The sequence below is a fragment of the Nocardia sp. NPDC059691 genome, assembly GCF_042733915.1.
In the GTDB taxonomy this organism is placed as follows: Bacteria; Actinomycetota; Actinomycetes; order Mycobacteriales; family Mycobacteriaceae; genus Nocardia; species Nocardia sichangensis.
In genome coordinates this window covers 179217-236887 of record NZ_JBHWFB010000001.1, presented here as the reverse complement: position 1 = coordinate 236887, position 57671 = coordinate 179217, and the positions used below count along the sequence as shown (strand labels likewise).

The 57671-nt window shown below is 68.6% G+C and carries 51 protein-coding genes and 1 tRNA gene (1 of these 52 only partly in view); 30 read left to right on the top strand and 22 right to left on the bottom strand.

Going from position 1 to position 57671, the window contains the following annotated elements:
• Both ACFV2O_RS01160 and ACFV2O_RS01155 read left to right on the top strand, forming a co-directional pair.
• Window positions 1-509, top strand: the 3' portion of a protein-coding gene (locus ACFV2O_RS01160; protein ID WP_356962945.1) for a crotonase/enoyl-CoA hydratase family protein. 256 nt of this gene lie to the left of the window's left edge; 509 of the gene's 765 nt are visible here — the last part of the coding sequence; its start codon lies off the left edge, out of view; it ends in the stop codon at window positions 507-509.
• Between the two features lie 50 nt (window positions 510-559).
• A complete protein-coding gene (locus tag ACFV2O_RS01155; RefSeq protein WP_379249284.1) occupies window positions 560-1156 on the top strand; it encodes a TetR/AcrR family transcriptional regulator in 597 nt (198 codons plus the stop codon).
• A 12-nt stretch (window positions 1157-1168) separates the two neighbouring features.
• On the opposite strand, the gene ACFV2O_RS01150 is transcribed toward ACFV2O_RS01155, so the two are convergent.
• Window positions 1169-1960: an alpha/beta hydrolase gene (locus ACFV2O_RS01150; RefSeq protein WP_355071391.1), complete on the bottom strand. Its 792-nt coding sequence runs from the start codon at window positions 1958-1960 to the stop codon at window positions 1169-1171.
• Between the two features lie 203 nt (window positions 1961-2163).
• On the opposite strand from ACFV2O_RS01150, the gene ACFV2O_RS01145 reads away from it, so the two are divergent.
• The 6 genes from ACFV2O_RS01145 (at window position 2164) to ACFV2O_RS01120 (ending at window position 5325) form a co-directional block, all read left to right on the top strand.
• On the top strand, window positions 2164-2547 hold the full coding sequence (locus ACFV2O_RS01145; RefSeq protein ID WP_355071393.1) for a DoxX family protein: 384 nt from the start codon (window positions 2164-2166) through the stop codon (window positions 2545-2547).
• A 47-nt stretch (window positions 2548-2594) separates the two neighbouring features.
• Window positions 2595-3479, top strand: coding sequence for an RNA polymerase sigma-70 factor (locus ACFV2O_RS01140; protein WP_379249282.1), 885 nt, complete (start codon window positions 2595-2597; stop codon window positions 3477-3479).
• A 153-nt stretch (window positions 3480-3632) separates the two neighbouring features.
• Window positions 3633-3857: a hypothetical protein gene (locus ACFV2O_RS01135; RefSeq protein ID WP_063016531.1), complete on the top strand. Its 225-nt coding sequence runs from the start codon at window positions 3633-3635 to the stop codon at window positions 3855-3857.
• On the top strand, window positions 3844-4140 hold the full coding sequence (locus ACFV2O_RS01130) for a hypothetical protein (protein WP_379249280.1): 297 nt from the start codon (window positions 3844-3846) through the stop codon (window positions 4138-4140). Before ACFV2O_RS01135 ends, ACFV2O_RS01130 begins: the two co-directional genes overlap by 14 nt.
• Window positions 4141-4251: 111 nt before the next feature.
• The gene (locus ACFV2O_RS01125) at window positions 4252-4581 is read left to right on the top strand and encodes a hypothetical protein (RefSeq protein WP_245562771.1); all 330 of its coding nucleotides are present in this window, start codon (window positions 4252-4254) and stop codon (window positions 4579-4581) included.
• 108 nt (window positions 4582-4689) lie between these two features.
• A complete protein-coding gene (locus tag ACFV2O_RS01120) occupies window positions 4690-5325 on the top strand; it encodes a hypothetical protein (protein ID WP_355071398.1) in 636 nt (211 codons plus the stop codon).
• 22 nt (window positions 5326-5347) lie between these two features.
• Here the strand turns inward: ACFV2O_RS01120 and ACFV2O_RS01115 are convergent, their stop codons facing one another.
• Window positions 5348-5650: a DUF1905 domain-containing protein gene (locus tag ACFV2O_RS01115; protein WP_355071400.1), complete on the bottom strand. Its 303-nt coding sequence runs from the start codon at window positions 5648-5650 to the stop codon at window positions 5348-5350.
• Window positions 5651-5873: 223 nt separating this feature from the next.
• Here ACFV2O_RS01115 and ACFV2O_RS01110 point away from each other — a divergent pair, with 223 nt between their 5' ends.
• Window positions 5874-7097: an acyl-CoA dehydrogenase family protein gene (locus ACFV2O_RS01110; RefSeq protein WP_379249278.1), complete on the top strand. Its 1224-nt coding sequence runs from the start codon at window positions 5874-5876 to the stop codon at window positions 7095-7097.
• Window positions 7094-8527, top strand: a complete 1434-nt coding sequence (locus tag ACFV2O_RS01105; protein ID WP_379249276.1) for an LLM class flavin-dependent oxidoreductase — start codon at window positions 7094-7096, stop codon at window positions 8525-8527. The genes ACFV2O_RS01110 and ACFV2O_RS01105 overlap by 4 nt, the downstream gene beginning before the upstream one ends.
• Before the next feature lie 87 nt (window positions 8528-8614).
• On the opposite strand, the gene ACFV2O_RS01100 is transcribed toward ACFV2O_RS01105, so the two are convergent.
• From ACFV2O_RS01100 to ACFV2O_RS01075, 6 genes are all read right to left on the bottom strand, one after another.
• On the bottom strand, window positions 8615-9628 hold the full coding sequence (locus ACFV2O_RS01100) for a pyridoxal-phosphate dependent enzyme (RefSeq protein ID WP_379249274.1): 1014 nt from the start codon (window positions 9626-9628) through the stop codon (window positions 8615-8617).
• A 172-nt stretch (window positions 9629-9800) separates the two neighbouring features.
• The gene (locus ACFV2O_RS01095) at window positions 9801-10439 is read right to left on the bottom strand and encodes a hemerythrin domain-containing protein (protein WP_379249272.1); all 639 of its coding nucleotides are present in this window, start codon (window positions 10437-10439) and stop codon (window positions 9801-9803) included.
• 52 nt (window positions 10440-10491) lie between these two features.
• Window positions 10492-10983: a DoxX family protein gene (locus tag ACFV2O_RS01090; RefSeq protein ID WP_379249270.1), complete on the bottom strand. Its 492-nt coding sequence runs from the start codon at window positions 10981-10983 to the stop codon at window positions 10492-10494.
• A gap of 13 nt (window positions 10984-10996) precedes the next feature.
• On the bottom strand, window positions 10997-11458 hold the full coding sequence (locus tag ACFV2O_RS01085; RefSeq protein WP_355071412.1) for a carboxymuconolactone decarboxylase family protein: 462 nt from the start codon (window positions 11456-11458) through the stop codon (window positions 10997-10999).
• A 36-nt stretch (window positions 11459-11494) separates the two neighbouring features.
• Window positions 11495-12280 carry an SDR family oxidoreductase gene (locus ACFV2O_RS01080; RefSeq protein ID WP_379249268.1) on the bottom strand — a complete coding sequence of 262 codons (786 nt, stop codon included), beginning with the start codon at window positions 12278-12280 and terminating at the stop codon, window positions 11495-11497.
• On the bottom strand, window positions 12277-12843 hold the full coding sequence (locus tag ACFV2O_RS01075; RefSeq protein ID WP_379249266.1) for a carboxymuconolactone decarboxylase family protein: 567 nt from the start codon (window positions 12841-12843) through the stop codon (window positions 12277-12279). Before ACFV2O_RS01075 ends, ACFV2O_RS01080 begins: the two co-directional genes overlap by 4 nt.
• A gap of 99 nt (window positions 12844-12942) precedes the next feature.
• Here ACFV2O_RS01075 and ACFV2O_RS01070 point away from each other — a divergent pair, with 99 nt between their 5' ends.
• On the top strand, window positions 12943-15813 hold the full coding sequence (locus tag ACFV2O_RS01070) for a BTAD domain-containing putative transcriptional regulator (RefSeq protein ID WP_379249264.1): 2871 nt from the start codon (window positions 12943-12945) through the stop codon (window positions 15811-15813).
• A 151-nt stretch (window positions 15814-15964) separates the two neighbouring features.
• Here the strand turns inward: ACFV2O_RS01070 and ACFV2O_RS01065 are convergent, their stop codons facing one another.
• A complete protein-coding gene (locus ACFV2O_RS01065; protein ID WP_379249262.1) occupies window positions 15965-16447 on the bottom strand; it encodes a GAF domain-containing protein in 483 nt (160 codons plus the stop codon).
• A 98-nt stretch (window positions 16448-16545) separates the two neighbouring features.
• Here ACFV2O_RS01065 and ACFV2O_RS01060 point away from each other — a divergent pair, with 98 nt between their 5' ends.
• From ACFV2O_RS01060 to ACFV2O_RS01015, 10 genes are all read left to right on the top strand, one after another.
• Window positions 16546-17937, top strand: coding sequence for a styrene monooxygenase/indole monooxygenase family protein (locus ACFV2O_RS01060; protein ID WP_379249260.1), 1392 nt, complete (start codon window positions 16546-16548; stop codon window positions 17935-17937).
• A gap of 127 nt (window positions 17938-18064) precedes the next feature.
• The gene (sfnG, locus tag ACFV2O_RS01055) at window positions 18065-19180 is read left to right on the top strand and encodes a dimethylsulfone monooxygenase SfnG (protein ID WP_355071422.1); all 1116 of its coding nucleotides are present in this window, start codon (window positions 18065-18067) and stop codon (window positions 19178-19180) included.
• Complete coding sequence (locus ACFV2O_RS01050) at window positions 19180-20397, top strand: SfnB family sulfur acquisition oxidoreductase (RefSeq protein WP_379249257.1); 1218 nt, start codon at window positions 19180-19182, stop codon at window positions 20395-20397. Before sfnG ends, ACFV2O_RS01050 begins: the two co-directional genes overlap by 1 nt.
• Before the next feature lie 11 nt (window positions 20398-20408).
• On the top strand, window positions 20409-20924 hold the full coding sequence (locus ACFV2O_RS01045) for an NAD(P)H-dependent oxidoreductase (protein ID WP_355071426.1): 516 nt from the start codon (window positions 20409-20411) through the stop codon (window positions 20922-20924).
• On the top strand, window positions 20917-21432 hold the full coding sequence (locus ACFV2O_RS01040; protein WP_379249255.1) for a flavin reductase family protein: 516 nt from the start codon (window positions 20917-20919) through the stop codon (window positions 21430-21432). Before ACFV2O_RS01045 ends, ACFV2O_RS01040 begins: the two co-directional genes overlap by 8 nt.
• 359 nt (window positions 21433-21791) lie before the next feature.
• Window positions 21792-22901, top strand: coding sequence for a methyltransferase (locus ACFV2O_RS01035; RefSeq protein WP_379249253.1), 1110 nt, complete (start codon window positions 21792-21794; stop codon window positions 22899-22901).
• 146 nt (window positions 22902-23047) lie between these two features.
• Window positions 23048-23989 (top strand): alpha/beta hydrolase, encoded by a 942-nt coding sequence (locus tag ACFV2O_RS01030; protein WP_379249251.1) that lies wholly within the window; start codon window positions 23048-23050, stop codon window positions 23987-23989.
• A 31-nt stretch (window positions 23990-24020) separates the two neighbouring features.
• On the top strand, window positions 24021-24482 hold the full coding sequence (locus tag ACFV2O_RS01025; RefSeq protein WP_379249249.1) for a GbsR/MarR family transcriptional regulator: 462 nt from the start codon (window positions 24021-24023) through the stop codon (window positions 24480-24482).
• A 10-nt stretch (window positions 24483-24492) separates the two neighbouring features.
• Complete coding sequence (locus ACFV2O_RS01020) at window positions 24493-25305, top strand: class I SAM-dependent methyltransferase (protein ID WP_379249247.1); 813 nt, start codon at window positions 24493-24495, stop codon at window positions 25303-25305.
• A 380-nt stretch (window positions 25306-25685) separates the two neighbouring features.
• Complete coding sequence (locus ACFV2O_RS01015; protein ID WP_379249245.1) at window positions 25686-25811, top strand: hypothetical protein; 126 nt, start codon at window positions 25686-25688, stop codon at window positions 25809-25811.
• Between the two features lie 174 nt (window positions 25812-25985).
• On the opposite strand, the gene ACFV2O_RS01010 is transcribed toward ACFV2O_RS01015, so the two are convergent.
• From ACFV2O_RS01010 to ACFV2O_RS01000, 3 genes are all read right to left on the bottom strand, one after another.
• Window positions 25986-26059 (bottom strand) — tRNA-Gly (locus ACFV2O_RS01010).
• A 116-nt stretch (window positions 26060-26175) separates the two neighbouring features.
• Complete coding sequence (locus ACFV2O_RS01005; RefSeq protein ID WP_379249243.1) at window positions 26176-26895, bottom strand: phosphatase PAP2 family protein; 720 nt, start codon at window positions 26893-26895, stop codon at window positions 26176-26178.
• Between the two features lie 113 nt (window positions 26896-27008).
• Entirely contained in the window at window positions 27009-27782 is a 774-nt protein-coding gene (locus ACFV2O_RS01000) for an SDR family NAD(P)-dependent oxidoreductase (protein ID WP_379249241.1), read from the bottom strand.
• Window positions 27783-27894: 112 nt separating this feature from the next.
• Between ACFV2O_RS01000 and dcd the strand changes: the two genes are divergently transcribed.
• The gene (dcd, locus tag ACFV2O_RS00995; protein ID WP_355071445.1) at window positions 27895-28494 is read left to right on the top strand and encodes a dCTP deaminase; all 600 of its coding nucleotides are present in this window, start codon (window positions 27895-27897) and stop codon (window positions 28492-28494) included.
• Between the two features lie 80 nt (window positions 28495-28574).
• Here dcd and ACFV2O_RS00990 read toward each other — a convergent pair whose 3' ends face one another.
• Window positions 28575-29024, bottom strand: a complete 450-nt coding sequence (locus ACFV2O_RS00990) for a hypothetical protein (RefSeq protein ID WP_063016495.1) — start codon at window positions 29022-29024, stop codon at window positions 28575-28577.
• Between the two features lie 560 nt (window positions 29025-29584).
• Here ACFV2O_RS00990 and ACFV2O_RS00985 point away from each other — a divergent pair.
• The 3 genes from ACFV2O_RS00985 (at window position 29585) to ACFV2O_RS00975 (ending at window position 33615) form a co-directional block, all read left to right on the top strand.
• Window positions 29585-30592: an XRE family transcriptional regulator gene (locus ACFV2O_RS00985; RefSeq protein ID WP_379249239.1), complete on the top strand. Its 1008-nt coding sequence runs from the start codon at window positions 29585-29587 to the stop codon at window positions 30590-30592.
• A gap of 100 nt (window positions 30593-30692) precedes the next feature.
• A complete protein-coding gene (locus ACFV2O_RS00980) occupies window positions 30693-31946 on the top strand; it encodes a pyridoxal phosphate-dependent aminotransferase (protein ID WP_356962893.1) in 1254 nt (417 codons plus the stop codon).
• 391 nt (window positions 31947-32337) lie between these two features.
• Window positions 32338-33615, top strand: coding sequence for a YibE/F family protein (locus ACFV2O_RS00975; RefSeq protein ID WP_379249237.1), 1278 nt, complete (start codon window positions 32338-32340; stop codon window positions 33613-33615).
• A gap of 50 nt (window positions 33616-33665) precedes the next feature.
• On the opposite strand, the gene ACFV2O_RS00970 is transcribed toward ACFV2O_RS00975, so the two are convergent.
• Window positions 33666-34928 carry an Hsp70 family protein gene (locus ACFV2O_RS00970; protein WP_379249235.1) on the bottom strand — a complete coding sequence of 421 codons (1263 nt, stop codon included), beginning with the start codon at window positions 34926-34928 and terminating at the stop codon, window positions 33666-33668.
• Window positions 34929-35124: 196 nt separating this feature from the next.
• Window positions 35125-36447 (bottom strand): UDP-glucose dehydrogenase family protein, encoded by a 1323-nt coding sequence (locus tag ACFV2O_RS00965; protein WP_379249233.1) that lies wholly within the window; start codon window positions 36445-36447, stop codon window positions 35125-35127.
• A 145-nt stretch (window positions 36448-36592) separates the two neighbouring features.
• On the opposite strand from ACFV2O_RS00965, the gene ACFV2O_RS00960 reads away from it, so the two are divergent.
• From ACFV2O_RS00960 to ACFV2O_RS00950, 3 genes are all read left to right on the top strand, one after another.
• Window positions 36593-37132, top strand: a complete 540-nt coding sequence (locus ACFV2O_RS00960; protein WP_379249231.1) for a YdcF family protein — start codon at window positions 36593-36595, stop codon at window positions 37130-37132.
• A 148-nt stretch (window positions 37133-37280) separates the two neighbouring features.
• On the top strand, window positions 37281-38510 hold the full coding sequence (locus ACFV2O_RS00955; protein WP_379249229.1) for an acyl-CoA dehydrogenase family protein: 1230 nt from the start codon (window positions 37281-37283) through the stop codon (window positions 38508-38510).
• Window positions 38510-39658, top strand: coding sequence for an acyl-CoA dehydrogenase family protein (locus tag ACFV2O_RS00950; RefSeq protein WP_379249227.1), 1149 nt, complete (start codon window positions 38510-38512; stop codon window positions 39656-39658). Before ACFV2O_RS00955 ends, ACFV2O_RS00950 begins: the two co-directional genes overlap by 1 nt.
• A gap of 163 nt (window positions 39659-39821) precedes the next feature.
• On the opposite strand, the gene ACFV2O_RS00945 is transcribed toward ACFV2O_RS00950, so the two are convergent.
• Window positions 39822-42944 carry a (Fe-S)-binding protein gene (locus ACFV2O_RS00945; RefSeq protein WP_379249225.1) on the bottom strand — a complete coding sequence of 1041 codons (3123 nt, stop codon included), beginning with the start codon at window positions 42942-42944 and terminating at the stop codon, window positions 39822-39824.
• A gap of 460 nt (window positions 42945-43404) precedes the next feature.
• Between ACFV2O_RS00945 and ACFV2O_RS00940 the strand changes: the two genes are divergently transcribed.
• A complete protein-coding gene (locus ACFV2O_RS00940; RefSeq protein ID WP_355071465.1) occupies window positions 43405-44121 on the top strand; it encodes a hypothetical protein in 717 nt (238 codons plus the stop codon).
• A gap of 71 nt (window positions 44122-44192) precedes the next feature.
• Here ACFV2O_RS00940 and ACFV2O_RS00935 read toward each other — a convergent pair whose 3' ends face one another.
• The 6 genes from ACFV2O_RS00935 to ACFV2O_RS00910 form a co-directional block, all read right to left on the bottom strand.
• A complete protein-coding gene (locus tag ACFV2O_RS00935) occupies window positions 44193-45080 on the bottom strand; it encodes an NRDE family protein (RefSeq protein ID WP_364424709.1) in 888 nt (295 codons plus the stop codon).
• 136 nt (window positions 45081-45216) lie between these two features.
• Entirely contained in the window at window positions 45217-46542 is a 1326-nt protein-coding gene (locus ACFV2O_RS00930; protein ID WP_379249222.1) for a trypsin-like serine protease, read from the bottom strand.
• A gap of 112 nt (window positions 46543-46654) precedes the next feature.
• Window positions 46655-48013, bottom strand: coding sequence for a S1 family peptidase (locus ACFV2O_RS00925; RefSeq protein WP_355071471.1), 1359 nt, complete (start codon window positions 48011-48013; stop codon window positions 46655-46657).
• A gap of 163 nt (window positions 48014-48176) precedes the next feature.
• Window positions 48177-49286, bottom strand: coding sequence for a hypothetical protein (locus tag ACFV2O_RS00920; RefSeq protein WP_379249220.1), 1110 nt, complete (start codon window positions 49284-49286; stop codon window positions 48177-48179).
• 47 nt (window positions 49287-49333) lie between these two features.
• On the bottom strand, window positions 49334-51907 hold the full coding sequence (locus ACFV2O_RS00915) for a LuxR C-terminal-related transcriptional regulator (protein ID WP_379249218.1): 2574 nt from the start codon (window positions 51905-51907) through the stop codon (window positions 49334-49336).
• Complete coding sequence (locus ACFV2O_RS00910) at window positions 51900-53687, bottom strand: Hsp70 family protein (protein WP_379249216.1); 1788 nt, start codon at window positions 53685-53687, stop codon at window positions 51900-51902. The genes ACFV2O_RS00915 and ACFV2O_RS00910 overlap by 8 nt, the downstream gene beginning before the upstream one ends.
• Before the next feature lie 298 nt (window positions 53688-53985).
• Between ACFV2O_RS00910 and ACFV2O_RS00905 the strand changes: the two genes are divergently transcribed.
• A partial coding sequence (locus ACFV2O_RS00905) for an IniB N-terminal domain-containing protein (protein ID WP_379249214.1) occupies window positions 53986-57671 on the top strand: 3686 nt, incomplete at its 3' end.

Here is a 57671-nt window from a genome sequence, read left to right as displayed (position 1 = left end):
CGGCGAAACCCCCGGCGAAACCGATGATCTCCGCCGTCGAGGGTTTCGCGCTGGCCGGTGGTTTCGAGCTGGCGCTCGCGGGCGACCTCATCGTCGCCGCGCGCGACGCGCAGTTCGGCATTCCCGAGGTCAAGCGCGGTCTGGTGGCGGCGGGCGGTGGCGTGCTGCGCCTGACCCAGCGGCTGCCGCGCAGCACCGCCGCCGAACTCGCGCTCACCGGAGGCCGGATCGGCGCCGAGCGGCTCTACCAGCTCGGCTTGGTCAACCGGGTCACCGAGCCGGGTGCGGCGCTGTCGGTGGCGCTCGAACTCGCGGCCGAGATCGTCGCCGCCGCGCCACTCGCGGTGGCCGCGAGCAAGCGCATCATCGACGAGTCGCCGGATTGGCCGGTCGCGGAGGGATTCGCGAAGCAGGGCGAAATCGCGCTGCCCGCGTTGATTTCCAAGGACGCCGCCGAAGGCGCGCTGGCGTTCGCGCAGAAGCGCGAGCCCCAGTGGCAGGGTCGCTGACGGGCGGGCCGGGACACGTCCGGCAGCCGCAGGCGCAGCGCAGGGAGCGCATGCGCACACGGCTGCTGGACGCGGCGGTGGAGAGCCTGGTCGAGGTCGGTTACGCGGGCACGACCACGCTCGAGGTGCAGAAGCGGGCGGGTGTGCCGCGGGGAACGTTGCAGCACTATTTCCCCACCAGGTCCGATCTGCTCGCCGGCGCCGTCGAGCATGTGGCGCGACGCCGTTTCGACCAGCTGACAAGCGAGTTCGAAGCGATCCCGGACGACGCGGACCGGCTGGAGACGGCCGTCGAACTGACCACGCGGATGCTCAGCGGCCCGTCGTTCTGGGCGGCGCTGGAGATGTGGGTGGGCGCGCGGACCGACCCGGAACTGCGGGCGGCCTTCCTGCCGCTCGAGGTCCGCTTGTTCGAACTGATGCACACCAGCATTCGCGACAGCTTCCGGCGCGAGTTCCCCGACGATCCCCGCGTGCCTACGATCACCGAGTTCACCATCGAGATCATGACCGGATCGGCCCTGCGGGTGCTGCTCACCGGGGACGTGTCCCGCAACCGGGTTCTTCAGCACCGGTGGGGTAATGCCGTGCGCGTCTTGCTCGGCACGGCGTCCGCTGACACGTTGCTCGACCCGCCTGCGGGCTGAACGGACGGGCGTCTAGCGCTGGCGGGTGATCGTCTCGAGCAGCACCTGGGCGCATCCGGCCGGGTCGTCGAAGAACGGCGTGTGCCCGCTGCCGTGCAGCGTGACGTGCTCGGCGTCCGGCAGCACGCTGCGCGCCTTGCGGCTCTGGGTCGCGTAGGTGAGCAGGATGTCGCGGCTGCCCCATGCGATGGTCACCGGAATGTCGGCGAGGGAGTCGATTTCGGGCAGCCGGACATCGGTGAACGAGGCGATCGCCTCGTCGAATCCGGCCGCGTCCGCAGCGCCGATGGCCGTGTCCAGCGCCACCTTCGCATCCAGCGCCCAGGGTTTGCCGAAGACCAGGGAGAGGAACACGGTCCGGCCCGCGGCGGTGCCGAGGACGGACGGCAGGGCGGGCCGCAGCTTGCGCGCCAACGCCCGTGACTTGCCCAGCGACTGCTGACACCACACGCGACCGGCGGTGTCCCAGAAGCCGATCGGGGAGTAGGCGGTCACCGAGCGAGCCAGCCCGCGAGCGCCCAATTCCAGCGTGATCAGCCCGCCCATCGAGTTCCCCGCGAGATGCGGTTGTTCGATCCCCTGCGCGGCGAGGAATTCGGCGAGCGCGTCGGTGAGGTTGGGCACCGTGTTGTGCGCGAGCGGGTGCGTCGAACCGCCGAAGCCGGGCAGGTCGACGGCGATCACTTCGTACGACGCGGCCAGTGTGTCGATGATCGGCTCCCACACCTGCCACCGGCTCCCGACCCCGTGTACCAGCACGAGCGGCTCGCCCGCGCCGACGCGGTGATGGTGCAACGTCGTCATGCGCCAACCCTAACAGCAGTCACCTGTCATCAGTTGGTATCGCGCAGCAGCCGCCGACTGGAGTGGCGGGGCGCGGCTATTTCCGACAGTGCGGGATCGACGCGGCCCGTCCCCGTCCGGGGAGTGATCTAGCTCACTGGCTGTCACAGTGCTCGCTCGCACGGTGTCTGGATGCCGACACGCTGGATACAAAGGAGTTCCCGATGAACATCGCACTGTGGATCGCGACGGCACTGTTGGCCGCGCTCGCCCTCTTCGGCGGCATCACCAAGGCGTTCGTTCCGCGAGAGAAACTCGCCGCGTCACCCGGCGGGGAATGGACCGCGACGGCCGGCGACGGCTTCGTAAAAGGTCTGGGCCTCCTGCAGATCCTGGCGGCGGCCGGTCTGATCCTGCCCGCCGTGCTCGACATCGCGCCGGTGCTGGTGCCGGTCACGGCGGTCTGCTGGGTCGGGCTCATGGTCGGCGCGATGATCACCCACGGCCGGCTCGGGCAGTCCAAGTTCGTCGTGCTGAACTCGGTATATCTCGCGGTCGCGGTGTTCATCGCGTGGGGCCGGTTCGCCCTCGAACCTTTCACGAGCTGACGGCCCGGATCGAACGCAGCCAACCACCGAGGAGGAGGGTCGAGAAGATGAGCGACCACGCGACCGAGGCTTTCGTCGCCCACCGCGACCTGTTGTTCACCGTCGCCTACGAGATGCTCGGCTCGTCCGCCGACGCCGAGGACGTGCTGCAGGAGACCTGGCTGCGCTGGGTGAAAGCCGACACCGAGCAGGTGGACGACGAACGCGCCTATCTGGTCCGGATCACTACCCGGCAGTCGCTCAACCGGCTGCGCACGATGAAGCGCCGCAGAGAGGCATACGTCGGCCCCTGGCTGCCCGAGCCGGTGCTCACCGCACCCGACGTCGCCGAGCATGTCGAACTCGCCGAGAACATCTCCATGGCGATGATGCTCGTCCTCGAGACGCTCTCGCCCACCGAACGCGCTGTTTTCGTGTTGCGCGAGGTCTTCGACCTCGGATACGAGGAGATCGCGGCCGCGGTCGGCAAGAACCCGCCGACCGTCCGCCAGATCGCGCACCGCGCCCGCCGCCGCGTCGAGGCCCGCCGCCCGCGTTCGGCGGTATCGCCCAGCCAGACCCGCGCGTCGGTGGAGGCGTTCGGGCGCGCTCTCGAATCGGGGAATCCCCAAGCCTTGCTCGACGTCCTCGCGCCGCATGTCGTCCTCATGAGCGACGGCGGCGGCATCAAGCGAGCCGCGCTGCAGCCCGTCATCGGCGCCGAGAAGGTCACCCGCTACATCACCGGCGGCACCGGCAAGGTCCAGGCCGAACTCAGCTGCGAAACCATTCTGATCAACGGAAACCCGGCACTGGCACTGCGCCTGGACGGCGTGCTCGACGGCATCATGGCCTTCCACGTCGAGGACGACCACATCACCGGCCTCTACTTCGTTCGCAACCCGGAAAAGCTGACCCGCGTCGAGTCCGAGACGCCGCTCGCGTTGCGCTGAATCCCGGCAGCGCTGGGGCGGCCGCCACGCGCTCACCGGCAGCGAGCAGTGCGGGTCGCTTTCGGTGGTGCGGTGGAAATCGTCCAGATCGCGCTGACGCGGTCGTCGCCGAGGGCTGGTGCCGGACCCGGCAATATCGGTAGGATAATTGGTATGGCAACGCGTAAGGTCACCCTTTCGCTGGACGAAGCCGCTTGGTCGTATGCCGAGCAGGCGGCCGCCCGCGCGGGAATGTCGCCGTCGGCTTGGATTTCGAAGGCCGCGCGACGGGAGGCCGTGCGCACCGGGGTCGGTCCGGTGTCGGATGTGACCGCCGAGGCCGCCGCGGACGCGGCAGAACTGGCGGCCGCCGAGGAGGCGATGCGTGCGTCGGGGTGAACTGTGGATCTACAACCCGCATGGTTCGCCGCGCCGCCGAACGGTCGTGCTCATCAGCAGTGACGGCATCAACGAATCGCCGCGCCCCTGGTTGATCGCGGCCGAGGTGGTCGAGGACGACCCGCAGGACATCCTCGCGGTTCCGGTGGAGGAACACGGCTGGGTGCATGCCGGGAACATCGGGCGCATCTTCCGCGGTTGGCTGGCCGAGCGGGTGGACGTGGTGGACACCGACACGCTGGAACGGCTCGACACCGCGTTGCGCGCGGCCATGGACCTCTGAGGCCTCCTGGGCAAAGACCGCGCACGACTACCGCTGAAGGCCGGACGGCATTATGGTGGCCACGCCACCGACAGTGGTCAGTCGAGGAAGAGGAGTCAGGTGCGGATCTGCATGATCGCCGCGGCGCTGATCGCGCTGCCGGTGCTCGCGGCATGCGGCAGCGACAAGGACACGGCGGCGCCCACGGTGACGCAGGCCGATCTCGCCAAGTCGTTGCAGGACAAGGGCCTCAAGAACAAGCAACTGGCCGAATGCGCGGCGAAAGTGTTCGTCGACCAGGGTATTTCGCAGGCCGGACTGCGGATCATGATCAGCGACGAGTACGACACCAAGTCTCCCAACCAGGAAACGCTGGGGATGAGCAAAGAGGACGCGGACAAGGCGCGCGCCGCCAGCGGTCGCATCGCGAGCGAGTGCATGTCGGCGGCTCAGACGCGCTGAGTTCCGGCCCGCCGGGGCGGTGGACGATTCGCGTAGCGAGGCGGTGAAGCAGACCGTACGCTGTCGCTACGTCGACTCGGGTGTCGACCAGAAGCCGAGGATTCGACCGTGTCACAGCCGCCTTTTCCGACATCGCCGAACCCGGTGGGATCACCTGCGGCGCAACCGATCACCCCGTCGGGTCGCTGGTTCGCGCTGGGTGGCGCGCTGATCGGCGTCGGCATCATCGGCGGGATCATCCTCGGCGCTTTCGGCTTCCTGCAGACCTCGGGCCGGATCGATGACTTCCAGCGGGTCAAGGTGCCCGGCTCCGGGATGGTGAACTTGGCGGAGTCGGGCGGCTACACGGTGTATTTGGAGTACTCCGGAGCATCGTCGCGGGGCCCCTCCGGCACGGTCAACCTGCGGGTGCTCGATCCGGACGGCAAGCATGCGGAGTTGCGGAAGTACGACTCGGCAGTCACCTATTCCTTCGGCAGCCACGAGGGACGTGCCGGGTTCTCGTTCGATGCCGCGAAGCCGGGCGCCTATCGCGTGACCACGGCCGGGAGTTCCGAGGTGACGGTCGCCATCGGACAAGGGCTCGGCTCCTCGTTCGTCGGCACGCTGCTCGGTGCGCTCGCCCTGGGTTTCGGCGGCGTCGTGCTCGGTGTGCTCGTGATCGTGGTGGTGGCGGTCAAGCGAAGTGCGAGCAGGCGCAAGGTCGCCGCGGGAGGGTTCGCGGGGCGCCCGGCCGAATACTGAGCGCCCGCCGGAGCTTCGCTGATCACAGCGCGACAGTGAGCTCGATTCGCGCGGCCGATCCGGCTTCGAGCCCCTCGGCGACCCGCACCGCTTTCTTCATCGGCAAGACGTAGGTCGCGCGCGACTTGTCCGGAAACAGCGAAGTGGACCACCGGGAGCCGCCGACGACCACATGCACCCGCACGGCGCCGAATCCGCCCGAACGATGGGCGTACCGCTCCTCGATCTCGTCGGCCACGTCTGCGGGCAGCGACACGAAATGCCAAGCGGCATTCCCCTGGTGTTCCCACACTTCCGCCGTGAACGAGTACCGCGAACCAGCCACGTCGCGACTGTAGCGGCGGGTACCGACAGCGGCACCGCGTCGCCCGCGACAGCGCATGTGACTCGGCACCTGCGTCGTCACCGCGCTGTCCAACGCACGCGGACAAGTCGACCTGGCCGGGACCTCGCGCACCTGAGCGGTCGATCTTTCCGCTTCGGCGAGCATTTCGATCGCGCTGCGCGCAACCCGTGAGCGACCGCGCGGGGTGCGCGATGGTGGGCTGATGACGACCACCGAGGCGAAATCCACTACCGATTCCGAACTGGATGCGATCTTCGGCCCGATCTTCGACCGGATCGCGCAGGGCGCCGTGACGCGAGAAATCGATCGCACGCTTCCTTACGACGAGGTCGGACTGCTGCGCGCGGCGAAATTCGGCGCGCTGCGCGTTCCGGTCGAGTTCGGCGGCTACGGCGTCACCGTCCGGCAGCTGTTCCGCTTGCTCATCGAACTCGCCGCCGCGGAATCGAATCTGCCGCAAGCGCTGCGGGTGCACTTCTCGTTCGTCGAGGATCAACTCCTTGCGGAGCAAGGGCCCGAGCGGGAGCGGTGGCTGCGCGCGGTGGCCGAAGGCACGCTGGTGGGCAACGCGATCACCGAACCAGGTGTCGGCGCGGTGGACCGCTACCGCACCACGCTGACCGAGGTCGGCGGGCGCTGGCTGCTCAATGGTGTCAAGTACTACAGCACGGGATCGCTGTACGCGGACTACATTCTGGCCGCCGCCGACCGGAACGGTGAGCGTGTCGGGGTGCTGGTGGACGCGAACGCCGAGGGAGTGCGTCAGCACGACGACTGGGACGGCTTCGGCCAGCGGCTGACGGCCAGTGGAACAACGGAATTCACCGATGTGGCGGTAAGCGAAGACCGGATCCTCGGCCCCGGCTACGGCGCGCCCGGACCGACCTACGCGACCTCCTACCTGCAACTGGTCCAGCTCGCGGTGCTGGCGGGCATCGCCAAGCGCGCCGAGCGCGATATCCGAGACTGGGTCGCGGCGCGTACCCGCGGCTACACACACTCCGCCGCCGACCTGCCGCGGCACGATCCGCTGGTGCAACAGGTGATCGGGCGGCTGTCGGCGGCCGCGTTCGCGGCCGAGGCCAGTGTGCTCGCCGTCGCCGACGTGCTCGACGGAGTGTTGGCGGGCGGCGCGAAGGACGAGAGCGCGGTGGTGGCCGCCGAACTCGCGGCGGCCCGGGCCCAGCTCGCCGTCATCGACCTGGTGTTGCCCGCCACGTCGCTGCTGTTCGAAGTGGGTGGCGCATCGGTCGTTTCCGAACAGCTGCGGCTGGATCGGCACTGGCGTAACGCCCGCACCATCTCGGTGCACAACCCGGCGATCCAGAAGGCGCGGGCGATCGGCGATCACCTGCTCAACGGCGCCGATCTGCCGTTCGCCTGGAGCGCGGGCGAGCGTACACCGGCCGGAGGAGCCGCGCAGTGACCCGCCGGATCCGGTTCAACGCATTCGACATGAACTGCGTCGCCCACCAGTCCCCGGGGCTGTGGCGGCATCCCGACGACCAATCGCACCGCTACAAGGAGCTGGGCTACTGGACGGAGCTGGCGAAGCTGCTCGAACGCGGCCGCTTCGACGGCATCTTCATCGCCGACGTCCTGGGCACATACGACGTATACGGCGGCAACGACATCGCCGCGCTGCGCCAAGGCGCGCAGATCCCGGTTGCCGACCCGCTGCTGCTGGTCTCCGCCATGGCGGCGGTGACCGAGCATCTCGGGTTCGGCATCACCACCGGCACCGGATTCGAGCACCCGTACCCGTTCGCGCGGCGGCTGTCCACGCTCGACCATCTCACCAACGGCAGGCTGGGCTGGAATGTGGTGACCGGCTACCTGCCCTCGGCCGCACGCAATTTCGGCGCGGCCGACCAGCTCGACCACGACGAGCGCTACAACCAGGCCGATGAATACCTCGAGGTGCTGTACAAGCTGTGGGAAGGCTCGTGGGAGGACGACGCGGTGGTCCGCGACGCGACCGCGGGCGTCTACGTGGACCCGGCCAAGGTGCACCACATCGGTCATCGCGGCACGCACTACACCGTGCCGGGCATCCACTTGTCGGAGCCGTCGCCGCAACGCACGCCGGTGATCTACCAGGCGGGCGCGTCTCCGCGCGGGGTGCGCTTCGCGGCCGAGAACGCCGAGGCCATCTTCATCGCGGGTCCGTCGAAACGAGTGCTCGCGCAGACGGTTTCCAGGATCAGGGACGCGCTGGCGGCGGCAGGCCGCGCCCGTGACGCCGCGCGCATCTACGCGCTCGCGACGATCATCACCGACGCGACCGACGAGGCGGCGCGGCGCAAGCACGAGGAGTACCTGTCCTACGCCAGTGTCGAGGGCGGCTTGGTGTTCATGTCCGGCTGGATGGGCATCGATCTGTCCCGCTACGACCTCGACGACCCGATCGGCCAAGTCGAAAGCAACGCGATCCAGTCGGCGGTGGCGGCGTTCCAGGAATTCGACGACGACGGGCGGGAATGGACCGTCCGCGACATCGGCAAGTGGGCCGGCATCGGCGGCATGGGCCCGGTCTTCGTCGGTTCCGGGGAGACGGTCGCCGACCTGCTCCAGGAATGGGCCGCCGAAACCGACCTGGACGGCTTCAACCTGGCCTACGCGATCACACCGAGAACGTTCGAAGACATCGTCCGGCACGTCGTCCCGGTACTGACCGCCAGAGGCGCGTACACACCGGAATACACGCCGGGCACGCTACGCAACGCGTTGTTCGGCGCGGGCGACCGATTGCCCGCGGATCATCGGGGCGCGAGCTACCGCCTGGGCGCTGCGGGATCGACGGCTCTGCCGGATACGGTCTCGCGTCCTGGGGCGACGGTCGAGGCGAGCTCTTGATCGTGACGCAGTTATGGCGATGTGGCAGCCTTCGCCCGTACTTGAAGGCGGGCGCTCGGACCAGGGCCGGGACCCGCGAGGGATCGCTCAGTCGACGAGGTCGCTGGGATCTGTATTGGCTCCGCACAGCACGACACCGATCCGTTCACCGTCGCGTGGCTGGTATGCCCGGGTAGCCAGTGCCGCCAAGCCGGTCGCGGAGCCGTGTTCGACGACGAGTCGATGCCGGTCCCACAGCTGCCGACGCGCCCGTACGATCGCATCGTCGTCGACGACCACCGAGCGCACGTCTGTGGATACGGCCCAGGCCAGCGCGGCGGCGGAAACCCTCGGCGCGCCGAGGGAATCGGCCGCGATGGAATCCACGCTCACGTCGAGCACCGTGCCTGCAGCCAATGCGGCATTGAGCGCCCGGCTGCCATCTGGTTCCGCGCCGACCACTCTGATGCCGAAATAGTCCGCGACCGCGGCGATTCCGGAAAACATGCCGCCAGCGCCGACCGCGAGGACGATCGTGTCCAACCCGGCTACCACGTCCATGAATTCGAGCAGAATGGTGCCCGCACCGGCCGAGGTCAGGTTGTCGTCGTAGCTGTAGGCGTCGATCGCACCTGTGCTCGTCATGAAATCGTGGGCGGATTCCCTTGCGTTGTCCTGCGCTTCGCCTGCCAACCGAACCTCAGCGCCCAACGCGCGCAGCCAGGCTACCTTGGCCCGGGGCGTCGAACCGGCGAGGAAAACGGTCGCCCGCACGCCAAAAATTTTTGCGGCCCAGGCAAATCCGATATCCGCATTAGCACCGGTGGCGGAGACGATACCGGCTGCCGGCATAGACCCGGTTTCGATCAGTCCTGCCATCAGGTTGGCCGCGCCGCGAGCCTTGAAAGAGCCGGTGTGCTGCAGGAATTCGAGTCCCAGGAAGACTTCGGCGCCGCCCGTCCCGGCCGACGGCCGGAGGGAACCGAGTGCCTGCTCGTCCTCCGATTGCCGACCCATCGGCGCGACGGTCAAGGGCCGGACGACACCGGCGATACGTTCGGCAGCCGCCTTGACCTCGTCATAAGTAGGACTGCGCATCCGACGGTTCTCCTCAACGATCACAGGTTTCCGTCGACGCCGCCAGGTCCGGCAGAACCCGGCATGATCGCCTATGCCCTCATCTCAATACCGTCCGGTACTTTAATCGAAGCTTGCCGGGTCGGCACCGTGAGCTCGAACCGCCGACGCGCACCGCCCTCGGTCTCGATACCCGTCCGAGGGCGGCTTGCGGCCTTCACAAAGTCGCCGTGCTCGCACTCCACCGATCGAGCGCGGCATACGCGGGCCGCCACTGATCGCGGTACGCGGCACGCACCGGCTCCGGCAGCGGCGCGAGCAGCACTTGGACCGTCTGCTCGTCGGCACCGTCCAGCAGCCACGGAATCAGTTGCGGAGCCGCAGGACCGATACGGCTGCCGTGCAACTGACCGAACGCTTGCCACTGCTCCGGTGTCACGACCGCCTGAATCAGCGGCAACGCCTCGCCCTCCTCGTGCTTCAGGTGCCCGGTCAACCCGGTCGCCAAGGCATCGAGCAGACCGCCGAGGCGATCCGGCCCACCCTCGGGATCGGCGAAGGTCGCGTCGATCTGCTCGAGCAGCGGATCGATGACGGCGTGCTCGGCCTCCATGGCGTCCAGTAGTGCCAACTCGTCGGGTCGCTCGGCGAGCGTCTGCCGCATCACCGGCCACAGCGCGTCGTCCTCAGCGGTGTGATGCACCAGTAGGGATTTGGTGAACATTTGCCAACCTGCAGCGGTGGCGAGGATCTTGCGCGGATCGTCGTCGATCCGATCGGTGATTTCGGCGATGTATTCGAGTTCGCGCCGCAGCGCGTTGTGCATGGCGTACATCGTCGTCATGTCGAGGGTCATGGGTTTCTCCTGGTGGAACGGTATGGATCGGTTGCGCCAACGGGGTCGGCGCTCACGGACGCGCCGCTTCCGGCGGCGGTGCGGAGAGCAGGGCGTGCAGGATGCCCCGCCCGATCCGCAAGGTCGACCGGATCGGGTCGGGGCTCGGGTCGCGGCGCGCCGTCGGCCGCAGCGCCCAGGAAGCGGCCGCGAACCCGGCGAGCACCGTTGCGGGCATGGCGAATTTGCGTGGATTGCCGTTCGCCAGGTGCGAGGCCGCGCCGCCGAGATAGACGGCGAGCGATCCGGCGTAGACCCACTCCTTGAGCCGCGGCATTCCCGGGGCCACCAGCACTGCGGCCATGGGCAGTTTGCAGATGCCTTGAATCGTCAAGAAATATCTGGGGTAGCCCAACTGATCGAAGGTTTCTACCGCGAACGGCTCCCGGGTCAGGTCCCACATGCCGCCTTTGAACATCTCGGCGGCAACCGGTAAGGTCGTCGCCCAATACGCGGCGGTCCGGATCCGGGAAACCGCATCTGATCGCGAGTCCTGTGAAGTCATCGTCATACTCCGCTCAGGCCCAGCTCGCGCCCGCGGGCTCCTTGATGCTGGTGTTGAGGCGATTGAAGAAGTTGGTCAGCGCAATCATGAGAATGACTGCGGAGAGCTGGTTTTCGTCGTAGTGATCGGCGATCTCGTCCCAGACGGCGTCCGGCACGGCATCCTCGGACTTGTCGGCGATCCGGGTGGCGACCTCTGCCAGCAGCAGCGCCGCGCGCTCATCCGCACCGAACTCCGCCGATTCTCGCCACGCGGCGACGGCGAACAGCTTCTCGTCGCCGACCCCCGCCTTACGACCGCCCGCCAGGTGTGAGTGCACACAGGCGCTGCATCCATTGATCTGGCTGACCCGCAGCGCAACCAATTCCAGCAGTTCGGCGGAGACTCCGCCCTGGTAAGTGGCCTTGTAGAGGGTGTTGATTCCCTTCATCGCGTCAGGCAGGACCATGGCGGGGTTCTTCATGCGAGCATTCATGTCAGGTGTTCCTCTCGGGACGTTGATAATCCAAAATCAGTGGTGGCTGCGCGCCTGCTGGTCGAGCCAGTCGGCGAAGCTCGGACCGGACAGGACGGCATCCGGCCCGGGGAGCAGAGCGCCGCTCTCGTACAGGTCGCGGTCGGGGTTGGCCGGATCGCTGACCTCCTCGATCGACCTATCGTCCCCACGTCGCGCGGTCACCAGCCGGGCCATCTCGGCCAGGTATTCGGCGCGCGGTCCGGCAATCTCCGGGAAGGGGCCTCCTTGGCGCGCTGACCATGCGCCGGTCGCGAATTCGGCCAGCTGTTCGGCGACCGCGCGTGCGGAGACCAGTTGGGTACGCATCTTCGGGATGTAGATCACCGAACCTTGTGCGCCCCAATGCATCATCTGTTCGACGAGTTCGTGGAACTGCGCGGCCCGCAGAATTCGCGTCGGCACCGGGCCTGCCAGCAGTGCCTGCTCGTGCACCAGCTTCGCGGCGTTGTATCCAGCGGTGGAGCCGTCGATGCCGATGATGGACACGGCCACGATCCGCCGCACTCCGGCCGCCTGCGCGGCCGCGTGCAGGTTGCGGGCCGAGGCGGTGAAGAAATCGGTGGCTGCCTGCTGTTCGAAGGACGGCGTGCTCGATGCATCGATCACTGCGGTCACGCCGTGGAACGCTTCGGCGAGTCCGGCACCGGTGACCACATCCACTCCGGTCGACCGCGACATCGCCACGACCTTGTGCCCTGACTCGGTGAGCACGTCGACGATGTGGCGGCCGAGCCGTCCGGTGGCGCCCGCTACCGCGATCGTGCTGTCTTGCGTAGTCATTCCGTTTCCTTTGTGTCGTGGGCGTGGTCCGTATGCCGGACCAACGGCCAGTCGATGTCCACCCGTCCGGCCAGGACGAGGTAGTTGTCGAAGATCGCCAGCGCCACATGAGCGATGACGTCGACGAGTTCGGCAGGCGCCAGTTCCGCCTGGGCGCTGCAGAGTTCGTCGTCGGTGACTGCGCCGCGGCGGCGGATCAGCGCTGCCGCAAAGGCCAGGATCGCCGCGTATTTCGGGTCGTCGGCCGAGCCGAGTCGGGCGTCGCTGAGCTCGCCCTCGGTCATCCCCGCGAGACGGCTGCCGAGGAAGCTGTGCGCCGAAAGGCAGTAGTCACACCCGTGCTCCTGGGCGACCAACAGCCCGACGGCGGAACGTGCGAACACCGGCATCTCGCTGCCGCCCAGCGCTTCGGTGAGGGCGACATACCCCCGCAGGGCGGCAGGGCTTTGCGCCATCACCTTCACGTTGTTCGGTGTGACGCCGAACAGCCGCTGGCTGACAGTGAAGAGGTGTCCGGCAGCGTCACCCGCGTTCTCCGGGTCTATCGGGGGCATTTGCGGCATGGGAACAGCGTGTTACGGCCCGTTGATACTTTTGCGATGCCTTCACGATGGGTGTTGTATGGAGCCGAGATGGGTGCGCGTTTTACGGTCCTCGGACCAATGAAAATCGTGGTCGACGGCTGCGAGTCGGCCGCGGCGCCAAGACATCGGGCGGTGTTCGCCTATCTCCTGGTCAATGTCGGAAGAGTCTGCAGCGCGGGCCGAATCATCGAGGCCATCTGGGGCACGGATCCCCCGGACACTGCGCGCTCGCAGATCCACGCCGCGGTGACGGCGATCCGGAAGGTGTTGCGCGAAGCAAACGCGGCCCAGGTACTGCAGACCACAGCCGCCGGATACGTTGCGCTGCCGGGGCCGGGGCAGTTGGATCTCGCGGAATTCACCAGCCGGATCGGTGCAGGCCGATTGCTGGCCGCTTCCGAGCCCGAGGCCGCGGTGGCGGAACTGCGCGCGGCGCTGGCGCTGTGGCACGGCGAGGCGCTCGCCGATCTGAACGCTGTCTACGTCGCGTCTGTGCGGCGCCGCCTGCAGGAGAAGCAGTTGGCGGCGTTCGAACAGTTGACCGAGGTAGAACTCGGGCTGGGCAGGCACGAGGCGGTGCTCGACGAGTTGGCAGCTATGGTGTCCGCAAACCCGCTGCGGGAGAAGCTGGCCGGTCAACTGATACTCGCACTGCATCGGGCGGGACGTCAGGTCGATGCGCTCGCCGCCGCACGATCGTTCCGGACGGCACTCGCGCACGCGCAAGGGCTGGATCCGGGACGCGCCTTCGTCGCGCTGGAACAGGCGGTATTGCGGGACGACGTCGAACCGGCCACACATGTAACGCCACCGGCCGCACGCACCGAACCTGTGCCGCGTAGTGCGAACTTCTTGCCATACGACATCCCGGATTTCGCGGGCCGAGACGCCGAACTCGGGCATCTCCTCGCACCACTCACCGGCACCGCGGGGACCATCGCCACGATCGACGGCATGGCGGGCATCGGCAAGACCGCGCTCGCCGTCCACACCGCGCACCGGGTAGCCGACCGATTCCCCGACGGTCAGCTGTTCATCGACCTCCAAGCGCACACGATCGACCGCCAACCGGTCGCGACAGATACGGCGCTCGAAATCCTGCTGCGCCAGATCGGAATTCCCGCCGAACGCATTCCGCAGACCACCGCCGATCGCGGCGCGCTGTGGCGGTCGGAACTAGCTGGGCGGCGAGTGGTCGCGGTGCTGGACAACGCTGTGGATGCCGATCAAGTCCGGCCGCTGCTGCCCGGCGGGACGGACAGTCTCGTCCTGATAACCAGCAGGCGGCGGCTGATCGACCTGGACGGTGCTCGGGCGCTGTCGGTCGATCCACTGCCTGCACGCGATGCTGTCGACCTCTTCGAGCGGATCGTGGGCGAGCGCGCCACCGCCGAACCGCTCGCGGTGCTGGACGTGCTGCACCTGTGCGGGTTTCTGCCACTGGCGGTTCGGATCGCCGCCGCTCGACTACTGCACCGCCCACAGTGGACTGTCGGCTATCTGGCGGGGCGGCTGCGTGGCGAGCGGCGCAGACTCGCCGAATTGTCGACGGCCGAGCGGGGTGTCGTTGCCGCGTTCAACCTCTCCTATCGGCAGCTTCGCGCGGACGGGCAGCGAATGTTCCGGCTGCTCGGCCTGCACCCCGGGCGGGATATCGATCCCGTCGCCGCGGCGGCGCTCGCCGGTACCTCGGTGGACGACGCCGAAATGCTGTTGGAAGGCCTCCTCGACGTCCACGTGATAGCTCAATACGAGCCCGGCCGATACACCTTTCACGACTTGCTGCGTCAGCATGCCCGCGCCATGGTGTCGGTGGACGAATCCGACGATGCCCGTGCCGTCGCACTGTCACGGCTTTTCGATCACTACCTGCATACCGCGCGGACGGCGGTGGATCTGCTGTTCCCCTACAGCGCCGGTCACCGCCAACCGCTGCCGCCCTCCGCGGCCCGGGTGACGCCGCTGGACGACGCCGAGGCCGCGGCCGAGTGGCTCGACGCCGAACGCGAAAACCTCGTCACCACTGCGGCCTATGCGTCCGAACACGGAACGCCCGCGCACGCCAGAGACACCGCGGAAACCCTGCGTCCCTATCTCGACGGCAACTCCCGCCACTCCGACGCCGCACGCTTGCACCAGGTGGCACTGCTGGCGAGTCGAGAGCTGGCCGATTCGATCGGCGAGGCCAGAGCGTTGACCGACCTGGGCTGGGCCTGCTGGCGACAAGGCGATTACGAGCTGGCGACGACGCATTCGCGAGCGGCATTGCGGGTCGCCCGCCTCTCCGGCGATCGCTATCAAGAGGCCAGAGCGCTGAACACGCTCGGGAATGTGGCGTGGCGTAAACGGGAGTACGACCAGGCCGGGCGCTACCTGCGCGACGCGCTCGATCTCGCCAACCGCCTGGGCAACCGAGTCGGCGAGGCGCACGTGCTCGGCAACCTCGGCATGTTGCTCGGCGCCGACAACAATCGGTACCGCGACGCCCGCGAACATCTCGACCGCGCGCTGGCACTGCACCGCGAGGTGGGCAATAAGCGCGGCGAGGCGTTGGTCCTGAACTATCTGGGGTCGCTGTGCCGCCGCAACGACCTGCTGGACGAGGCCAGGCACAACCACTCTCGGGCTCGTGACCTGTATCGGATGCTGGGCAGTCGTGGTGACGAAGCGTCCGCCCTCAACGGCCTCGGCGAGACAGACCGCACCGCAGGCGATCCGGGCACGGCGACCGAACAGCACGGCACCGCACTGACGTTGGCCGACGAGGTACTGAACCTACCCGAGCGGGCGCGCGCCAACGACGGACTGGCTCGCGCGTATCGAGATCTCGGCGACGTCGGGCGAGCGCGCGAATACGCCGGTACCGCGATGAGCCTGTATGCGAATCTCGGCGTCCCGGAGGCCGATGATATGCGCGTTTTCCTGGACACACTCCCCGACTCCGATTAGCCGGAATCCCCAGTAGTCGGAGTGGGCCGGGTGTGCGGCCCGCAGTGGACCGCCGAAGTCCCGCTCGCTCCGGTGTGCGGACAACGCCAGGGAAGCGGTTCGGAGTCGGAGCCTTCGGGGCCGGACGCCGTCCGGCTCTACGGCCGACGAATCAGATCGCCGCGAGAAATATCTCGGCTACCACTTCCAGCCCCGCACGATCGATGTCGTCGAAGCGCTCGGGGCGCGGGCTGTCGAGATCGAATACTCCGATCAGCGCATCGTCCCGGACCAGCGGCACGACAATTTCCGAACGCGTATCGGCGTCGCACGCGATGTGCCCCTCGAATGCGTGCACGTCGGGCACGAGTTGAGTGGTTCTGGTTTGCGCCGCAGTGCCACAGACACCTTTTCCCAGCGCGATGCGCACACACGCGGGTTTGCCCTGGAACGGGCCGACCACCAGTTCCCGACCGTCGTAGAAATAGAAACCCACCCAATTCACATCGGGTAGGGCGTGGAATACCAATGCGGCGAGATTGGCGGCGTTGGCGATGCGGTCGGTCTCGCCCGCGACCAGCGCTTCGGCTTGGGCGGCGAGCTGGCGGTACTGCTCGGTGCGGTCTCCGGTCAGGTCGGCGACGACAAACGACATGGCCCGAATGGTACGCGCTGCGAATTCGCTGTCTGCTTATTGATTCTCGGTGATCGCAACACTCTGCGAGCACCGCGCGCCCATCGCATCATCCCTGCATGACTTCGCAGCAACCCGTATCCCGTTCCACTCGTTCGGCCGCGGTAATCGGCGCCGGACAGACCGGCGTCACTGCGGCGCTAGGACTTCTCGACGCCGGTTTCGACGTCACCCTTTACAGTGAGCGCGATCAGCGCGCATTACGCGACGACGTGCCCGCCACCGGCACCGCGCTGGAATTCGGCGAGACCCAGCAGGCCGAGGCCGCGCTCGGATTGGACAGCTACACCGCGCGGGCGCCCCGGCACACCGGCTTGAGCGTACGCATCGCCGGACCGGGCCCCGATCGTCCCGAATTGATTCAATTCGACGGCCATTTCGACGGATACGTCGGCGTCGCGGTGGACACCCGGCTCAAGGCCGACGAGCGGCTCACCGCGTTCCTGGAGCGCGGCGGCCGGTTCGCGGTCGAGCAAGTGACGCCGGAGACGCTCGACGGTATCGCCGCCGCCAACGACCTCACCCTGGTCGCAACCGGCCGCGGCGGGCTGTCGGACCTGTTCCCCGTCGACGCGCAGCGCACGCCCTACGACGCGCCGCAGCGGTCCTTGCTCACCGTCGTCGTCACCGGGATCGGCCATGACGAAGATGTTTTCGCGCATCGCAGCGTGGCGGGCGGCGCGCACAGCGGCTTCTCCATCCTCGCCGACCAAGGCGAGGGCTGGTGGGGCCCGTACCTGCACAAGGACGCGGGGCCGAGCTGGGCCTTCCTCGGCTGGGCGCGGCCCGGCAGTGACTGGGAGAAGCGATTCGCCGGGGCCGACTCCGCCGAGTCGGCGCACCGGATCGTGCAGGACCTCTACCGCGACTACATCGAGTGGGACCTGCCGGAGGTGCTGGCCACCAAGACCATCCCCGAGGATCCGCACTCGTGGCTGAAGGGCGCGGTGCGCCCGGTCGTGCGGTCGGGGGTCGGGCGCACCGCGGGGGGCCACGTGGTCGCCGCGCTGGGTGACACCGCCATCGCCTACGATCCGATCGCCGGGCAGGGCGCGCAGAGCGGCCTGATCCAGGCGCAGCGGCTGGTCGCGGCGGCCGCCGTGCACGAAGGACCGTTCGACGAGGCGTGGATCGCGCGGCAGTACGCCGCGTTCCTCGCCGCGCGCGCAGATGCGGCGAACAAGGTGACCAGGCTGTTCCTCAGCGATCCCGAACTGGCCGAGGTCGGCAACGCGTTCTTCGCCGCGGCGGCCGTCGACCCGGCGTTCGCTTCGGCGCTGGTCGGCCTGCTGCACCGGCCGCAGCCATTCCTGCCGGTCGACTCGCCGGAAGCGGTCAACGAGTTCATCACGCGGGTCACCGGCGAGGACGCCGCCGCACTACTGGGCCGGTTCGCGCCCGCAGGCAAGTTCGCCAGGTCGAGCTACTCGCCCGCGCTCGCCGACGCCTGATCCGAATCGCGCAGATTCAAAACCTCGTCCCGACCGGGGGCCGGTGCTGGAGTGGAAGGAGCGCCGGACGCATGCGTGGCGTCCGGCCTCCGATCCGACGGCTACCCCCGATAACCATGGAGCAGCTATGACCACGGAGCAGATCGCCGAGCAGATCCGGTTCGCCTACTGGGTGCCCAACGTCAGCGGGGGACTGGTCACCAGCGATATCGAACAGCGCACCAGCTGGGATTTCGAGTACAACAAGAAGCTGGCGCAGACCGCCGAGAACAACGGCTTCGATTACGCGCTGTCCCAGGTGCGCTACACCGCCTCCTACGGCGCGGAGTACCAGCACGAATCGACCTCGTTCAGTCTCGCGCTGCTCGGCGCGACCGAGCGGCTGAAGGTCATCGCGGCCGTGCATCCCGGGCTGTGGCACCCGGCGGTACTGGCCAAGTTCGGCGCCACCGCCGACCACTTGTCGAATGGCCGGTTCGCCATCAACGTCGTGTCCGGCTGGTTCGCCGGTGAGTTCACCGCGCTCGGCGAGCCGTGGCTCGAGCACGACGAGCGCTACCGGCGCAGCGCCGAATTCCTCGAGGTGATCCGCAAGATCTGGACCGAGGACAACGTGAACTACGGCGGCGACTTCTACCGCATCCGGGACTTCACCCTGAAGCCGAAGCCGCTGAACACCCCGGAGCGGCCGAATCCCGAACTCTTCCAGGGCGGCAACTCGACCGCCGCCCGGCGCAACGGCGGCCGCTACGCCGACTGGTACTTCTCCAACGGCAAGGACTTCGACGGCGTCACCGAACAACTCGACGACCTGCGCGCCGTCGCCCGCGCCCACGACCGCGAGGTGAGATTCGGGCTCAACGGCTTCATCATCGCCCGTGATACCGAGCGGGAAGCTCGCGACACCCTGCGCGAGATCGTCGAGAAGGCGAACAAGCCCGCGGTGGAAGGCTTCCGCGACGCGGTGCAGCAGGCGGGCGCGTCCACCAAGGACCGCAAGGGCATGTGGGCCGATTCCACGTTCGAGGACCTGGTGCAGTACAACGACGGTTTCCGCACGCAGCTGATCGGCACGCCGGAGCAGGTGGCCGAGCGGATCGTCGCCTACAAGCAGCTCGGCGTCGACCTGATTCTCGGCGGCTTCCTGCACTTCCAGGAGGAGATCGAGTACTTCGGCGCGAAGGTGCTCCCGCTGGTGCGTGAGCTGGAAGCCGCACAGCGGCCCGTCGCGGCGGTGAACTGATGACCGCGGTCGCCGCCGATCGCATCCTGTCGGCGGCACAAGCGTTCGCGGTCGCACAGCGGCTCGCGGCGGACTTCGCGCCGGGAGCCGCCGAACGCGACCGGGAGCGCGCGCTGCCGTACGCGGAGGTCGATCGGCTGGCGGCCAGCGGTCTGCTCGCGATCACCGTGCCCGCCGCGCACGGCGGCGCGGATCTGCCGCCGAGCGCGGTCGCGGAAGTGACGCGGATTCTCGCCACGGCCGACCCCAACATCGCGCAGATCCCGCACAGCCACTTCGTTTATGTGAACCTGCTCCGGCTCGCGGGTACGACGCAGCAGCAGGAGCGCTACTACCGACGGGTGCTCGACGGTGGGCGCATCGCCAACGCGCAGTCCGAGCGCGGCGGTACGACCGTCGCCGACATCGCCACCACGCTGCGGCCGGCCGGTGACCGATTCCGGGTGGACGGCGTGAAGTACTACTGCACCGGATCGCTGTTCGCCGACCTGTTCGCGGTGCTGACCCGGCTGGACGATCCGGAAGGCCGCAGCGGTCTCGAGGCCGGTGAGTACATCGTCTACCTGCCCGCGAACACTCCCGGTGTACGCGTCGTGGACGACTGGAACGGGCTAGGGCAGCGCACCACCGGCAGTGGAACGGTGTCTTTCGACGAAGTGCTCGTCGATCGCGACCAGGTGATTCCCCGCTCCGGCGCGGTGCGGGCACCCACCGGCTATGGCGCGTTCGCCCAGTTGCTGCACGCCGCCATCGACACCGGCATCGCCCGAGGCGCCCTCACCGCGGCAACGGAATTCGTGCGCACGAAGAGTCGTCCGTGGTTCGAGGCGGGGGTGGCGAACGCGGTGGACGACCCGCTGTTGATCCAGCGCTTCGGCGAATTGTCCGTAGCGGTGACCGCCGCTGAGGCGACGCTCTCATCGGCCGGATGGGCATTGGACGCGGCTATCCGGATCGATCCGAGCGCCGCGAACGTCGCCCAGTCGTCGCTGGCCGTAGCGACCGCCAAGATACTCGCCGACCGCGCCGCCAACGACGTGTCCGCCGCACTGTTCGAGGTCGGCGGAACGCGCAGCGCGGCGGCGGATCTCAATCTGCACCACTTCTGGCGCAACGCGCGCACGCACACCCTGCACGATCCGGTGCGCTGGAAATACCAGCACATCGGCCGGGCCCTGCTGCACGACGCCGCGCCACCGCTTCACGGTGTGATCTGAAAGGAGACGAAATGGCAGTCACTGTCGTCGTCGGAAATCCGAAACCCGCCTCACGCACGCTCACCGCGGCCACCCTGGTCGCGAGGGGGCTGCGACCTGAGGTGGAGCCCACCGTGATCGACCTGGTCGAGTTCGGTCCCGCGCTGCTCAGCTGGGGTGACCCGGCCGTAGCCGAGGCGGTGCGCACCGTGGCGGGCTCGGAGCTCGTCGTCTTCGCCAGCCCCACCTTCAAGGCGACCTACACCGGTCTGCTCAAGCTGTTCCTCGAACAGTTCGAGGGCGGGACCGGCCTGGAAGGCGTGCTCGCCGTCCCGGTCATGCTCGGCGCGGGACCAGCCCACGCCCTCGCTCCCGACCTGCTGCTCAAGCCCGTGCTCGTCGAAATCGGGGCCACCGCCGCGTTGCCCGGGCTCTACCTGTCCGATCGCACATTCGCCGAGGACGGCGTCATCGACCGGTACAGTGGTCGGTGGCGTTCGGTCGCCCAGGCACTGGCCCACAGCTCGAAAGCTGCGAATCATGCATGACCTGTTCGAATTCCCCGCCGACGGAGCCGGTCTGCGTCGCGCGTTCGCCAACTTCCCCAGCGGCGTCGTCGCCGTGTGCGCCGAAATCGACGGAACCCCGCACGGTCTGGCGGTGAGCACGTTCGTGCCCGTCTCGCTCGATCCGCCCCTGGTCTCGTTCTGCGTGCAGAACTCGTCGGCCACCTGGCCCAAGCTCGCCGCCGCGAGCCACCTCGGCCTCAGCCTGCTCGGCACCGACCAGCAGGCCGCCGCCCGCACGCTGGGCACCCGCGACGGCGACCGCTTCCGTGATATCCAGCTGCACCGCGGTTCCGGCGACGCCGTGTTCATCGATGGCGCGTCCGCCTGGATCGAGGGCGTCCAGGAAGCGCACGTCCCGGCAGGCGACCACGCGGTGGTCATCCTCCGCATCCACCGCATCGCCACCCGCACCGACGTGGACCCGCTCGTTTTCCACGGCAGCAAGTTCCGCCGACTGCACGCGGAATCGGCGAACGGGGCGGCCTGAGGGTTCTAGTTCACTCGCCAGAACGCGGCGGGGTTCGTCCGGTCGTGCAGGGGACGCGACGGCGTCCTTGCAAGACCTGACACCAAACTGCGTGACGCAAGTTGCCGGTCGCAGCGACCGGACGACCGCACGGCCCAGGGTTGGGCTGTACCGGCGGCGCTGTGGGAGACTCAGGCGTCTCCTACGGAAAGGTCCGGCTATGTCGCTCGGGATGGTTCTCGGTGATTTCCCGCGCACTTCGGCGCGGGCGTAAACAGGCGACCTGATGGCCCCTGTGCGATAGCAGCACAGGCAATTTCGCGTCTCCGCGTCGAGGTGCTCTTCGTGCCCTTTGCACGCTCGTACACGAGGAGTACGCGGTGTCCACCGTTTCCTGGACCGAGGACAACACCTGCCCGAGCGCCCGTTGGCATTCCGAGAATGGCGCGCCACCACCCGATTCCCTCGTGGTGGTGAACGACTGGACGACTGCCCACGCGGCTTGCCGAATGGCGCGAGCGGGGACCGGCCTGCTGTGGCGCGGTGATTTCCACAACGCGCGGCAACTGCTGCGGGCGATGGGTCGGCGGGTCGAGCGGAAGGTTTCGCTGGGCGACGATCCGGCCGAGGCGTTCCGCCGGTATCGCGCGTCTCGTCGGCGGCGCGCGGAAGTGCTCGGCAAGTTGCTCGTGCTGCTGGAAGACGACTATTCGCTGGCGTTGCGTCGCGCTCCCGATGTGCGGCGCGCCTGCACCGAAGCGTACGGCGCGGCGCGGGGGCATACGGTGGTCGCGCTCACCGAGTTGCTCGGCGTGCTGGGGGCGGCGCAGTGGCGGGAGAAGGGTGTGTACGTGCCCGCGCTCGGCGACCGCATTCATCCGCACTACGGTGTGTTCTCCCCGGTCCGGGGCGAGTACATCGATCTGGTAGCAACCGCGCCGCTACCCGCGCGGACCGAGACAGCCTTCGATCTCGGCACGGGCACCGGCGTGCTCGCCGCCGTTCTGGCCCGCCGCGGTTGCACTCGAATCACAGCCACCGACAAGAGTTCCCGTGCGCTGACCTGTGCCCGCGCCAACCTCGACCGACTGGGCCTGTCATCCGTCGCCGTGCAAGGCCCGACTCTCTTCCCGGACGGCAAGGCCGACCTGGTGGTGTGCAATCCCCCCTGGCTCCCCGGCACACCTACCTCGACCATGGAAAGCGGCGTATACGACGAGAACTCGTCCATGCTGTATACCTTCCTCTCCGGCCTCCGCGCTCACTTGCGCCCTGGCGGCGAAGGCTGGCTGATCCTCTCCGACCTCCCCGAACACTTGGGCCTGCGCCCCCACGACGAAGTCCTCGACCGCATCACAACCGCAGGCCTCCACATCACCGCTCAACTGACGACCCGCCCCACCCACCACCGAGCCCACAACCCCACCTCTCCACTCCACCACGCCCGCACCCGCGAAACCACTTCCCTCTACCGCCTGGCACCTCGTTGAGTGGCAGATCACGGAGTGGCTACCCCCGTCATCCGGGACCGAGTCCACGGCGTATTGGTCGCATCGGCAACGGGTTTCGGGGACTATGTTGACATTGCTAGTCGTTTCAGTGAAGACTGAAATGACTAGCAACGACGGGAGTTTTGATGGATCTCCATATCGAGCAAGTGACGTTCAACAGCCTTGGCACCGAGTGTGCTGGGGATCTGTATTTGCCCGCGGCGGACGGCCCGGTCCCCGGTCTGGTGCTGGGGCACTCCGGGGTGATGGTGAAAGAGGCGTTGCGAGTGTTCGCACCGTATTTCGTGCGGGCGGGGTTCGCGGTTTTGGCGATCGACTATCGCACGGTCGGAGCCAGCGCGGGGCAACCTCGCGGCCAGGACTACCCACAGCGACAGGCAGAAGATTTCCGTAGCGCGGTGTCGTACCTGCAAACCCGCCCGGAGGTGGACCCGGATCGGATCGGAGTCTGGGGAGTCAGCATCGGGGGCTCGGTGGCGACGCAGGCCGCGGTATTGGACCGGCGCGTGAAATGTGTTGTGGTGCAGAGCCCGAGCGTGTGGAACGGATGGCGGTATCTGGAGCGGTTGCTCGGCAGGGAGGGCGTCGGCGCGCTGCGGGACCGGTTGGACGAGGACTGGCAGCGCCGGTATACCGGTCACGACAGCGCTCGGGTGCCGCACCTGACGCTGCAGGGGGAAAACGTCGAGAGCACGCCGGATCTCGCCGCCGAGATGTTCCCGAACTACCGGAACGAGAAGACCCTCGACTCCGCGGAACATCTCCTGACTTTCGCGCCGGAGGACCTCATTCATCGCCTGGCGCCGACCCCGCTGCTGATGATCGCCAACGGCGGCTGGGACCCGTACCACATGCTCGAGGAGGCGCAGAGCGCCTTCGCCAAGGCAGGCGAGCCGAAACGACTCGAGGTGCTGCCTTACGACGTGCTCGGTCTCTACACCGGTCCCGGGCTCGAGGAGGCCATGGCTCTGGGCGTCGAGTGGTTCGACCGGCACCTGCGCCGTACCCGCCTCGTCGCTCCCACCCCGGAGCCGACCCGGGAGTCGGTGACCGCTATGCCACAGTAATCGAGCCGAGTACAGCGCAGGAGGTCACAGCATGCCGGAACCGGATCGACAGCACGCCACGCTGGAGTGGGTGGAGCGAGTCGCTACCTTCTGCGTCGAGGAATGGGGACTGCCCCCCATCACCGGACGAATCCTCGGCCTACTGATGATCTGCGATCCGCCGGAGCAATCCGCAGGCCGGATCGCCGAGGCGATCCACGCCAGCCGCGCTTCGCTGACCTCCAACATGCGCCTGCTGACCACCATCGGCCTCGTCCGCAAGGTGCGGATCCCTGGTGACCGCACCGCCTACTACCGCATCGAGGACGACGCCTGGGAGAAGGTCATCCATCGCAAAATCGCCGGCCTCGGCGCCTTCGGCGACATCGCCGAGGACGGACTCTCCTTGGTCGGCGGCACCGATCCCGCTCTCACCGAACGCATCCGGGCCGCTCAGCAGGCATTGACCTGGCTGCGCGACATCGCCGCCCGACCCACGGACACCACCACCTGAAGGACCGATCGTGCTCCGAATCCGACCCGACCTCGACCCGATTCAGGAAACCCTGCTCCTCACCCTGCAAGCCCGAGCACTGGACGCGACCACGCGCACCCCGATCCTGGGCGACACTCACCAGGCGGAACTGGCCGACCGAATCGACTACGACTTCACCGAACTCGAGCTGAAACCCAGCCTCATCTGCGGAACGGCGCTACGCGCGAAAAAACTCGACGACGCGGTACGCGCGTTCATCGCCATGCACCGAAATGCGGTGGTACTCGATCTCGGCTGCGGCCTGGACACCCGCATGCTCCGATGCGATCCACCCGCCGATGTCGACTGGTACGACATCGATTACCCCGAAGTCATCGAACTGCGCCGACAGTTGCTTCCGCACAGCCCCCATCCGCTGGGCGTCGATCTCACCCAGCCGGGCTGGACTCGGCAGCTGCCCGCCGATCGACCAGCCATGATCGTCGCCGAGGGCCTGCTGCCTTTCCTGCCCGGCGACACGTTCCACACCCTGATCCGCGAGGCGACCACACACTTCCCGACCGGTGAACTCGCCCTCAACGGCTACACCCGTTTCGCCGCCTGGGCCATGAAATACCACCCGTCGATCAAAGCCCTCGGCATCAGCGCCGCCCAAGGATTCGACGACGCCCACGAACCCGAAACCTGGGGCGCCCGCCTGACACTGATCGAAGAACAACTTCTCACCCGCGCCGGCGAAGTCGACCTCTTCCCGCAACCGTTACGCGCGGTAACCCGCGCCATAGCCCTCAGCTCAGGACTGTCTCGGCAAGCCAACCGAATACTCCGATACGCCTTCTAGTGTCTCGAGGCATCGCGCCGCCACCCCATCCTCAACCACCACCGAAGGTGATCGAGAGCCGGAGTTCCGGCAGTCCCCCACCTCGACGGGGAGCCGGGCGTATACGTGAAAAGTGTTGCTGACGGCGGACTCTCGTCGTTCGCGGGTTTTCCCCATCTGATGTCGGCCTGAGGCGGTTTGTAAATTCGTGCCGATATCGTCGCCCTCGGCGCAATGGCTGGAGTGCCATTGCTCGGTGGAGGGAGCATCCCATGTCCGGTCTCGAGGCTCATGCTCGATCGTTCGGTGTCGCTGCCAGTGGGGTGGCAGCTGCGGGCGTGCTGGCAGGTGCAGGTTGGGCGAACGCCACGGTTACATCCAACGGATTACCTTTGAAGCCCATGTCGATCCCGCAACCGGCTCCCGTCGGCACTCAGGCGACTCCTGTCGGCGTCTCCTCGGGCTCGGGCGACGCCCAGTCTCTGGCCTGCCTCGTGCACGCCCTGTCCAGCGGCGCCTGCCTGTAACCCACACCACCCCCAGCGGCGGTAACCGCCCGGCACTTCGTTGAGTGGCACATGACGGAGGGGCTACTCGCGATTCGCCTCAACCGTGTGCCACTCGATGACGACCGCTGCGGGGCGGTTGGTCGGGTAGCAGAAAGGCCCTGGATCGGCGGGGTGCCGATCCAGGGCCTTCGGTGGAGCCGATGACGGGAATCGAACCCGCGCTGTCTGCTTGGGAAGCAGAAGTTCTACCATTGAACTACATCGGCAGAGGCAAAAGTGCCAATCGAGACTGTAGCAGAAGCCGCGCTCAGGGTGGGAAAAGCGCAGCTTGTACCGGTGGCAGAAGTCAGGGCATTGGTCGTCGGCCTTATCGCACTGTTCGCTATGCCCGCCGGTAGTTCGAGGAAGCACTCGCCTCGTCCGGCCGTCTGGTGTCGAGTTCCCGTCGATTGGCCGATGTACCCCGGTCGGCGCGTATCAAGTACCGGTACAAGCTCAGGCAGAGGATGAGCCAAAGCGCCCCGAAGCACCAGCCGCCGAGGACGTCGGTGGCCCAGTGGACGCCGAGGTAGATCCGGGACAGGCCGACCGCGGTGACGAAGAGGACGGCGGCGATCGCGGCGCAGACGCGCAGGGTGGAACCGTGTATGGCGGGGAGCGCGACCGCAAGGACGATGCCGACCACGACGAACGAGCCCATGCTGTGCCCGGACGGATACGCCTGGTTGGACACGCTGATCAAGTGTTCCTCGACGGGTGGGCGGTCCCGGTCGGTGAGTCGCTTGCCGCCGCGTACGAGCAGCCCGCCGCCGAGCCCGGTGATCGCGACGAGCGCTGCCGCCGTCCAGCGCCGCCGCCAGGACAGGACCAGGCAGGTGGCGGTGGCCAGGGCGGTCATGGCGAGCGTGCCGCCCAGCAGGCTGATCGCCACCGCTATCGGGGTCAGCGTGCCGTTGCGGTGCGCGACGGCCCAGTCGGTGATGCCGCGATCGAACCCGCCGGGGCCGCGATTGCCGACCACACCTGCCGTGAGGGACGCGGCGCACACCACCAGCAACCCGGTGAGCACCCAGATGGTGTTGCGAATGCGAGGGGAGGTCACCATTCCACGGTGCCATTTCCGGCGCTGGAAGGTAGCTCAGGCGGTTCCCAGCTGGGACGACGTCACAAACGTCGTCTCGGACACCGCTGGCAGGGTGGTGAACGGCCGCCGACTCAGAACTTGCTGTAGCCGCCGTCGATCAGCAGAGTGTCGCCGGTGTGGTACGCGCTGGTGGGGCTGGCGAGGTAGACGGCGACGGATTCGAAATCGCTCGGCAGGCCCCAGCGGCGGACCGGGATCCGCGGGTGGACGCGTTCGCGGAAACGGTCCCAGGCGAAGGCCCCTTCGGTCATCGGCGTCTCGACCCAGCCGGGCAGCACGGAGTTCGCACGGATGCCGTGCTTGGCCAGCTCCACCGCGATCGAGTTGACCATGGCGATCAACCCCGCCTTGCTGGCCGCGTAGGACTGCCCGCGCGGAACGCCCTGGTGGGCGGCGAGGCTGGCGGTGGCGACCAGACTGCCGCCTTCGCCCTGGGCGAGCATCGCCTTCGCCGCTTCACGCAGCGTCACGAACGCGGCGTCGAGATTGAGAGAGGTGACCCGGCGGAATTCCGCGAGATCGGTATCCACGAACGGAATGAACCCCTGGCTCACACCGGCGTTCACGAAGCAGGAGTCGATGCGGCCGAGTTCGGCGGCCGCGTGGCCGATGGTGTCGATCACCTGCTGCTCCTCGCCTACATCGCAGCTCAGCGCGAGCACGCGCCCGCCGAACGTGCGCAATTCGGCGGCGGCAGCCTCGTTGCGTTCGGCGTTGCGGCCGACGACGCAGACATCGGCCCCGGCCCGCGCGAGACCCCGGGCGAATCCGAGACCGATGCCGGAGTTGCCTCCGGTGACGACGGCCACGTGGCCGGTCAGGTCGAACAGCGAGCCCTCGGACATGGTTCATCCCTTCGATCGCGGGCGGCACCGCCCGAATGAATGCGAGGATATCGTTCTCTCCATATCACTGTGCGGCTGAGGAGCCCCGGCGAGCAGGCGCTACGCTCGTCGCGTGCTGCTTTCCGATCGTGACATCCGCGCGGAGATCGCCGCTGGGCGTCTCGGCGTCGAGCCGCTGCTGGAGAACCTGATCCAGCCGTCGAGCATCGACGTGCGCCTGGACCGGATGTTCCGGGTGTTCAACAACACCCGCTACACCCACATCGATCCGGCGCAGCGGCAGGACGAACTCACCAGCCTGGTCGAGCCAGGCGAGGGCGAGCCGTTCGTGCTGCATCCTGGCGAATTCGTGCTCGGCTCCACCCTCGAGGTGTGCACGCTGCCGGATGATCTGGCCGGACGCTTGGAGGGTAAGTCCAGTCTGGGCCGATTGGGTCTGCTGACCCACTCGACCGCCGGCTTCATCGATCCCGGGTTCAGCGGGCACATCACGCTGGAGCTGTCCAACGTGGCGAATCTGCCGATCACGCTGTGGCCCGGCATGAAGATCGGTCAGCTGTGCCTGCTCAGGCTGACCAGCCCGGCCGAGCACCCGTACGGCAGTGCCGTGGCGGGCTCGAAGTACCAGGGCCAGCGCGGACCGACTCCGTCGCGGTCCTATCTGAACTTTCCGATTCCGGCCGCCGCGATCGACGCCGCCGAAGCCCGCTGACCGGGGCCGAGTCCGCTTCGTCGACTGTGGGGGAGAAGCGGACCCGGCGGACGGCGGCGGGGAACCGACCGCGGAGGTGATCAGTCCCCGCCGCCCGCTCCCACCGCGAGCGCCGTTGTGAGGATGACGGACAGCGGTGGGAGCGTGTCACCGCGGCTCGGCGGGCTGACCCAGAAGCACCCTTCCCGGGTCCAGCGGCCGAGGCCGGTCGGCAACATCACGGCGCTGCCGACGGCGGGCAGGCCGATATCCAGCCGATTGAGCACCTCGAGCACCTGCGGTCCCGGTCGGCTGTCGGGCTCGGCGAGGAAACTCCATCGGATCTGCCTGGCCAACATGGGACCCCTCGTTCCCTGCTGTTCCAGTGCGGCGCGCACCTTCTCGGCACGCGCGGTCGGCAGGTGGACGACGCAAACGCGTCCGGTGATCGGCAGCATGGCGAAACCGCCCCGCTCGGTGACCGGCAGTCCGAACTCGTGCCGATAGAACGCCACCCAATCGTCCACGGTCCTGAGTTTCTCGACATTCACGGCGAACTCCTTGCCTTCCGACTCAATGGTCCCGGCCCGCCGCGCGATTCGGCATCGCCCGCTCACCCGCCTTGCGCTGCCCTTCCGCTGCCTTTGATAGGGGCCGTATTTCACCTGTGGCCGCGCTCACAAACCGCTCGTACTCTGGAAGGAGTTCGTTCGGAAGGGATGACACCGTGGTCACGCATTGGTCAGGCAAAGAGGCCCGTGCCCTTCGCGATGCCAAGCGGATGAGCATCAGGGAATTCGCGGCCCATTTGGGTGTGCACGAACGCTTGGTGTCGAAGTGGGAAGCCGGGGGCGTCCGGGTTCATCCACGACCGATCAACCAAGCCGCTCTGGATACCTCACTGGCCAGGTCCGACGATGTGGTGCGGGCGCGATTCGCGGCATTGATCGATAAGCCCGCGATCGATCGAACCGTCCCGCCGGGATTCGATGCGCGTGCCGACGCCTCGGCGCGCGTTCATTATTCGAGCGACGCGGACCTTTTGGCTCTCATAGACGCCGGTGCGATGAGAGGTGCTGCGTTGGCAGCGATTTCGGAGAGGGATCTGATCATGGCGGCTGCCCACGAGGCCAGCGAGCACGCCGGCAAGGCCGAGAGCACCAATGTCGGTGCGAGCACTTTGGACCAGCTCGACGCGGATGTCGTGCGCATCGCGAACGACTACGTGCGCATTCCGCCGGTGCCGATGATGGTGGAAATGGTGCGGGTGCGGCGCCGGGTGTATCGGTTGCTGGAAGGCCATCAGCGGCCCGCCGATACCGGTCATCTGTATCTTTTGGCGGGCACCCTCTCGGGCCTGCTCGCCAACGCCAGCACCGATCTCGGCTACTACGACGCGGCGGGCGAGCAGGTCCGGGCCGCATGGGCCTACGCGGAGTTGTGCGGGCACAACGGGCTTCGGGCCTGGACCCGCGGCATGCACGCGCTGATCGAGTACTGGTCGCAGCGGCCGCGCCGGGCGGTCCAGCTCGCCCAGAGCGGGCAGGAGTTCGCGGAGTCCGCGACCGCGCAGGTGCGACTGCTCAATATCGAGGCGCGCATCTGGTCGGCCCTGGGCAGCGCCGCCGACACCGATCGCTGCGTGCGGGCGGCCGACGACGCGCGCGAGATCGCCGCGACCGACACGCTGCACGACGAGGTGGGCGGCGTCTTCGGGTTCAACGAGGCCAAGGCCAACTACTACGCGGGCGCCACCTACATCCACCTCGGGCAGGCGGAGCCCGCGCTCGGCGCCACCCAGCGGGCCATCGAACTCTATTCGAACGGCCCGTCCGAACAGCGTTCCTACGGTGCGGAGGCGCTTGCCAGGGTCGACTGCGCGGCTGCCCACCTGATCAACGGCAGCCTGGACGGCGCGGCCGAGGCGCTGCAGCCGGTGCTCGGCCTCGACGAGGCCAAGCGCATCGCGCAGCTAGAGGAGCGGTTGACCGGTGTGCGCAGGCGGATCGCGGCTCCGGCTTTCCGCGACTCGGTCGAGGCGCGCAGGCTGGACGAGCGGATCGAGGAATTCTGCGGCTCGACGGCGGCCAAAGGGATCCCGCCCGGCACGGCCCATTGAGTGACGCGTCACACCCGGCGGGGCCGCGGCCGCCGTCGCGGGCGCGGCGGCCCGTGGAGAGCTCGGACAGGCGGTTTATCCAGTTGCGACGGATGGCACCATGGGACGGGTGAGTCCTCAGCATCCGCACCATCCCCCGCGTGTTCTGGAGCAGTCCACGAAGCTGCAGAACGTCGTCTACGAGATCCGTGGACCGGTACACGCGCACGCGGCACGGCTGGAGGCCGAGGGCCACCGCATCCTCAAACTCAATATCGGCAACCCCGCCCCGTTCGGGTTCGAGGCGCCCGACGTGATCATGCGCGACATCATCGCGGCGCTGCCGTACGCCCAGGGCTACTCCGAATCCAAAGGCATCCTCTCCGCGCGGCGCGCGATCGTGACCCGCTACGAACTCGTGCCCGGCTTCCCCGAGCTGGACGTGGACGGCGTCTACCTCGGCAACGGCGTCTCCGAGCTGATCACCATCACCATGCAGGCCCTGCTGGACAACGGCGACGAGGTGCTGATCCCGGCGCCGGACTACCCGCTGTGGACCGCCATGACCAGCTTGGCGGGCGGCACGCCGGTGCACTACCTGTGTGACGAGGCCAACGGCTGGCAGCCCGATATCGCCGACATCGAATCGAAGATCACCGACAAGACCAAAGCGCTGCTGGTGATCAACCCGAACAACCCCACCGGCGCGGTGTACTCCGCCGAAGTGCTCCAGCAGATCGCCGACCTGGCTCGCAAGCATCAGTTGTTGCTGCTCGCCGACGAGATCTACGACAAGATCCTCTACGACGACGCCAAGCACATCTCGCTGGCCACCGTGGCGCCCGATCTGCTGTGCCTGACCTTCAACGGGCTGTCCAAGGCCTACCGGGTCGCGGGCTACCGGTCGGGTTGGTTGGCGATCACGGGCCCGAAGGAGCACGCGGCCGGGTTCCTGGAGGGCATCGACCTGCTCGCCTCCTCGCGGTTGTGTCCGAACGTGCCCGCGCAGCACGCGATTCAGGTCGCGCTCGGCGGTCATCAGAGCATCGAGGACCTGATCCTGCCCGGCGGGCGGCTGCTCGAACAGCGCGACGTCGCCTGGGAGCGGTTGAACATGATCCCCGGCGTGTCGTGTGTGAAGCCGAAGGGCGCGCTCTACGCGTTCCCGAAGTTGGATCCGAATGTGTACGAGATCCACGACGACTCCAAGCTGATCCTGGATCTGCTGCTGCAGGAGAAGATCCTGATGGTGCAGGGCACCGGCTTCAACTGGCCGCACCACGACCACCTGCGGATCGTCACACTGCCCTGGGCCCGGGATCTCGCGGTCGCGATCGAACGCTTCGGCAACTTCCTGTCCAGCTATCGCCAGTAGCGGGAAGGCCGGAGCTGGACAATATAATCGCCCCGCTTCTGGCCTGGAAACAAACTCGATGTACGGATACCCGTCGGATTTGGCGACTAGCTAGCGCAAAAGAAGTACTTTTGTGTACAGTGGTCCTCGGCACTCAGAGTGCCCGGTCGGATTGCCTACCCCCCCTGGGCATATCCGGCCTCGGGTTAGGCCGCCTACCCCCCTGGGCCGCCTGCCCTGCGGGCGGCGGAGACATCCCCCTGCTCTCCGCCGCCCCCCTCTAACTCCTTTTTTCTCGTGATCGGTTCACATCAACCGCGTCTCCGCTGTGTTAGGTAACCGCCGCGACGGTCTTGAAAATGAAATCCTTTAGGCTCGCTCCGGGCGCAAACACATCGGACAGAGGAGCGCGGTGAGCGACCACCACCATCACCACGATCATTCGGGACCGATCGCGATCGGCGCGACCGCGGCGCGCGTGGTCGTCGGGCTGCTCACCGCCATCGGGATCGTCGTCGTCATCGGCGCGATCACGCTGTGGCCGAGCAAGCAGCACATCGATATCCCGCTGCCGATGCAGAACGCGGGCGGCGGCGCGGTACAGACCGAGGCGGGCACCGTGGTGCTGCAGGACATCGGGCCGTGCGGCAGCTCTTCACTGGGCAAGGTCTTCGTCGACAAGCCCGAACCGCCGCGCAACAACGCCTACACCTGCCAGCGCAGCCTGATCTCGATCGAATCCGGACCGCACAAGGGCAACCGCACGCTGCTGGAAATCGCACCGGGCCCAGGACAACCCGACCTGCACGCCGGTGACGAACTGCGGCTGGTCCGCCAGACCGATCCCAGCGGGACGCCGCTGTACTCGTTCGAGGACTACTCGCGCGGGCTGCCGCTCACGCTGATCGTGGTGGCTTTCGTCGTGGTGATCATCGCGGTGGCGCGCTGGCGTGGCGTCCGCGCGCTGCTGGGCCTGGTGTTCGCCTTCGCCGTCCTGGTGCTGTTCCTGCTGCCCGCCCTGCTGGACGGCAAACCGGCGATCCCGGTCGCCTTGGTCGCGGGCGCCCTGATCCTGTACGCGGTGCTGTATCTGGCGCACGGGGTGAACCTGCGCACCAGTTCGGCGCTGCTCGGCACGCTGACCTCGATGCTGCTCGCCGCCGCGTTGTCCTGGCTCACCATCGAGATGACCCATCTCACCGGCCTTTCCGAAGAACAGAACACGAACGTCGCGACCTACATCGAGCACGTCAGTATCACCGGACTGCTGCTGGCCGGATTCATCATCGGTTCGCTCGGTGTGCTCAACGACGTCACCATCACCCAGGCGTCGGCCGCGTTCGAGCTGGCCGCCATCGACCAGTCGGCCACCCGGCGCGAGGTTTTCGCCGCCGCCATGCGCGTGGGGCGCGACCACATCGCCAGTACCGTCTACACGCTGGTGCTCGCCTACGCCGGTGGGGCGCTGCCGCTGTTGCTGCTGTTCAGCGTGGCGGGGCGGTCCATCCGCGACGTGCTGACCGGTGACGCCGTTGCCATCGAGATCGCGCGCTCGGCGGTCGGCGGTATCGCGCTGGCGCTCTCGGTGCCGTTGACCACCGGCATCGCGGTGTTGCTGGCCCGCCCGTTCACGACCAAGGAACCAACCCCCGCGCCGCGCCCGCGTCGCGCACGGCACGCGAGGGTCTGAACTCCCCCGTTTCCCGTCTCCTCAGGAGTTGTGCGGTGTGGCCGCCCGGCTCAGCGCTGCGGCGGCGGAGGGAAAGGGAAGACCTCCGGCGGGATCGTGGGAACCACGATCGGCGGAAGGCCCGGCACCACGATGGTGTTCGGGCCGGGTGTCGGCGGCGCCTCGCTGGTGGTCTGCCGCCGGTTCGGCGGCGGCGCGGCGAGCGACTCGTGCGCGGGCGATTCCGTGGTGCCCGGCGCGACCGCGATCTGCGGGTCCAAGCTGGTCGTGCGCGGTGTGGTGGTGGGCGACAGCGACGGTGATCCTTCGCTGGTGTGCGAATCCCGTTCCAGCACCTGCGGGCCGTAACCGAGGCCGAGCCCGATCGCGGCGACCACGGCCAGCGCGCTGACGGTCAGCACCGCACCGCTGATCTCACGCTTGCCGCGCTGGGTGGGAGCCGACAACCATGCCGGTGACAGCTCGTCGTCCAGCGTGGCGCCCACCGTTGACGATTCCTTACGGACCGGTCTGGCCAGCAGCGCTGCGCCGCGAGCCATCACGGTCTCCGGGCTGTCCGGCACGATGACGGGCACGCCCATCCAGCGTTCGAGCACCTTGGCCACCAACGGGATCCGGGCGCAACCGCCGATGGCGAGCACGCCGTGCACCGGGCGGTCCGAGCGCACGATCACGTCGCGCGCCATGCGCGCGGACGACTCGATGGCCAGCATGATCAGCGATTCGAAGTTCTCCTGCGCGAGCAGCACCAAACCCTGCTCGCTCGGCAACGCCACCGCGGTGTTGGTGGTGAGCTGCTCTTTGGCCTCGCGGCACAGCGCGTCCAGCGCGGCCAGGCCCGCGGCGTTCGGCGGGTGCGCGATCCGCCCCGAGGCGATCTGCTGCTCCCGGATCAACGAGTCGAGATAGTCGCCGCTGATGTCGCTGGTGCGCTCGCTGTGCCGGACCTCACGGGTCTGGGTGTCGACCACGCTCACCGTCAGGCCCGAGCTGCCCAGGTCGTAGACGACCAGTGAGGAGATGCCCCGGATATCGCCGGTGGCCTGCGCGAACTCGAGTGCGGCCGCGATCTCGGGCACGAGTTCGTAATTGGTCAGCTGCTGACGCGCCATGGCGGCGCGAATGGCGCGGGCGTGCTGCTCACTGCGGTAGGCGATGGCGGTGGCGCCGATACCAGGCGTGGCCTCCAGGGTGACTCCGATGGCCTCTGCCGCCAACTCTTCCACGCTTTGGTCGACGACCGGAATGGTCTGCAGATCGAAGGAATGCGGGGAGACATGCCCGTGGGGGTTTCCGGCGTGTGGTCGCGCCATACGGACAGCGCCGGCCCCCACCGAAACTCCCAGTACCGAACTCATCAGCTGCCCATCTCGTTTCACACTTCACGACATGCGAGCCTGCGCCGTCCGTCGGCGGAGACCCGCTGGACGGACCCTACCGTCGGCGATCAGCTGTGCTTAAGGCAGGACTGGTCGTCTGTCTGGCAGTAGCCCGCCTCGCTCCGCAACTCTACGGTGTACCGAGTCCCGCGTACACCCATCCGGCTGCTCTCCAGGTGGCACGATTGAGACAGTTCCGGCCGTCGATGATCGAGCGGGCACGCACCACCCCGTCCAGGTCTTGCGGGCGCAGCGCGGTGAATTCGTCCCACTCGGTGAGCACGAGCACCACGTCGGCGCGTTCGCACGCCTCGGTGACCGAGGTCGCGTAGTTCAAGGTGGGGAACACCCGGCACGAATTCTCCAGCGCCTTGGGATCGTAGACGGTCACCACGGCGCCGTGCAGCTGGATCATGCCCGCCACGTTCAACGCGGGCGAGTCGCGGACGTCGTCGGATTCCGGTTTGAACGCCGCGCCGAGTACCGCCACGTTGGCCCCGAGCAGTGAGCCGCCGCAGGCGCGGGCGGCCATGTCGACCACCTTGGTCCGCCGGCGCATATTGATGTTGTCCACCTCGCGTAGGAAGGCGACGGCATGGTCGGCGCCGAGTTCGCCGGAGCGGGCCATGAACGCCCGGATGTCCTTCGGCAGACATCCGCCGCCGAAACCCAGTCCGGCGTTGAGGAATCGACGGCCGATGCGCGCGTCGTAGCCGAGGGCGTCGGCCAGCATGGTCACGTCGGCGCCGGTCGCTTCGCAGACCTCCGACACCGCGTTGATGAACGAGATCTTCGTCGCCAGAAAGGCGTTCGCCGAGACCTTCACCAATTCCGCTGTGGCCAGGTCAGTGAGCAGGAACGGGACCTCGGCGGCGATGAGGTCGGCGTAGATCTCGCGCACCAGATCCTCGACCCACCCGGCGGCGGCGCGCTCCCGGTCGACTCCGAGGACCAATCGGTCCGGCCGCAGGGTGTCCTTGACCGCGAAGCCTTCTCGGAGGAATTCCGGATTCCACGCCACCTCGACGTCGGTGGAACTCAGCGCGCGAGCGCGGGCTCCCAGCGCGTCCGCCGTGCCGACCGGAACCGTCGACTTGCCGATGATCACCGAGGGACGTTCCAGCAGCGGGGCGAGGGTATCGACCACCGCGTGCACGTATTTCAAGTCGGCGGCGTACTCACCCTTCTTCTGCGGCGTGCCCACACCGAGGAAATGCACATCGGCGTGCGCGGCCGCCTCGGCGTAGGAGGTGGTGAACCGCAGTCGGCCGGCATCGAGGTTGCGACGAAGCACATCCTCCAGGCCCGGTTCGTAGAACGGCACCACTCCGTCGGACAGCTTCGCGACCTTGCCCGGGTCCACGTCCACTCCGATGACGTCGTGCCCGAGTTCGGCCATGCACGCCGCGTGCGTGGCCCCGAGATACCCGGTTCCGAAGACTGTGCATCGCATGATCGATTGGTAAGCCCCGCCGATGGCCACGCCACGTCAGCGAGGCAAGGGTCCGGGCAACAGCAGGTGTACATGCGGCGACGTCGCTGATCCGGACGCCGTGACCTGGCGTGATGCTCGCGCGGCACCCGGCTAGCATCGGCCTGTGCGACGTCGTCGGTTGGCCTGGACCGGGCTCTGTGCCGGTCTGGTGGTGGTGGTGGTCGCCGCGGTGGCGCTGTGGCCGGTCTACGTGCGTCCGCGGATCGATCCGCCCGCGCGGGCGGACGCCGTTCTCGTGCTCGGCGGTGCGCACGACGGACGCGAACAGCTGGGCCTGCGCTTGGCGCGTGAGGGATTCGCGCCACGAGTGGTGTTCTCCAATCCCTATGAGAACAGCGCCATGCTGAACCGCATCTGTCACGGCGGCTACAGCTTCGAGGTGCAGTGCTTCGACCCGTCTCCCCGCACCACCCGCGGCGAGGGCCGCGAACTCGCCCGCCTCGCCCGCGCCCACAATTGGCACCGGGTCATCGTCGTCACCTTCACCCCCCACATCTCTCGAGCCCGCTACGTCTTGCAGAGGTGCTGGGACGGAGAACTCCTCTTCGCCGACCCCGAACCCGCCCTCTCCATCCCCCGCTGGGCCTACGACTACGTCTACCAATCGGTGGGCTACCTGAAGGCCTTCTTCGAGGACTGCTGAAGCACTCGGAGTGCCGGTCGCACCAGGTGGAGGATGTGCGGGCATATGACTTCAGTTTGACTCGGTGAAAGAGACAGCCGTACATTCTGTCGCGTGGTGGCGGGATGGTCGCCATGGAAGCAACGGTGCACACCCTCCGGGAGGGCAGATGGATTACGACTGGTCAGCGGAGGATCTGGCGTTTCGGGACGAGGTGCGCGGATTCCTCGAAGCGAAGCTGACGCCGGAGTTGCGGCGGGCCGGGCGCTTGGCGACGAGCGTGTATCCCGACCACGAGGCGAGCACGGAATGGCAGCGCATCCTGCACGAGCGCGGCTGGGCGGCGCCCGCCTGGCCGGTGGAACACGGCGGATGCGACTGGAGCCTGACCCAGCACTACATCTTCCAGCGGGAATCGGCGCTGGCCGGCGCACCCGCGCTGTCGCCGATGGGCATCAGGATGGTGGCCCCGGCCATCATCGCGTTCGGCACCCCGGAACAGAAGGCGTTCTATCTGCCGCGCATCCTCACTGGCGAGGTCTTCTTCTGCCAGGGCTACTCCGAGCCCGAGGCCGGATCGGACCTGGCCGCGCTGGCCATGGCCGCCGTCGACGACGGCGAGGACTTCGTATGCACCGGCAGCAAGATCTGGACCACCCACGCCACCGAGGCGAACTGGATCTTCTGCCTCGTGCGCACCTCGCGCACGGGCAAGAAACAACAGGGCATCACGTTCCTGCTCATCGACATGACCGCGCCGGGCATCGAGATCCGGCCGCTGGTGATGACCTCGGGCGAGCAGGTGCAGAACCAGGTCTTCTTCGACAACGTGCGAGTGCCGAAGACCAATGTGCTCGGCCGGATCGATAACGGGTGGACCGTCGCGAAGTACCTGCTGGTGCACGAGCGGGGCGGAGCGGCCGCGCCGTGGCTGCAGGTCATGGCCCAGGACATCGCCGCCGAAGCGGCGCGGCAGCCCGGCCCGGACGGCAACCTGCTGATCGACGACCGCGCGTTCGCGGCGAAGCTGGCGGACTTGCGGATCCGCACCGAGGTGCTCGAAATCCTGGAATATCGCACGATTTCCGCGATGGCGCAGGGGAAGAACCCGGGCCCGGCGTCCTCCATCCTGAAGATCCTCGGCACCGAACTCAGCCAGAAGCTCACCGAGCTGGCGCTGGAGGCCGCGGGTCCGCGCGGTCGCGTCTACCAGCCGCACGCCACCAAGCCGGGTGGCCCGATCGCCCAGTTCACGCCGCCCGCCGACGGCTACCGCAGCGGCGCGGACTGGCAGGCCGTCGCGCCGCTGAAGTACTTCAACGACCGAGCGGGCTCGATCTACGCGGGCAGCAACGAGATTCAGCGAAACATCCTCGCCAAAGCAGCATTGGGACTCTGATGGACTTCACGCTTACCGACGAGCAGGAAATGCTCCGCTCCGCGATCGCCGGATATCTCGGCGCCCGCTACGACCTGGAGAAGAGCCGTGCGGCGGCGAAATCGGAGACGGGCTGGCAGCCCGCGATCTGGCGCGGTTTCGCCGACGAACTGGGCATCCTCGGCGCGACCCTGCCCGAGCGGGTGGACGGCACCGGCGGCGGCCCCGTCGAACTCATGGTGATAGCCGAGGAACTCGGCCGCGCACTGGTGGTCGAGCCGTTCGTGGACACGGTCGTGCTCGGCGCCGGTCTGCTCGAGCGTTCCGGTGGCGAGCAGGCCGACGCCCTGCTGCGCCGGATCGTGTCCGGTGACGCGCGCATCGCGTTCGCCGCGCTGGAACCGTCATCGGGACACGCTTTGCACGACGTGTCGACCACCGCCCGCCGCGACGGCGACACCTGGGTGCTCGACGGCGCGAAGACCGTGGTGACCAGCGCACCGCTGGCCACCGACCTGGTGATCACCGCGCGCACATCCGGCGAACGGCGCGACAAGGCAGGTATCTCGCTGTTCCGGCTCGAATTCGACGCGAGCGCTCCGCCCGCCGGAGTCGAGGTGCACGCCTACCGCACCATCGACGACCGGACCGCCGCCGATCTCGTGTTCACCGGCTTGTGTCTGCCCTCCGACGCGCTGCTCGGCACGGAGTCCGACGGCTGGACGGTCATCGAGCCGACCATCGCGGAAGCGACCGCGGCGATCTGCGCCGAGGCGGTCGGCTGCATGCGCAAAGTGCTCGCCGACACCATCGACTACGCCAAGCAGCGCGAGCAGTTCGGCCAGCCGATCGGCAGCTTCCAGGTACTGCAACATCGCATGGTCGACATGTACATCGAACTCGAGCAGGCCATCGCGGCGGTCCATCTGGTCGTCCATTCCCTGCGCGCCTCCGCAGGCGACCGGGCCCGCGCCGTCTCGGCGGCGAAGGTCACCGTCGCCAGGGCGGCGCGGTTCATCGGGCAGAACGCCGTGCAACTGCACGGCGCGATGGGCATGACCGAAGAGCTGGCCATCGGCCACTACTTCAAGCGGCTCACCGTGATCGAGCACGAATTCGGCTCCACCGACGAACATCTCGCTCGCTACGCGGCACTGACCAGGCCGTAGTTCGAGTCTCCGGCCGGGGCTCGCAGCCTCGGCCGGACCGGTCGGGCGGGTTCTGGGCCGCTTTCACCGCTGTGGCTTGCTCCTGGCGTCTACCTGCTCCTGATATGACTCGGCCGGGTCCGTTCGCGGACCCGGCCGATGTCGGTATGGAGTTGTTGTGGGCTCAGCTCTTGCGGCCCGGCGCTTTCGCACCGGCCTTGAAGCCGAGACCGCCGGGCTTGGCGCTGGGCGGCGCGACTTCGGGTGCGCCGTTGCCGCTCGCACCGTTGGTCTGCTCCGGTTCGGCAGCGGGTTCGGGCTTTGCCGCAGGGGCTTCCGCGGCGGGGGCCTGCTCCACCGGAGCTGGCTCGGTGGGAGCCGCATCCTTCGGGGCCGGTGCCGGGGTTGCCTTGCCGGGGGCCTTGGGGCCGGGCCGCTTGAAGCCCGACTTCATGGCCAGACCCTTGGCGGGCACCGTGGGCTTGGTCTCGGTCGGCGCGGCTGCGGTCGTGGCTTCGGCCGGTTCCGTAGCCGTCTCGACGGCCGTTGCCTCGGCTGCCGGGGCCTTCGCGCCGGGAGCCTTGGCCGCGCCCTTCATGGTGAGACCACCACCGGGCGCCTTCGCGCCGCCCTTCATGCCCAATCCCTTGGCCGGCTTGGCCGCGGGGGCTTCGGTCGCGGGAGCCTCGGCCGGGGCTTCGGCGGCGGGCGCCGCGGCGGCCTTGGCACCGGGTGCCTTGGCTCCGCCCTTCATCCCCAGACCACCGGGCGCCTTCGCGGGGCCCTTCATGGCCAGACCCTTGACCGGAGCGGCAGGCGCCGACGTGGCCTCGGCCTCCGCCGTTTCCGCGGCGGGAGCCTTGGCGCCGGGCGCCTTGGCCGCGCCCTTCATGCCGAGTCCGCCAACGGGTGCCTTGGCTGGGCCCTTCATGGCGAGACCGCCGCCACCGGGCGCTTTCGCCGGGCCCTTCATGGCCAGACCGCCGCCGGTCGGCGCGGCCTTGGCGGGAGCTTCGGCGGCCGGGGCGGGTTCGGGCTCCGGCTCCGGTTCGGGCTCCGCCTCGGGCGCCTTCGGCTCCTGGATGACGGTCAGGTTCTCGGTCAGCACCGCGGGCTCGACGCGCTCGATGGCGTCCAGCATCAGCTGGGCGACGTCCACCACCTCGACGCCTTCGCCCTCACCCTTCTCCTGGCGGGCGGTGACGCCGTCGGTCAGCATCACGCGGCAGAACGGGCAGCCGGTCGCGATCTTCGCGGGCGAGGTGGTCAGCGCCTCGTCCACGCGGTCGATGTTGACGCGCTTGCCGAGCTGCTCCTCCATCCACATTCGCGCGCCACCGGCGCCACAGCACATGGATCGCTCGCCGTGCCGGGGCATCTCGACCAGGTTGGAGCCGGACGCGGCCATCAGCTCACGCGGCGCGTTGTAGATCTTGTTGTGCCGACCCAGGTAGCAAGGGTCGTGGTAGGTGACGTTCTGCGACACCGAGGCCACCGGGACCAGCTGCTTCTGCCGCACCAGGCGGTTGAGCAGCTGAGTGTGGTGCACGACCTCGTAGTTGCCGCCGACCTGCGGGTACTCGTTGTTCAGCGCGTTGAAGCAGTGCGCACAGGTGACGACGATCTTCTTCTTGCGATCCTCGACGCCCTCGAACACCGAGTTCAGCAGCTCGATGTTCTGCTGGGCCAGCTGCTGGAACAGGAACTCGTTACCCGCGCGGCGAGCGGAGTCGCCGGTGCAGGTCTCCTCCGCGCCGAGCACCATGAATTTCACGCCCGCGGTGGCCAGCAGTTCGGCGACCGCCTTGGTGGTCTTCTTGGCGCGGTCCTCGTAGGCGCCCGCGCAGCCGACCCAGAACAGGTACTCGTAGCCGTCGAAGCTGTCGGCGTCCTGGCCGAAGACCGGGATCTGGAAATCGAGCTCGTTGATCCAGTTGAGCCGGTCCTTGGCGTTCTGGCCCCAGGGGTTGCCCTTGTTCTCCAGGTTCTTGAACAGGCCCGCGAGCTCGGACGGGAACTCGGACTCGATCAGCACCTGGTAGCGGCGCATGTCGATGATGTGGTCGACGTGCTCGATGTCCACCGGGCACTGCTCGACGCACGCGCCGCAGGTGGTGCAGCTCCACAGCACCTCGGGATCGATGATGCCGCCCACGTCCTCGCCGCCGACCAGCGGCCGCTCGGCCTCGGCCTTGGCGGCCTCCGAGATCTTGGCGAGCTTCGCTTCGTTCGGGTTGCCCTCGGCGTCGACCAGGCCGACCTCGTCGCCACCCATGTCCTTGCGGCCACCGGCCAGCAGGTAGGGGGCCTTGGCGTACCCGTGGTCGCGCAGCGACATGATCAGCAGCTTCGGCGACAGCGGCTTGCCGGTGTTCCAGGCGGGGCACTGCGACTGGCAGCGACCGCACTCGGTGCAGGTGGTGAAGTCCAGCCAGCCCTTCCAGGAGAAGTCCTCGATCCGGCCCGCGCCGAAGGTGTCGGTGTCGGGGTCGGCGGTCTCCATGTCGACCGGCTTGCCCTTCGACATCATCGGCTTGGCCGCGCCCAGCGCGACGCCGCCGTCGTCCTCACGCTTGAAGTAGATGTTGAAGAACGCGGAGAACCGGTGCCAGGCCACGCCCCAGGTGACGTTGCGGCCGACGTAGTACAGGAACGCCATGCCGGACATCAGCTTCACGAAAGCGAACAGCGCCACCATCGTGGTGTTCGCGGGCAGCAGCTTCGCCACCTGCATGGTGAAGAAGTCGGTGGCCGGGTCGGAGTGGCCGTAGGCGGCGATCTTGCCCGCCTTCACGAAGATCATGCCGAGGCCCTCGAGCAGCACGATCGCCTCGATGACGTAGGCCGGGCCGAACTTGGAACCGCTGAACCGGGAAAGACGCTCCGGCAGACGCGGGTGGTTGAGCTGCCGCAGGATGATCAGCGTGAGGATGCCGACCACGGTGCCGATGCCCAGGATCTCGTCCCACAGGTGGTAGATCGCCAGGTTGCCGATGATCGGCCAGTGGAACGCGGGGTCGAACGTCTGCCCGTACGCCTCGAACCACAGCATGGCTCCGCCGATGAAGCCGATCATCACCAGCCAGTGCGCCCAGCCGACGGTGCGGAATTTGTTCATCCGCGTGTGCGCGATGAACTCCACGAGCATCTGCTTGAAGCGCGGAAAGAAGGGCCGCCAACGGTCCGGCGCGGGCTGTCCGATCATGATGGCGCGCGCGATATTGCGGACGCCGCCGATGAACGACGCCCAACACAGGAGGCTGAGCGCCGCCCCAATCGTGCCCAGCGTCACTGTCAGGGCATTCATGTGCGACCTTTCTTTAGAGGCACAACGAGCGCGGCTGGTTCTGCTACCGCCTCGGTTGGCTCGTATCCTAACCGGCAGCAAGTTACCCGCCAGTAACAACCATGTCCATCGTACGATCGGGCTTTTGGGCTATAGCCCCATATGCTGGGGCTTGACCCTCTATTTACCTGTGATGAATGTCACAGTAAATTGCCCAGATCGCGCTGGCGAGTGGTCGACCACCACCGTAAACGGCGAAGCATTCCGTCCAGTCGGTAAGGATTGGCTTAGTCCCCATGCCTGATAAGGGATCTCGCTTAAAACGCGGCGTTCTATTAGGCTCACGACGTTCTGATTGCCACAACCGTCTTCACACCGCTCGGGGAGGATCCGGAGCCGACCACCCGGATTTGCTGTACAGAGCTCTCGCGTGCTGAAGACCAGCGGTAACGCACGACCTGATGATGGATTGGAAACTGAATTGAAACTCCGCAGAACCACCGCGGCGGCCGCGATGGTCATCGGTGCGATGACCATCGGACTGGGGACCGCCCATGCCGAGCCGGCCGCTGCTACGCCCGACCCGATCCGGTACTCGGTCAAGCTGGTGGAGAAGACCGTCGTGACGACGCTCAAGGGGGGAACATTCGAGCTGGCCAAGTCGTCCGAGGACGTCAAGGAAGACGACGTCTACCGGATCAAGGATTCGCAGGGCAACGCGGTCCTCACACTGCCGATCGCCTTCAAGGTCGCCGACACCGTCGTCCCGGTGAAGCCGATCGTGAAGGAAGACAACACGGTGCTCGAGCTGACGCCTGAGCAGGGTGTCACCGTGCCCAAGGACAAGCCGGCCAACGCGGTCAACGTCGTGGCGCAGCCGATCGCCTCGCCGATCGAGAACCAGCGCGCGCAGAACGAGTTCGCCAGCCAGTTCGGCATCGCGACCGCCGTCGGCGGCTTCCTCGGCACCGCCGTCGGCGTCATCGGCGGTGCGGTGATCGGCTGCATCCTCGGCCTGCCGTTCCTCGGCGTCGGCTGCATCCCGGCCGCGATCGCGGGCGCGGGCATCGGCGGCATCCTCGGCACCGTGGCGGTCGGCGGACCGATGCTCGCTGTCGCGGGTATCGACCTGATCAACACGCTGCAGGCGCCGGAAGGCACCACCAAGTGGGCGGACAAGCCGAGCGAGCCGAAGTAAGCCCTCGGTCTCACCCGCTCGTCGGATTCTCGGCGGCCCGCTCTCCTTTCGGAGGGCGGGCCGCCGGTCGTTTACCCGGTCAGATCCAGCAGGCCGCGGACGACGTTCTCGCCCAGTTCCTCGCCCAGCGTGCCGAACGAGCGCTCCACCATTTCGAACGTCCCGTCCTCGCGGACGACCAGCACCGTGCTCGCCCTGGTCCCGTGCACGGTGTGCGCGACGAACCTGGCCGACAGCGCCCGCTCCATCTCGTACGGGACGCCGGTGCGCGGAAGTTCGTCGTCAGCGGCTTCGGTGCGGTCGGCCAGCACTTCGAAGTAGCGGTCCACCGCACCGGGCTCGGTGCGCACGACCTCGCGCAGTCCGCGCACACCCGCCCGGATCTTGGGCCAGATGGGCTGTGGAGCGATCAGATCGGTTTCCGCCAGGCTCGGACCAGCCGACGTGACGAATGTGCCGTTGGAGAGCCCGTGGAAGCCCGCGGCGAGTTCGCGCGGTTCCGCGGCGCTGCGATTGGAATGCCACCACAGCGTGCGCAGGTCGGAGACCACCAAGTTGTAGCCGTTGTAGTCGTCGGGTCCCGCGGCGACGTCGAGCACGTACTTCTCCGGCCCGGGGAACTCGCCCGCCGGACCGCGGTCGGACGCGCCGCGCAGAAAATCCATCAGCAGCGCGCCACGGGAACGGGCATCGAGACGTTGATCGGCGGGATTTCGCACGTTCGTGACGGCCGCGAAGCGATTGTCGGCGTGCGGATGGGTGCTCAGGCCGAGCCAGGTGCCGGGCGGTTCGCCCTCCGCCCGGCCGATCGCCCCGGTGTCGCGTCCGGCGAGCAGACCGGGCGCTTCCGGCCACCAACGCATGGACTCGGTCGGCCGGGTATAGAACTCGTCCCGGTTGGCGGCCACGATCAACCGGTATTCCGGGTGCGCGCGCCAGCCGATCAACACCAAACACATGCGGTCCAGGATGCCGGACCGCTACCGCATGCCATGTGGCGTTTCCCCCTGCGGGCCGCGTAAGGGCAGTGGAAAGCCCCTGAGACGGCGAAAGGCCGACAGCTCGACGCTGCCGGCCTTTCGCGCGTTCCCGCGGTCAGTTGGTGCGTACGCGCAGTCCCGGGTTGTCGGAGAGCACCACGTGCACCGGCTGCGCGAACAGCTGCGGCACGTTACCGGTGAGCGCGCCGATCAGGTTCGGGATCTCGCAGATCGGGTAGTCGGCCACCGACGACGCGCTGGAGATGCCGAGCGCCAACCGGCCGGTCACGATCGGGCCGCCGCTGTCGCCGGGCAGCGCGCAGATGTTGGCCGAGAAGCTCTGGGTGAGCTCCCGGTCGCCGACCTGCACGGTCTGGTCGACGGCGTTGACCACGCCGCAGCTGAAGCCGGTGCGCGCACCGGACTTGCACACCGGAGCGCCGACCACCGGGGTCGCCACGCCGTCGACCGGAATCGGAGCCGCGCCGGGCGCACGAACGCCGTTGTTGGCGAAGCGGTCCTTGGCCTGGTCGTTGATCCGGATGATCGAGTAGTCCTGCTCGCCGAGCACCGACTTCTGGAAGACGCCGAGCTGCGCGCCCAGGCGGTCGCCGTTCATCTCGTAGACGCCCGCGGCGTTGCCGCTACCCGCGGACGGGATGTCCGGGTTGCAGTGGCCCGCGGTGATGTTCACCGTGTTGCCGTTGCGGTCGGTGCCGTTGAAGCCGAGCGAGCAGCGCAGCGAGCTGCGTCCGGCGACCGAGGCGTAGCCGTCGCCGCCCGCGAGCGCGCCGCGCGCGTCGCCCGCGATGTCACCGGCCTGGAGAGTGCCCTGCTCGCCCGCCACCGGCGGGGCCATCACGATGACGCGCGCCGGGTCGATGAAGTTCGGCATCGGCAGACCCACCTGGTCCACGCGGACCGCGATCGCGTTGTTCACGGTGTCCACCACCGCGCCGCGCACCAGCGACCGCACCGACTCCGGCTGACCCTCCAGCCAGCGCTCGAACGCGCTCTTCTCGCCACGCAGGGCCGCTTCGCTCTTGGCGACGTTACGGACCTCGAAACCGGCCGACTCCGCGGCCTTCTTCGCCTCGTCGGCGCCGGGGCCCTGCGCCAGCGCCACGACCGCCTTGCCCGCGTCATCCAGCCAGGAGCCGCCGAACACGGCCGGGTACTGCCGCTGGGCGGTGGTGGCGAACGCGGCGACCTGCTGCGCCAGCTCCGCGCGGTGCAGGTACTCGTCGGGCGAGATCTTCAAATCGCGGGTCACCGCGGCGACCAGCTCGGCGGGCAGACCGGGAGCATGGTCGGGTTGAGCCGTCGCTACTGCCGCCGTGGGCCCGAACAGCAGTATCGCCGCCGAGGCGGCGATCACTGTCTTTCGGATTACGGTCTGTCGCGCAGTCGATCGGGGAGGTCCTATACGTGGCAGGAGCATGAGCAGACTATATGGGGTTTGACGCGGGATGCCTACTCATCTTGTGGTTCCCGACTCGCTCATAGCCCTCCGACCGGGAGTATGCCGATCGCCACACCACGCGGGTGCGCGCTCAGCTCGCGTTCGGCCGGGTGCGCACGCTGATTCCGCTGCCGATTCCGCCGCCGGAGGAGGCGTCGATGTCGGCCAGGATCGCCCGGATCGGGATGCCGAGGGACGCGGTGCCGCCGTACTGCGCGAGCGCGACGTTGGCCTCGTTGCAGTTCGGCGCGTCCGCGGCGTTGGAGCCACTGGTGATGCCCAGCGCCAGCGTGCCGGACACGATCGCGCCGCCGCTGTCGCCGCCGAGCGTGCAGGCCGAGCTGGCGAAGCCGCGCACGGTCTTGCTCTCTCCCTCGGCGGTGTAGAGCTGGGTCTCCACCCGGTCGGCGACGACGAAGCCGCAGGTGAACGTGGACGACTGACCGGACTTGCAGACCGGGGCGCCGGTGATCGGGTCGGCGGTGCCGGTGATCGCCAGCGTGGTGCCGTTGGCGCCGCGCACCGAGGGCTGGTCCATGCCCGCCCGCACCGCGCGCTCGTTCAGCTTGATCACCGAGTAGTCCAGCGCGGACTGTCCGCCCAGCGAGGCGCGCACGAAGGTGCCCAGTTCGGGGCTGGCCGGGATGTCCCGGACGTTCGGCAGGTAGACGCCCGCCTCCTGGTTGCCCTTGCCCAGGTTCGGATCACAGTGGCCCGCACTGATGTTCAGCGCGTTGCCGGAGGCGTCGACGCTGTTGAACCCGAACGAGCACACGTCGACGGCGCGCAGCGACGAGTCCTGGAGCGAACCGGGTGCACTGATGTAGGTGTCGCCGCCCATCGGCCTGCGCTCGACCGGTCCGCCGCTGTTCGGCGACAGGATGACCTTGATGTTGGCCAGGAGCGTCGGCAGGTTGAGCATGTGACCCGCGGGCGTGTTGGCGACGCTGAGCACCAGCTGACTGTTCAGGAAGTCGATGGCCACGGAGTTGATCGCCTGCGAGATCTCGCGCGGCAGGCCGGTGATCCACTGGTTGAGCTGCACCAGCGAGCCTTCCAGGCTGTCCGCAGACACGGGGGCCAGCCGGGTCTGGTATCCGTCGGCCGCGGCGATCTTGGCGGCGTCCAGCGAGGTGACCGCCATGACGGGCTTGCCGTCGGCGCCGATCCAGGCGCCCGCGTAGGAATCCGGCCGCTCCGAACGGAATCCGCGCGCGTAGTCACGCAGCTGCTGGGCGCGCGCGGCGCGGTCCAGGTATTCCGTCGGGGTCATCTTCAGATCCCGCGCGATGGCCTGCACGAGTTCCGGAGGGAGATTGTCCGCGGCCAGCTGCGCCGGTGCTTCGGGTACCGCCGAGGCGGTGGTCGTGCCGAACAAGGGAGTCAGGAGAACGGTCGATGCGATGGCGACAGCTTTGACCGCGGCGCGACGCGCCACCAACTTGCGCATGAAGTCCCTTCGTCGGCACGCACGTGCCAGCTAAATCCGTGGCCACGGGCAGAAACCGTTGGCACACAGTCTTCGTCCAGCAACCGACCGGTGTGTGGAAAATCATCCGACAACCCGGTCAGCGCAACACTCTAAGCCACAAACCCGGGAAGGACGCTACTAATCACCGACTACCCGGTATTCCCATTCCGGGGATGGTCGGGATCTGCGGCAGCTGCTGACCGAACGGATTGGTCGTGGGCGTGGTGGTCCGCGTCGTCGAAGTCCGGGTGGGAGTGGTGGTCGGCGTGGTGGTGGGCGGCGTCGTGGTCGTCGGTTCCGGCGTCGTTGTGGTCGGTTCGGGCGTCGTGGTCTCGGTCACCACCGGTGGCTCGGGCGTCTCGGTGGTGGTGGTCGCCGTGGTGGTCACGACCGGCGGCGGGGCCGGGAGCACCGACGTCGGCTCGGACTTGGCGTCGGGCAGCGGCGGCACCGGCGTCTCGCTGCCGTCGCGCAGCAGCATGGCCACCACGATGCCGCCGAGCACCAGGCCGATCGCCGCGGCGCCCGCGATCACCAGCGGCGTGCGTTTCGGTTGCCGCGCTGGAACCGCCGGCTGTGGTTGCTGCTCGACCTGCTTCGTTTCGGTGGCCGCGATCGGCTCGGCGATCGGCATGGCCGCCGAGTACGCCTGCGGCTGCGCCTCGGCGGCGGGCACGGCGGGGATGACGATGGTGTCCACCGTCGAGTTCTCCGCGGTGGACGGGTCCGGCGGGGTGGCCCCCGCCGGAGTGGCGAGCACCGCCGCCAGTGCCCCTCTGGCCGCGTCGTGGGCGAACGATCTTCCATCGGCTCCGGTTTGGGCGCTGGGCAATTCACCCTCGCTGACCAGCAGCACCGAGCGCAGACCGAGGTAGTCCAGCGCGTCACGCAGCGAACGCACCTGCTCGGCGGGCCAGTCCGCCGGATGCGTCGCGTAGAACTCGGCCGCTCCGCTGAGATGTTCGGCGGCCAGGTTGATCAGGCAGAACAGGGCGGTCGCGACGAGGTCTTCGGCGCGGTACGCCTCACCGTCGTCGACGGGGATACCCGCCGGGTCGCCGACGGCGGCCACGAAGCCGCTGATCGAGTGGGACTCCTCCGTGGGCGGGGGACCGCCCAATTCGGCGTCACCGTCCTCGGACATGTGCAGTACCGACTCCCGGACGATGTACTCCGGCTGCTCGTCACCGTCGGTGACGATGACCGCCGTGCACTCGTCGTCGGCGACGCGCAGGCCAACCCCAGTGGCCATCCTCACCTACCTCGCTTCGGCGTTCCCGCTGACGGAACCGCACCCGGTCACACCAGAAGCGAACCGTGTCCCATGGCGCGGAGCATCGACAATAACTCCGAACGGGAACGGGCACCGACCCGGCGTCGGATGCGCGCGACGTGGTGCTCGACCGTCTTCGCCGAAATGTACAGGCGCGCACCGATCTCCCGATAGGTGAGCCCGAGCAGAACCAGCTCGGCCACTTCGCGTTCCCGTTCGCTGAGAATCGCGGCCTGCGGCGGCACGGGCGGCGGGGTGTCGCCGTTGTGCGCGGCCGGGGCCGCCTGCCGAGCCTGCGGCTCCTGCGGACGGGCGTCGGCGCGAACCGTGCGGGCCAGTTTGAGCAGCGCGGTGGCCGTCGCCGAGTCGGGCGCCGCGAGCGCCGCCTCGCTGGCCAGCCGGGCGCCGTCCCAGGTCATGCCGATTTCGGTGAGAGCGGCGACCGCCGCGTGGACCGGCGCGCTGACCACCTGGCCGCGCAGCACCAGCACCCAGGTACGGCCCGCGTCGGCGAGTACGGCGGCGTGCCGGTCACCCGCCTCGGCCGCGGCTTTCAACGCGCGCGCGTGCGGCAACAGCTCCTCGGGGCTCTCGTGGGCGATCGCGGCCTGCACGCCGTACCAGTGGAAGGCGTTGGACCACGCGGGCGGATCGTCCAAGCGACGCAGCAGCGCCAGCGCGGCGTCCACCAATGGCGCGATCCGTCGTTCGTCGCGCATCCGGATGGCGGCCAGCCATAGTTCGCCGATCGGCAGCAGCGCCAGCAGGTCGGTCTGCACGTCGTCGAAGAGCGGATACGCCGCCTGCCACGCACGGGCCAGCGCGGTGTGGTCGCCGCTGCGCCGGGCGAGACCGACCGCGACGCCGTGCGCGAGCAGGCGGTCGCGGACGTCGAGCCGATCGTGGTCGAGCGCGGCCACGGTGGCCGCGGCGGCGCGCTCGTCGCCGCCGAGCATCGCCGTCCAAGCCGCGAGCACGTCGAGTTGATGGCAGCGCAGGCCGCTCGCCGTGGCTCGCCGCAACGCGTCCTGGGCGCGGCGGGGCTCGCCGGTGCCGAGCGAGAGCAGCGCGGCGATGGAGGCCGCCGTGCAAGGCAGGAAGCGGTCCACGCCGGCGTCCGCGTGGGCGGCCTGGACCAGCGCCGATACCGCCGCGGCGGTGTTGTTGCCCGGTTCGATGGTGTCCGAGAGCGCGGTCGCGATCAGCCGCGCGTGCGCGCCCGCTTCGGTAGGCGGCCACTTCGTCGCCGAGGAGGACATCTCCCGCGCGCCTGCCACGTCGCCCGCCAGGCACAACACCGTGGCGCCGACGGCCCAGTCCGGGCCGACCCGATGCCCTCCGAGCCAGGTGTACAGCTGCGCCGCGCGACCGACCAGGCCGCGGCGGGTGAGCACCGCCGCGCAGATCCGCACCGCTGTAGCGAGTTCCGCGCCCGTGCTGCCCGACCGTGCCAGCATCGGCTCGGCCAGGCGCATGGCGGTCTCGCCGTCGCCGGTCCTGGCGGCCGCCTCGGCCCAGCGCAGCGCGATCAGATCCAGTTCCGCACCCGCGGCCGCCGCCGCGGCGTAATAGCGAACCGCGTCGCGACCGGCTTGCTCTGCGGCGTCGACGAGGAAGGAGGCGAGCCGCGGATCGCGGACGCCGGACTCGGCCAATTGCAAGGCGGTGCGGTCGCGCAGCAGGCCCGCCTCCAGCCGGGCGCCGAGCAACCGGCGCTCGACCGCGACGAACCTGCGGTCGCCGAGCAGCGTGCGCAGTGGGGCAACGGCGGGTTCCAGCAGCAGGTCGGCGTCGGTCACCAGGGCGCTGGCCCTTGCTCGGTCGATGAGATCCTGCGCGACGGCCTGCTCCACGCCGAGCACCTCGGTGAGCTCGCTGGAATCCAGGCCGGTGCCCGTCGTGGCGACAACCAGGGTCTCCAGCAGGTCGGGCGCGAGGTTGTCCAGCAACCCGCGCGCCCACGCGGCGACGGCCGTGTCGACGGCGGTGATGCCCGCGTCCAGACGCGCCGAGCAGGCGGCTGTGAGCGCGGCCACCACGCCGCCGCGGATACCCGCGGTCTGCACATGAATGTGCTGCGCGACCTGACGCGGCACCATCATGCCCAGTTCTCGGGCGAACGGCGCCATGTCCGCGACGCCCAGCGGGCGCAGGTCGACCACGCGACCACGCCGGGCGACGGCGTCGGCGAGCATCCGCAGCCGCGGGTCGTGCGGGCGCGGCTGCGCGGCGATCACCATCGTTCGATGTCCGGATTCCACTGCGGCGCAGAGGTATTCGAGATCGAGTCGGCCAAGCGTGTGGGCATTGTCGATGATCAGCGCGGGGCGGGCTATGTCGGTCGTCACGCCCGCGGTGCTCGTCGTGTGGTGCACGGGGTGCGCGCCGTTGCGCGCATGCGCGTGCTGGAGCGCGGCGATGTCGTCCTGCAACGGGACGCCGCGGGCGCGCAGACGAGCCCGGATCTCCGCGAGGAGCGTCGACTTGCCGGTCTGGGACCGGCCGCGGATCAGGTAGACCACCGGTTGGTCGTCGGCGGAATCCAGATCGCGGAAGATGTCGCGGGCGCAGGGGAGGGTGTCGAAGGCGGTATCAGCCACCGGAGCCTCCCAGGATCTCTCCGGGAGCGCGCAGCACCGTGCCGAGGGTGTCGCCCAGCCCGCCGGTCGGCAGGCTCGGGGCGGTCGGCGGTGTAGGCCGGGGCTGTTGCTGGGTCGGCGCGGGTGGGATGGTCGGCGCCGGTGCGGGCGCGGGAGCAGGAGACGGCTGTTGAGATTGCGGCTGCGGCGCGGGTTGCTGCGCCGGGGAGTCCACAGCGGGCGCGGGGGCAGGTTGATCGGGATTCTGTTCGCTCTTCACCACGGCCGCGGTCGTGCCCTGAGCTGCGGACGAAGGCGAACCGGCCTGCGGCGCCTCGTTCCTTGCCCGCGGTCGGCCGGTGGCGCTCGCCGAGTCCGTGGCGGCGACACCGGAAGATGCGGATTCCGTGCCCGTTTGCGCGCCCGTCGTCGCGGCGACCTGGACGGCGCCGGTGCCGGACTGCTCGGTCGAGGCGGGGCTGTCCTGGCCGGACTGGATGCTGGTGCCGATCGCGAGCGTGCCGGTCGCCAGCAGGCCGATGGCGGCCGCGATACCGGCTACCACCGCGATGCGCTGCCTGCTGATCAGTGCGCGCCTGCGCGCAGGCGGCTCCTCCGGGAGCGCCGCCAGTCCCGCCGAGGGCAGCGCTCGGGGCTGCGGCACGGTCTCGTCCTCGACCACCGGATCGACCATGGGGAGTTGGTCGGTCTCGGCGGCGAGCAGATCGGCGGCCAGCAGCGCCGCGCCGCGTGCCGTGGTGTGCTCGGGATCCGGGGCCGCCACGACCGGCAATCCGAACTCGGAGGAGACGAGTTCGGCGACCAACGGTATGGCGCCTCCTCCTCCGGTGAGCAGGACGCGGCCGACGTCGCCGATATCGAGCCCGGCGCGGTGCACCGCGTCGCGGATCAGGTCCATCGCACTCAGCAGCGGTCCGCGCAGCAGGTCTTCCAGTTCACCGCGCACCAGACGCACGGTGCTGCCTTGCGGATCCGCGGGGTCCACACGCACCGGAACAACGGTCGCGGTATTTATGGAAAGCTCTTCTTTCGCTTTCCTGCAGTGCTCGCGCAATGCCGATAATCCGCGTTCCACCATTGGATCGAACGGATCGAAATCCGCGGCGAGCACCGCATTAGCCAGGACATAGCGCATGGTCAGCAGATCGAATTCCGCGCCGGCGACGTCGGTGCTGCGCAACGGTGTGCCGAGCAAGCTGGCGTGCTCGCCGGTACGGACCACCGAGACGGTCGAGCCGGTCGCGCCGAGATCGAGGACGATCACCGCGCCGTCGTCGGCCCTGCCGTGCGCGGCGTCGAGCCAGCGGATCGCGGCGGTGGGCTCCGGCACCAGCGTCACCTCGCCGAGTCCGGCCCGCTCGAGGGCGTCGCGCTGGACGTCGACGGTGTGCCGCGACCACCAAGCCGGGTGGCAGGCGACCGTCGCCTGAACGCCGCTCGGGCCGCTCTCGGCGGCGATCTCGTCGACCAGGCAGCCGATCGAGGTCGCCACCAGGTCGGGGGCGGAATAAGATGAGCCGTCCTCGGCGAGGATGCCGACCGGGTCGCCGACCCTGGCGAGGAAGCCTTCCAGCAGAACGTCGCTGGAATGGCGGCCGGTAGAGCCGGCGCCCGCGCCGAGCATGGGCGCCATGTCCGGCGACAGCCGCAGCACGCTCGGATGCGAGCGTAGGTAGCCGCCGCCGGACCGGCCGAGGCCGTCGTCGCCATCCTCCGTTGCCGCCACGGCGACCGAATTCGACGCTCCGACACTGATGCCGAGCGCCAGGCGCTGTGTCATTCGAGAACCCCGTTCGAGAAGCTGTCTGTTCCGGTGTCGCTGCTGCATGTCCGAGATCGTGCGCTGGGCGTTGTGGTTGCCGACGCAACCGTTCTGTCGGTTGCTGGCCATCCGCCGTTACTTCGTTAGGGGGACGTTTAGGGAAATTCCCCTAATTTCGCTCCCACCCCTATCCGGCGGCCCCGGCCGGTCATAGGGGTCCGCCCCGTTTCGGCGTAACGCGATGCGCTCCTAGCGTGATTTGCATTCCAACGACTGCGGATCAGCGAGGTCCGCCGGGACTCAGGAGAAGATTCTCATGACACCCAACGCGATTCTGGAGTTCATCCTCGGTCTGCTGCGGAACCAAGAGGCCGCGGTCGCCTACTGCGCCAACCCCACCCAGGCGCTGGCCGCCGCAGGCCTGAGCGCGGTGACGCCGGAGGACATCGCCCTCTGCGCCCCGATGGTCGCCGAGTCGGCTCTGGTCACCGGCGGTTCCCAGTTGCAGTCCATCGTGGCCGCGGGCGCGCAGACCGGCACGGCCGCCGCGATCGGTGCGGCCAGCACCGTGGGCGCGGCGGCGGTGGCGGATGCCGGAGTCGACCTCGGCACCGATCTCGGCGTGGACCTGGGTGCCGGTGCGGGTGGCGGGCTCGACGTCGACCTCGGTGTCGGTACGGGCGTGGATGTGGGTGCCGGACTGAACACCGCGATCGAAACCGGCCTGGAGTTCGGCGCAGGTCTGGGCGCGGGGCTGGCGGCGGGCCTCGAGACCGTGGTGAACGCGGGCGCCGACCTGTCCGCCGCCGTGGGCGGCCTGCTCGGCGCGGGCGCTCAGGTGATCAGCGGTATCGGCGCGGGCCTCGACCTGAACGCCGACGCCCAAGGGCTGGGCGACATCGCCGCCGGCCTGGAGACCGGCCTCTCCACCGGCATAGACGCGGGCGCCGGCCTCGGCGCGGGCCTGGAAGGCGCGGCAGACGCGGCGGTGGGCTTGGGCGCCGGGCTGGAAGGCGCGGTGAACGGGGCAGCGGGACTGGGCGCCGGGCTGGAAGGCGCGGTGAACGGGGCAGCGGACCTGGGTGCCGGACTCGGTGCGGGGCTGCAAGGCGCGGTGGACGCTGCAGCCGGTCTGACCACGGGCCTGGACGCCGCTTTGGGCGCGGGTGCGCAGGCGGGCGCCGGCCTCGGCGGTGTGATCGACGCGACGACCGGTTTGACGACCGGGCTCGGCGCGGGCCTGGGAGGCGCGGTGGACGCGGCAACCGACCTGACCGCGGGTATCGGCGGCAGTGTGCAGGCGGGTGCTGATCTCGCTGCCGGTCTCGGTACGGGTATCGGCGGTGCTGTCGACGCGACGACCGGGCTCGGCGCGGGCCTGGAAACCGCCATCGGTGGCGCGGCGGACATCACGACGGGTGTCGGTGCCGGTCTGGAAGGCGCTGTGCAGGGTGCCACGGACATCTCCGCGGGATTGAACGCGGGCCTGGAAGGTGGTCTGGGCGCGGCGACCGATGTGACCTCGGCCCTGGGTGCCGGTCTCGGGGGCGCTGTCGATGCGACGACCGGCCTCGGCGCGGGTCTGGACAACGCGGTCGGTGGTGCGGTGGACCTCACCACCGGTGTGGGCGCGGGCCTGGAGGGTGGTCTGGACGCGGCGACCGACGTAACCGCGGGGCTCGGCGCGGGTGTCGGGGCAGCTGTCGATGCGACGACCGGTCTCGGCGCGGGCTTGGGCGGCGCGGTTGGTGGTGCGGCTGATGTCGCCGCAGGTCTCGAGGGAGCTGCGGGTGCAGCCACTGATCTGACCGCGGGGCTCGGTGCCGGTGTCGGCGCGGGCCTGGAGGGTGCCGTTGATGCGACGACCGGTCTCGGTGCGGGTGTGGGGGGAGCTGTCGATGCGGCGGGTGGCTTGGCTACGGGTGTGGATGCGGCGTTGGGTGCCGGCGCAGAGGCGGGTGCAGGTCTGGGCGCTGGGCTGAACGGTGCTGTCGATGCGACGACCGGCCTCGGCGCGGGCTTGGGTGGTGTGGCTGATGTCAGCACGGGTCTGGGGGCGGGAATCGGCGGAGCCGCGAGTGCGGCGACCGATCTGACCGCAGGCCTCGAGAGCGCGATCGGCGGGGTGGCGGATCTCGGTACCGGCGTGGGTACAGGCCTCGAAGGGGCCGTTGATACGACGACTGGCCTTAGTGCGGGCATTGGGGGTGCGGTCGATGCCACGACGGGGCTCGGTGCGGGTCTGGAGGGCGCTGCGGGTGCCGCCACCGATCTCAACGCGGGTCTCGAGAGCGCTCTCGACGCGACAACCGGCTTCGGCGCGAACCTCGGAGGCGCTGTGGATGATTCCGTCGGCGCTGCTACGGATTTGACCGCTGGTGTCGGTGCGGGTCTCGGCGGCGCTGTCGATGCGACGACCGGCTTGGGTGCGAGTTTGGGAGGTGCTGTGGATGGTTCGGTTGGTGCCGCTACGGATTTGACCGCTGGTGTCGGTGCGGGTCTGGAGGGTGCTGCGGGTGCCGCCACGGGTCTCGGGGGTGCTGTGGGTGGTTCCGCCGGCGCTGCTACGGATTTGACCGCGGGCGTCGGTGCGGGTCTCGGTGGTGCTGTTGATGCGACGACCGGCTTGGGTGCGAGCTTGGGAGGTGCTGTGGAGGGTTACGCTGGCGCTGCTACGGATTTGACCGCTGGTGTTGGTGCGGGTCTGGAGGGTGCTGCGGGTGCCGCTACGGGGCTTGGTGCGGGTCTCGGGGGTGCTGTTGATGCGACGACCGGCTTGGGCGCGAATCTTGGAGGCGCTGTGGATGGTTCCGCTGGCGCCGCGACGGGTCTTGGTGCGGGTCTGAACGGTGCTGTCGATGCGTCGAACGGTCTGGGTGCGAATCTCGGGGGCGCCGCGGGTGCGGGTCTGGAGGGCGCGGTGAACGGGGCCGGTGGGGTGACCACCGGTTTGGACGCGGCTCTCGGCAGCGGTGCGCAGGCGGGTGCCGGTCTCGGCGCCGGGGTGTCTACCGGGTTGCACGGGGCGGCCGACGCGGGTGCGCAGATCGGGTCGGGTCTGGAGACCGGGCTTGGAGGCGCGCTCGATGCCACCGGGCAGGCGACGACCGGGCTCACCGGCGGAATCGACACCGCCGCAGAGGGTTCCGGCAACCTGGCCGCCGGACTCGGAAGCAACTTCTCCTCTGCCATCGGTGGTGCCGGAAGCCTCGGTGGTGCCGGAAGCCTCGGAACGCAGGCGACGGCGGGCCTGGAGACCGGACTCGCGACGGGTCTCGGCGCGGCCGTGAACACCGGAGCGGAGCTCGGCGGCGGACTGGACAGCTCCCTGCACACCGGCGGGCAGGCCGGTGCGGGTCTCGGGACCGGTCTGGGCGGGGCGTTCGACGCCGGAGTCCACGGGGCGAGCGGCCTGGAGACGGGCTTGTCCACCGGCCTCGGTGGGGCCCTGTCCACCGGCGGGGGCGGTGGGGCACACGCCGATACCGGCCTTGGAGCCGGGCTGACCGGTGCCATCGACGGCGGTGCGCAGGCAGGTGCGGGGCTGGGTTCGGGGCTTTCGGCTGGGCTCGATGCGGGAGCTCAGGCGGGTACCGGACTCGCTTCGGGGCTTTCGGCTGGGCTCGATGCGGGAACTCACGCGGGTGCCGGACTCGCTTCGGGTTTGTCGGCCGGACTGGGCACGGCCGCTGAAGCCGGTGCGGGACTCGGCTCCGGACTTTCCACCGGAATCGAGGGTGCGGCTGGTTCGGGCTTGGAGACCGGCTTGTCGACCGGTCTCGGCGCTGCGGGCAGCGCGGGTGCGGGTCTGTCGAGTGGTCTGGAAGGCGCGTCCAGCGCGGGAGCGCATCTCGGTTCGAGTCTGGACAGCGGTATCGGCGTCGGTTCGCACGCGGCCTCCGGTCTCTCCACCGGAATCGAGGGTGCGGCTGGTTCGGGCTTGGAGACCGGCTTGTCGACCGGTCTCGGCGCTGCGGGCAGCGCGGGTGCGGGTCTGTCGAG

Excerpts from the sequence above, each read along its gene's own strand:
- ACFV2O_RS01135 (WP_063016531.1), top strand. The coding sequence starts at position 3,633 with ATGGCAACGCGTAAGGTCACCCTTTCGCTGGACGAAGCCGCTTGGTCG.
- ACFV2O_RS01075 (WP_379249266.1), bottom strand. The coding sequence starts at position 12,843 with ATGCCGCAAATGCCCCCGATAGACCCGGAGAACGCGGGTGACGCTGCC.
- ACFV2O_RS01030 (WP_379249251.1), top strand. The coding sequence starts at position 23,048 with ATGGATCTCCATATCGAGCAAGTGACGTTCAACAGCCTTGGCACCGAG.
- ACFV2O_RS01040 (WP_379249255.1), top strand. The coding sequence starts at position 20,917 with ATGCATGACCTGTTCGAATTCCCCGCCGACGGAGCCGGTCTGCGTCGC.
- ACFV2O_RS01025 (WP_379249249.1), top strand. The coding sequence starts at position 24,021 with ATGCCGGAACCGGATCGACAGCACGCCACGCTGGAGTGGGTGGAGCGA.
- ACFV2O_RS01090 (WP_379249270.1), bottom strand. The coding sequence starts at position 10,983 with ATGACTTCACAGGACTCGCGATCAGATGCGGTTTCCCGGATCCGGACC.
- sfnG (WP_355071422.1), top strand. The coding sequence starts at position 18,065 with ATGACCACGGAGCAGATCGCCGAGCAGATCCGGTTCGCCTACTGGGTG.
- ACFV2O_RS01045 (WP_355071426.1), top strand. The coding sequence starts at position 20,409 with ATGGCAGTCACTGTCGTCGTCGGAAATCCGAAACCCGCCTCACGCACG.
- ACFV2O_RS00935 (WP_364424709.1), bottom strand. The coding sequence starts at position 45,080 with ATGTGTTTGGTGTTGATCGGCTGGCGCGCGCACCCGGAATACCGGTTG.
- ACFV2O_RS00985 (WP_379249239.1), top strand. The coding sequence starts at position 29,585 with ATGGCGGCTGCCCACGAGGCCAGCGAGCACGCCGGCAAGGCCGAGAGC.
- ACFV2O_RS00910 (WP_379249216.1), bottom strand. The coding sequence starts at position 53,687 with ATGACACAGCGCCTGGCGCTCGGCATCAGTGTCGGAGCGTCGAATTCG.
- ACFV2O_RS01080 (WP_379249268.1), bottom strand. The coding sequence starts at position 12,280 with ATGACTACGCAAGACAGCACGATCGCGGTAGCGGGCGCCACCGGACGG.
- ACFV2O_RS00950 (WP_379249227.1), top strand. The coding sequence starts at position 38,510 with ATGGACTTCACGCTTACCGACGAGCAGGAAATGCTCCGCTCCGCGATC.
- ACFV2O_RS00930 (WP_379249222.1), bottom strand. The coding sequence starts at position 46,542 with ATGCTCCTGCCACGTATAGGACCTCCCCGATCGACTGCGCGACAGACC.
- ACFV2O_RS00920 (WP_379249220.1), bottom strand. The coding sequence starts at position 49,286 with ATGGCCACTGGGGTTGGCCTGCGCGTCGCCGACGACGAGTGCACGGCG.
- ACFV2O_RS01000 (WP_379249241.1), bottom strand. The coding sequence starts at position 27,782 with ATGTCCGAGGGCTCGCTGTTCGACCTGACCGGCCACGTGGCCGTCGTC.
- ACFV2O_RS01145 (WP_355071393.1), top strand. The coding sequence starts at position 2,164 with ATGAACATCGCACTGTGGATCGCGACGGCACTGTTGGCCGCGCTCGCC.
- ACFV2O_RS01050 (WP_379249257.1), top strand. The coding sequence starts at position 19,180 with ATGACCGCGGTCGCCGCCGATCGCATCCTGTCGGCGGCACAAGCGTTC.
- ACFV2O_RS01085 (WP_355071412.1), bottom strand. The coding sequence starts at position 11,458 with ATGAATGCTCGCATGAAGAACCCCGCCATGGTCCTGCCTGACGCGATG.
- ACFV2O_RS01110 (WP_379249278.1), top strand. The coding sequence starts at position 5,874 with ATGACGACCACCGAGGCGAAATCCACTACCGATTCCGAACTGGATGCG.
- ACFV2O_RS01150 (WP_355071391.1), bottom strand. The coding sequence starts at position 1,960 with ATGACGACGTTGCACCATCACCGCGTCGGCGCGGGCGAGCCGCTCGTG.
- ACFV2O_RS01095 (WP_379249272.1), bottom strand. The coding sequence starts at position 10,439 with ATGACCCTCGACATGACGACGATGTACGCCATGCACAACGCGCTGCGG.
- ACFV2O_RS01060 (WP_379249260.1), top strand. The coding sequence starts at position 16,546 with ATGACTTCGCAGCAACCCGTATCCCGTTCCACTCGTTCGGCCGCGGTA.
- ACFV2O_RS00945 (WP_379249225.1), bottom strand. The coding sequence starts at position 42,944 with ATGAATGCCCTGACAGTGACGCTGGGCACGATTGGGGCGGCGCTCAGC.
- ACFV2O_RS00925 (WP_355071471.1), bottom strand. The coding sequence starts at position 48,013 with ATGCGCAAGTTGGTGGCGCGTCGCGCCGCGGTCAAAGCTGTCGCCATC.
- ACFV2O_RS01155 (WP_379249284.1), top strand. The coding sequence starts at position 560 with ATGCGCACACGGCTGCTGGACGCGGCGGTGGAGAGCCTGGTCGAGGTC.
- ACFV2O_RS01125 (WP_245562771.1), top strand. The coding sequence starts at position 4,252 with ATGATCGCCGCGGCGCTGATCGCGCTGCCGGTGCTCGCGGCATGCGGC.
- ACFV2O_RS01070 (WP_379249264.1), top strand. The coding sequence starts at position 12,943 with ATGAAAATCGTGGTCGACGGCTGCGAGTCGGCCGCGGCGCCAAGACAT.
- ACFV2O_RS01140 (WP_379249282.1), top strand. The coding sequence starts at position 2,595 with ATGAGCGACCACGCGACCGAGGCTTTCGTCGCCCACCGCGACCTGTTG.
- ACFV2O_RS00980 (WP_356962893.1), top strand. The coding sequence starts at position 30,693 with ATGGGACGGGTGAGTCCTCAGCATCCGCACCATCCCCCGCGTGTTCTG.
- ACFV2O_RS00965 (WP_379249233.1), bottom strand. The coding sequence starts at position 36,447 with ATGCGATGCACAGTCTTCGGAACCGGGTATCTCGGGGCCACGCACGCG.
- ACFV2O_RS00970 (WP_379249235.1), bottom strand. The coding sequence starts at position 34,928 with ATGGCGCGACCACACGCCGGAAACCCCCACGGGCATGTCTCCCCGCAT.
- ACFV2O_RS01065 (WP_379249262.1), bottom strand. The coding sequence starts at position 16,447 with ATGTCGTTTGTCGTCGCCGACCTGACCGGAGACCGCACCGAGCAGTAC.
- ACFV2O_RS01015 (WP_379249245.1), top strand. The coding sequence starts at position 25,686 with ATGTCGATCCCGCAACCGGCTCCCGTCGGCACTCAGGCGACTCCTGTC.
- ACFV2O_RS00955 (WP_379249229.1), top strand. The coding sequence starts at position 37,281 with ATGGATTACGACTGGTCAGCGGAGGATCTGGCGTTTCGGGACGAGGTG.